At 43.7% G+C, this 57,671-nt stretch carries 52 protein-coding genes and 2 tRNA genes (2 of these 54 running past the window's edge); 28 read left to right on the top strand and 26 right to left on the bottom strand.

Going from position 1 to position 57,671, the window contains the following annotated elements:
• The 11 genes from lon to ACN0QW_RS04205 form a co-directional block, all read right to left on the bottom strand.
• Positions 1-944, bottom strand: the beginning of a protein-coding gene (gene lon, locus ACN0QW_RS04255) for an endopeptidase La (protein ID WP_299373923.1). Its footprint begins 1,456 nt before the window's first position; the window shows 944 of its 2,400 coding nt (coding positions 1-944); the start codon lies at positions 942-944; its stop codon lies off the left edge, out of view.
• A gap of 133 nt (positions 945-1,077) precedes the next feature.
• Positions 1,078-2,343 (bottom strand): ATP-dependent Clp protease ATP-binding subunit ClpX, encoded by a 1,266-nt coding sequence (clpX, locus tag ACN0QW_RS04250; protein WP_047763630.1) that lies wholly within the window; start codon positions 2,341-2,343, stop codon positions 1,078-1,080.
• 188 nt (positions 2,344-2,531) lie between these two features.
• Complete coding sequence (gene clpP, locus ACN0QW_RS04245) at positions 2,532-3,176, bottom strand: ATP-dependent Clp endopeptidase proteolytic subunit ClpP (RefSeq protein ID WP_299373927.1); 645 nt, start codon at positions 3,174-3,176, stop codon at positions 2,532-2,534.
• 145 nt (positions 3,177-3,321) lie between these two features.
• Entirely contained in the window at positions 3,322-4,749 is a 1,428-nt protein-coding gene (gene tig, locus ACN0QW_RS04240; protein ID WP_417429072.1) for a trigger factor, read from the bottom strand.
• A 105-nt stretch (positions 4,750-4,854) separates the two neighbouring features.
• A tRNA-Leu gene (locus ACN0QW_RS04235) sits at positions 4,855-4,939 on the bottom strand.
• Positions 4,940-5,088: 149 nt separating this feature from the next.
• Positions 5,089-5,832 (bottom strand): DUF4197 domain-containing protein, encoded by a 744-nt coding sequence (locus ACN0QW_RS04230; RefSeq protein WP_417429070.1) that lies wholly within the window; start codon positions 5,830-5,832, stop codon positions 5,089-5,091.
• 288 nt (positions 5,833-6,120) lie between these two features.
• On the bottom strand, positions 6,121-6,372 hold the full coding sequence (locus tag ACN0QW_RS04225; protein ID WP_417429068.1) for a hypothetical protein: 252 nt from the start codon (positions 6,370-6,372) through the stop codon (positions 6,121-6,123).
• Positions 6,373-6,514: 142 nt separating this feature from the next.
• Positions 6,515-7,984, bottom strand: coding sequence for an NAD(P)H-hydrate dehydratase (locus ACN0QW_RS04220; RefSeq protein ID WP_417429066.1), 1,470 nt, complete (start codon positions 7,982-7,984; stop codon positions 6,515-6,517).
• 156 nt (positions 7,985-8,140) lie between these two features.
• The gene (locus ACN0QW_RS04215; protein WP_417429064.1) at positions 8,141-9,100 is read right to left on the bottom strand and encodes a tetratricopeptide repeat protein; all 960 of its coding nucleotides are present in this window, start codon (positions 9,098-9,100) and stop codon (positions 8,141-8,143) included.
• A 109-nt stretch (positions 9,101-9,209) separates the two neighbouring features.
• The gene (locus ACN0QW_RS04210) at positions 9,210-9,563 is read right to left on the bottom strand and encodes a PilZ domain-containing protein (RefSeq protein ID WP_417429062.1); all 354 of its coding nucleotides are present in this window, start codon (positions 9,561-9,563) and stop codon (positions 9,210-9,212) included.
• Positions 9,564-9,743: 180 nt separating this feature from the next.
• Positions 9,744-9,820 (bottom strand) — tRNA-His (locus ACN0QW_RS04205).
• A gap of 564 nt (positions 9,821-10,384) precedes the next feature.
• On the opposite strand from ACN0QW_RS04205, the gene ACN0QW_RS04200 reads away from it, so the two are divergent.
• Together ACN0QW_RS04200 and glnA are read left to right on the top strand one after the other, a co-directional pair.
• Entirely contained in the window at positions 10,385-10,723 is a 339-nt protein-coding gene (locus ACN0QW_RS04200; protein WP_085900312.1) for a P-II family nitrogen regulator, read from the top strand.
• A gap of 59 nt (positions 10,724-10,782) precedes the next feature.
• Positions 10,783-12,192, top strand: a complete 1,410-nt coding sequence (glnA, locus tag ACN0QW_RS04195; RefSeq protein WP_417429060.1) for a type I glutamate--ammonia ligase — start codon at positions 10,783-10,785, stop codon at positions 12,190-12,192.
• A 286-nt stretch (positions 12,193-12,478) separates the two neighbouring features.
• Here glnA and ACN0QW_RS04190 read toward each other — a convergent pair whose 3' ends face one another.
• Positions 12,479-13,105, bottom strand: coding sequence for a response regulator transcription factor (locus ACN0QW_RS04190; RefSeq protein WP_417429058.1), 627 nt, complete (start codon positions 13,103-13,105; stop codon positions 12,479-12,481).
• A 220-nt stretch (positions 13,106-13,325) separates the two neighbouring features.
• On the opposite strand from ACN0QW_RS04190, the gene ACN0QW_RS04185 reads away from it, so the two are divergent.
• Positions 13,326-15,386, top strand: coding sequence for a CHASE2 domain-containing protein (locus ACN0QW_RS04185; protein WP_417429056.1), 2,061 nt, complete (start codon positions 13,326-13,328; stop codon positions 15,384-15,386).
• A gap of 17 nt (positions 15,387-15,403) precedes the next feature.
• Here the strand turns inward: ACN0QW_RS04185 and ACN0QW_RS04180 are convergent, their stop codons facing one another.
• The gene (locus ACN0QW_RS04180) at positions 15,404-16,009 is read right to left on the bottom strand and encodes an OmpA family protein (RefSeq protein ID WP_417429054.1); all 606 of its coding nucleotides are present in this window, start codon (positions 16,007-16,009) and stop codon (positions 15,404-15,406) included.
• A 26-nt stretch (positions 16,010-16,035) separates the two neighbouring features.
• A complete protein-coding gene (locus ACN0QW_RS04175) occupies positions 16,036-16,461 on the bottom strand; it encodes a FecR family protein (RefSeq protein ID WP_417429052.1) in 426 nt (141 codons plus the stop codon).
• Between the two features lie 498 nt (positions 16,462-16,959).
• On the opposite strand from ACN0QW_RS04175, the gene ACN0QW_RS04170 reads away from it, so the two are divergent.
• Positions 16,960-17,166: a hypothetical protein gene (locus tag ACN0QW_RS04170; protein ID WP_417429050.1), complete on the top strand. Its 207-nt coding sequence runs from the start codon at positions 16,960-16,962 to the stop codon at positions 17,164-17,166.
• A 743-nt stretch (positions 17,167-17,909) separates the two neighbouring features.
• Here ACN0QW_RS04170 and ACN0QW_RS04165 read toward each other — a convergent pair.
• Positions 17,910-18,293: a hypothetical protein gene (locus ACN0QW_RS04165; RefSeq protein ID WP_417429048.1), complete on the bottom strand. Its 384-nt coding sequence runs from the start codon at positions 18,291-18,293 to the stop codon at positions 17,910-17,912.
• 286 nt (positions 18,294-18,579) lie between these two features.
• On the opposite strand from ACN0QW_RS04165, the gene parE reads away from it, so the two are divergent.
• The 3 genes from parE to ACN0QW_RS04150 all read left to right on the top strand — a co-directional run bounded on the left by parE (position 18,580) and on the right by ACN0QW_RS04150 (position 23,709).
• A complete protein-coding gene (gene parE / locus ACN0QW_RS04160) occupies positions 18,580-20,571 on the top strand; it encodes a DNA topoisomerase IV subunit B (protein ID WP_417429046.1) in 1,992 nt (663 codons plus the stop codon).
• 274 nt (positions 20,572-20,845) lie between these two features.
• Complete coding sequence (locus ACN0QW_RS04155) at positions 20,846-23,050, top strand: marine proteobacterial sortase target protein (protein WP_417429044.1); 2,205 nt, start codon at positions 20,846-20,848, stop codon at positions 23,048-23,050.
• Positions 23,051-23,133: 83 nt separating this feature from the next.
• Positions 23,134-23,709: a class GN sortase gene (locus tag ACN0QW_RS04150; RefSeq protein WP_417429042.1), complete on the top strand. Its 576-nt coding sequence runs from the start codon at positions 23,134-23,136 to the stop codon at positions 23,707-23,709.
• A 42-nt stretch (positions 23,710-23,751) separates the two neighbouring features.
• On the opposite strand, the gene ACN0QW_RS04145 is transcribed toward ACN0QW_RS04150, so the two are convergent.
• Both ACN0QW_RS04145 and ACN0QW_RS04140 read right to left on the bottom strand, forming a co-directional pair.
• A complete protein-coding gene (locus tag ACN0QW_RS04145) occupies positions 23,752-24,456 on the bottom strand; it encodes an alpha/beta fold hydrolase (RefSeq protein ID WP_417429040.1) in 705 nt (234 codons plus the stop codon).
• Positions 24,457-24,460: 4 nt separating this feature from the next.
• Positions 24,461-25,006: a hydrolase gene (locus ACN0QW_RS04140; protein ID WP_417429038.1), complete on the bottom strand. Its 546-nt coding sequence runs from the start codon at positions 25,004-25,006 to the stop codon at positions 24,461-24,463.
• 245 nt (positions 25,007-25,251) lie between these two features.
• Between ACN0QW_RS04140 and ACN0QW_RS04135 the strand changes: the two genes are divergently transcribed.
• The 3 genes from ACN0QW_RS04135 (at position 25,252) to ACN0QW_RS04125 (ending at position 28,998) form a co-directional block, all read left to right on the top strand.
• Positions 25,252-26,730 (top strand): DEAD/DEAH box helicase, encoded by a 1,479-nt coding sequence (locus ACN0QW_RS04135; RefSeq protein WP_417429036.1) that lies wholly within the window; start codon positions 25,252-25,254, stop codon positions 26,728-26,730.
• Between the two features lie 192 nt (positions 26,731-26,922).
• A complete protein-coding gene (locus tag ACN0QW_RS04130; RefSeq protein ID WP_417429034.1) occupies positions 26,923-28,116 on the top strand; it encodes an MFS transporter in 1,194 nt (397 codons plus the stop codon).
• A gap of 132 nt (positions 28,117-28,248) precedes the next feature.
• Positions 28,249-28,998 carry a substrate-binding periplasmic protein gene (locus tag ACN0QW_RS04125; RefSeq protein ID WP_417429032.1) on the top strand — a complete coding sequence of 250 codons (750 nt, stop codon included), beginning with the start codon at positions 28,249-28,251 and terminating at the stop codon, positions 28,996-28,998.
• 49 nt (positions 28,999-29,047) lie between these two features.
• Here the strand turns inward: ACN0QW_RS04125 and upp are convergent, their stop codons facing one another.
• Entirely contained in the window at positions 29,048-29,686 is a 639-nt protein-coding gene (upp, locus tag ACN0QW_RS04120) for a uracil phosphoribosyltransferase (protein ID WP_299379110.1), read from the bottom strand.
• Positions 29,687-30,065: 379 nt separating this feature from the next.
• On the opposite strand from upp, the gene ACN0QW_RS04115 reads away from it, so the two are divergent.
• From ACN0QW_RS04115 to ACN0QW_RS04080, 8 genes are all read left to right on the top strand, one after another.
• Positions 30,066-30,527, top strand: a complete 462-nt coding sequence (locus ACN0QW_RS04115) for an SUF system Fe-S cluster assembly regulator (RefSeq protein ID WP_299379108.1) — start codon at positions 30,066-30,068, stop codon at positions 30,525-30,527.
• 34 nt (positions 30,528-30,561) lie between these two features.
• Positions 30,562-32,019, top strand: a complete 1,458-nt coding sequence (gene sufB / locus ACN0QW_RS04110) for a Fe-S cluster assembly protein SufB (protein ID WP_299379106.1) — start codon at positions 30,562-30,564, stop codon at positions 32,017-32,019.
• Between the two features lie 52 nt (positions 32,020-32,071).
• Positions 32,072-32,821, top strand: a complete 750-nt coding sequence (gene sufC / locus ACN0QW_RS04105) for a Fe-S cluster assembly ATPase SufC (RefSeq protein WP_417429029.1) — start codon at positions 32,072-32,074, stop codon at positions 32,819-32,821.
• On the top strand, positions 32,821-34,146 hold the full coding sequence (gene sufD, locus ACN0QW_RS04100) for a Fe-S cluster assembly protein SufD (RefSeq protein WP_417429027.1): 1,326 nt from the start codon (positions 32,821-32,823) through the stop codon (positions 34,144-34,146). The genes sufC and sufD overlap by 1 nt, the downstream gene beginning before the upstream one ends.
• A gap of 28 nt (positions 34,147-34,174) precedes the next feature.
• Positions 34,175-35,458, top strand: coding sequence for an aminotransferase class V-fold PLP-dependent enzyme (locus ACN0QW_RS04095; protein ID WP_299379101.1), 1,284 nt, complete (start codon positions 34,175-34,177; stop codon positions 35,456-35,458).
• Positions 35,458-35,859 (top strand): DUF59 domain-containing protein, encoded by a 402-nt coding sequence (locus ACN0QW_RS04090; RefSeq protein ID WP_417429024.1) that lies wholly within the window; start codon positions 35,458-35,460, stop codon positions 35,857-35,859. Before ACN0QW_RS04095 ends, ACN0QW_RS04090 begins: the two co-directional genes overlap by 1 nt.
• Before the next feature lie 90 nt (positions 35,860-35,949).
• Positions 35,950-36,321: a HesB/IscA family protein gene (locus tag ACN0QW_RS04085; protein ID WP_085900335.1), complete on the top strand. Its 372-nt coding sequence runs from the start codon at positions 35,950-35,952 to the stop codon at positions 36,319-36,321.
• 71 nt (positions 36,322-36,392) lie between these two features.
• Positions 36,393-37,082 carry a fumarylacetoacetate hydrolase family protein gene (locus tag ACN0QW_RS04080; RefSeq protein WP_417429022.1) on the top strand — a complete coding sequence of 230 codons (690 nt, stop codon included), beginning with the start codon at positions 36,393-36,395 and terminating at the stop codon, positions 37,080-37,082.
• Positions 37,083-37,119: 37 nt separating this feature from the next.
• On the opposite strand, the gene ACN0QW_RS04075 is transcribed toward ACN0QW_RS04080, so the two are convergent.
• Positions 37,120-38,613 carry a cobyric acid synthase gene (locus ACN0QW_RS04075; RefSeq protein ID WP_417429020.1) on the bottom strand — a complete coding sequence of 498 codons (1,494 nt, stop codon included), beginning with the start codon at positions 38,611-38,613 and terminating at the stop codon, positions 37,120-37,122.
• A 290-nt stretch (positions 38,614-38,903) separates the two neighbouring features.
• On the opposite strand from ACN0QW_RS04075, the gene ACN0QW_RS04070 reads away from it, so the two are divergent.
• The 8 genes from ACN0QW_RS04070 to ACN0QW_RS04035 all read left to right on the top strand — a co-directional run bounded on the left by ACN0QW_RS04070 (position 38,904) and on the right by ACN0QW_RS04035 (position 47,149).
• Positions 38,904-39,086, top strand: a complete 183-nt coding sequence (locus tag ACN0QW_RS04070; RefSeq protein ID WP_417429018.1) for a Flp family type IVb pilin — start codon at positions 38,904-38,906, stop codon at positions 39,084-39,086.
• Between the two features lie 166 nt (positions 39,087-39,252).
• On the top strand, positions 39,253-40,146 hold the full coding sequence (gene cpaB / locus ACN0QW_RS04065; protein WP_417429016.1) for a Flp pilus assembly protein CpaB: 894 nt from the start codon (positions 39,253-39,255) through the stop codon (positions 40,144-40,146).
• A 110-nt stretch (positions 40,147-40,256) separates the two neighbouring features.
• On the top strand, positions 40,257-41,537 hold the full coding sequence (locus tag ACN0QW_RS04060; RefSeq protein WP_417429014.1) for a type II and III secretion system protein family protein: 1,281 nt from the start codon (positions 40,257-40,259) through the stop codon (positions 41,535-41,537).
• 3 nt (positions 41,538-41,540) lie between these two features.
• Positions 41,541-42,269 carry a CpaD family pilus assembly lipoprotein gene (locus tag ACN0QW_RS04055; RefSeq protein ID WP_417429012.1) on the top strand — a complete coding sequence of 243 codons (729 nt, stop codon included), beginning with the start codon at positions 41,541-41,543 and terminating at the stop codon, positions 42,267-42,269.
• Positions 42,270-42,283: 14 nt separating this feature from the next.
• Entirely contained in the window at positions 42,284-43,528 is a 1,245-nt protein-coding gene (locus ACN0QW_RS04050; RefSeq protein WP_417429010.1) for an AAA family ATPase, read from the top strand.
• Positions 43,528-45,159, top strand: coding sequence for a CpaF family protein (locus ACN0QW_RS04045; protein ID WP_417429008.1), 1,632 nt, complete (start codon positions 43,528-43,530; stop codon positions 45,157-45,159). Before ACN0QW_RS04050 ends, ACN0QW_RS04045 begins: the two co-directional genes overlap by 1 nt.
• Positions 45,156-46,172, top strand: a complete 1,017-nt coding sequence (locus ACN0QW_RS04040) for a type II secretion system F family protein (RefSeq protein WP_417429006.1) — start codon at positions 45,156-45,158, stop codon at positions 46,170-46,172. Before ACN0QW_RS04045 ends, ACN0QW_RS04040 begins: the two co-directional genes overlap by 4 nt.
• The gene (locus tag ACN0QW_RS04035; protein ID WP_417429004.1) at positions 46,169-47,149 is read left to right on the top strand and encodes a type II secretion system F family protein; all 981 of its coding nucleotides are present in this window, start codon (positions 46,169-46,171) and stop codon (positions 47,147-47,149) included. The genes ACN0QW_RS04040 and ACN0QW_RS04035 overlap by 4 nt, the downstream gene beginning before the upstream one ends.
• A 42-nt stretch (positions 47,150-47,191) precedes the next feature.
• On the opposite strand, the gene ACN0QW_RS04030 is transcribed toward ACN0QW_RS04035, so the two are convergent.
• The 3 genes from ACN0QW_RS04030 to ACN0QW_RS04020 form a co-directional block, all read right to left on the bottom strand.
• Positions 47,192-48,103, bottom strand: a complete 912-nt coding sequence (locus ACN0QW_RS04030; protein WP_417429002.1) for a tetratricopeptide repeat protein — start codon at positions 48,101-48,103, stop codon at positions 47,192-47,194.
• 125 nt (positions 48,104-48,228) lie between these two features.
• Positions 48,229-49,047: a hypothetical protein gene (locus ACN0QW_RS04025; protein ID WP_417429000.1), complete on the bottom strand. Its 819-nt coding sequence runs from the start codon at positions 49,045-49,047 to the stop codon at positions 48,229-48,231.
• 25 nt (positions 49,048-49,072) lie between these two features.
• The gene (locus tag ACN0QW_RS04020) at positions 49,073-49,801 is read right to left on the bottom strand and encodes a hypothetical protein (RefSeq protein WP_417428998.1); all 729 of its coding nucleotides are present in this window, start codon (positions 49,799-49,801) and stop codon (positions 49,073-49,075) included.
• A 281-nt stretch (positions 49,802-50,082) separates the two neighbouring features.
• Between ACN0QW_RS04020 and ACN0QW_RS04015 the strand changes: the two genes are divergently transcribed.
• Both ACN0QW_RS04015 and ACN0QW_RS04010 read left to right on the top strand, forming a co-directional pair.
• On the top strand, positions 50,083-50,328 hold the full coding sequence (locus ACN0QW_RS04015; protein ID WP_417428996.1) for a hypothetical protein: 246 nt from the start codon (positions 50,083-50,085) through the stop codon (positions 50,326-50,328).
• A 139-nt stretch (positions 50,329-50,467) separates the two neighbouring features.
• Complete coding sequence (locus ACN0QW_RS04010; RefSeq protein WP_417428994.1) at positions 50,468-51,694, top strand: TIGR03862 family flavoprotein; 1,227 nt, start codon at positions 50,468-50,470, stop codon at positions 51,692-51,694.
• A gap of 101 nt (positions 51,695-51,795) precedes the next feature.
• On the opposite strand, the gene ACN0QW_RS04005 is transcribed toward ACN0QW_RS04010, so the two are convergent.
• The 4 genes from ACN0QW_RS04005 to ACN0QW_RS03990 form a co-directional block, all read right to left on the bottom strand.
• Positions 51,796-52,974, bottom strand: a complete 1,179-nt coding sequence (locus ACN0QW_RS04005; RefSeq protein WP_417428992.1) for an iron-containing alcohol dehydrogenase — start codon at positions 52,972-52,974, stop codon at positions 51,796-51,798.
• A gap of 197 nt (positions 52,975-53,171) precedes the next feature.
• Entirely contained in the window at positions 53,172-55,631 is a 2,460-nt protein-coding gene (locus tag ACN0QW_RS04000; RefSeq protein ID WP_417428990.1) for a GcvT family protein, read from the bottom strand.
• Positions 55,628-56,515 carry a phosphotransferase gene (locus tag ACN0QW_RS03995; protein WP_417428988.1) on the bottom strand — a complete coding sequence of 296 codons (888 nt, stop codon included), beginning with the start codon at positions 56,513-56,515 and terminating at the stop codon, positions 55,628-55,630. The genes ACN0QW_RS04000 and ACN0QW_RS03995 overlap by 4 nt, the downstream gene beginning before the upstream one ends.
• Positions 56,512-57,671, bottom strand: partial view of an ABC transporter permease gene (locus tag ACN0QW_RS03990; protein WP_417428986.1) — the 3' portion only. 862 nt of this gene lie beyond the right edge of the window; only the last 1,160 of its 2,022 coding nucleotides appear in the window; its start codon lies beyond the right edge, outside the window; its stop codon occupies positions 56,512-56,514. Before ACN0QW_RS03990 ends, ACN0QW_RS03995 begins: the two co-directional genes overlap by 4 nt.

The following is a 57,671-nucleotide window of genomic DNA, read 5'->3' as shown; positions in this document are numbered from 1 at the left end:
GCATTGGGAATATCTTTTTTGATTTTGCTGCGCTTTTTCCATGGAATAGAAAGCATCCAGTCAAGATAGTTACGAACTACCGTTGCTTCCGCAGACATCGGGCTCATGTTACGAAGCTTTTTCAGCTCCGCCGTAGATTTCTCTTTAGCTTCTTTAGTGAGCTTGGTTTTTTCGATCTTGTCTTCAAGTTCGGCAAGCTCATCGCGACCATCTTCGCCCTCGCCAAGTTCTTTTTGAATAGCTTTTAGTTGCTCATTCAAATAATACTCGCGTTGGGTTTTTTCCATTTGGCGCTTAACGCGATTTCTAATTCTTTTTTCGACTTGAAGAACGCCGATTTCGCCTTCCATAAAGCCGTAAATTTTTTCCAGACGTTCAGCAATTGTCTCGCATTCCAGAAGTTCCTGTTTTTCGGAAATCTTCAACGAAAGATGCGATGCAACTGTATCAGCAAGCTTACCAGATTCGTCGATTTGGTTAATTGAGACCAAAACTTCCGGTGGGATTTTTTTGTTCAGCTTAATGTATTGCTCGAACTGAGAAACCACACTTCTTGAAAGAGCATCAAGTTCTCTTTCATCACCCTCGTCATCGTCCAATGGCTCAGCTTCGGCCTGGAAGAAGTCTTCATTGTCAGAAAATTTCGTAATCTTCGCACGACGAACACCTTCAACCAGCACCTTAACGGTACCATCAGGCAACTTAAGCAATTGAAGAACCGTACCGATTGTACCTACGGTGTAGATATCAGACGGGCTTGGGTCATCCTGGGATGCGTTTTTCTGTGTCACAAGCAGTATCTGCTTGTCTTCTTTCATCACATCTTCAAGCGCACGAACAGATTTATCTCGTCCGACAAATAGTGGAACAATCATATGCGGGAAGACAACTATGTCACGTAAAGGGAGTACGGGATAAACATCACCGTGAGAAATTTCCAACATATATCCTCACAAGCTCGCTGGCTTAAAAACAGAGTCTAGGGGGTGATTTCTCACCCCCCATAAATATAAACAACTATATAGATAAGAACAGGTACATAACCTTCAAGGCATTATAAAAAATGACCCTTGAAAATTATGCGTCCGTGCCGGTCTCTTCCTTGCTATCACCATATATATAGAGAGGTTGCGCCTTACCGGTTACAACTTCGCTATTAATAACAATTTCTTCGACACCTTTAAGGCCTGGCAGCTCGTACATTGTATCAAGAAGAATACCTTCCATGATAGAACGCAGACCACGCGCACCGGTTTTCCGTTCAATTGCCTTTTCAGCAATTCCCAAAAGCGCACCCTCGGTAAAGTTCAGCGCAACATCTTCCATATCGAACAGACGTTTGTACTGCTTCACCAACGCGTTCTTTGGTTCGGACAGAATTTCAACCAATGCATCAGCATCAAGATCTTCAAGAGTTGCAACAACAGGCAGACGTCCAACAAATTCAGGGATCAAGCCGAATTTCAACAAATCTTCTGGCTCAACTTCGCGAAGGATGTCACCCATTCTTCGTTCATCTGGCCCGACGACATCTGCACCAAAACCGATGGATGATCCTTTGCCACGACCAGAGATAATTTTATCCAGTCCGGCAAAAGCTCCACCAACGATAAAGAGGATGTTTGTTGTATCAACCTGAAGGAATTCCTGTTGCGGATGCTTCCGTCCGCCCTGTGGCGGCACAGAGGCAACAGTGCCTTCCATGATCTTTAACAACGCCTGCTGAACACCTTCACCAGACACGTCACGTGTAATGGATGGGTTATCAGATTTCCGGCTGATCTTATCGACCTCGTCAATATAGACGATACCACGTTGCGCACGCTCGACGTTGTAATCAGCAGATTGTAGAAGCTTGAGAATGATATTCTCAACATCTTCACCAACATATCCTGCCTCAGTAAGCGTCGTCGCATCAGCCATGGTAAAGGGAACGTCCAGAATTCTCGCCAAGGTCTGCGCCAGAAGTGTTTTACCACAACCAGTTGGACCAACGAGCATAATGTTGGACTTGGCGAGTTCTACATCACCAGATTTATTCCCATGTGCCAGACGTTTGTAATGATTATGCACAGCCACAGAGAGCACTTTTTTAGCGTGCCCCTGTCCGATGACATAATCGTTTAACACATCACAGATATCCTGTGGCGAAGGTACCCCGTCACCAGATTTTACCAATGATGATTTATGTTCTTCACGAATGATATCCATACATAGTTCTACACACTCGTCACAAATAAAGACGGTGGGTCCCGCAATCAACTTGCGAACTTCATGCTGGCTCTTGCCGCAGAAGGAACAGTAGAGAGTATTTTTCGAGTCGTTATCGCTCGATTTTGACATTACGTATGAGCCTCGAAATCAATTCCCAATATTAGGTCATGTTGACAGACAGACCCGACCCGCACAATGGGAAAAATCCATGTTATAAGCAAAACACCTCGACAATTACCAATAAAGTACCTGTCTTTTATAATGAGGATAACAAAGCTTCGTTAATGAACTCTTCCCAGTGCCGATCAAATTATCAACTATTTAGATGCATCGCCTTTATCGCTAGCATCTGCTTCCCGGTGAGAAATAACCTCATCAATCAACCCAAATGTTTTAGCTTCATCGGGTGTCATAAAGTTATCGCGCTCCATACCCTGCTCAATTACTTCAATTGGCTGACCACAGTGGTCGGCATAAAGCTTGTTCAAGCGAGATCTGGTGTCGATGATATCTTTCGCATGAATCTCAATATCAGTTACCTGCCCCTGGAATCCACCAGAAGGTTGATGGATCATGATCTTGGAGTTTGGCAGGGCGAAGCGCTTGCCTTTAGCACCAGCCATCAACAACAAAGACCCTGCAGATGCGGCCTGACCAACACACACAGTGGAAACTTCGGGTTTAATGTATTGCATGGTGTCATACATCGCCAAACCAGACGTCACCACACCGCCAGGTGAGTTGATATAGAAAGAAATATCTTTCTTTGGATTATCTGATTCAAGGAACAGCAATTGAGCGCATATTAGGCTAGCTACCTGATCGTTTACTTGACCAGTTAGAAAGATAATTCGCTCTTTTAGAAGCCTTGAGTAGATATCATAAGAACGTTCACCACGGCTTGTTTGCTCAACAACCATAGGAACGAGTGTATTCATATATATATCGCGTGGATCACTCATAGCTTCCCCTCAACGTAATTCGCGTGTCACATATTAATTAACAAATTAAGCTCGTTAACTATATCTCACTAGAAAGTAATATGGGTTGCGCGAGAGATTCGCACAACCCATACAACACGTTTAGTTTTATTAAGGCGATCAGACCTTAAGCATCTGCCTTTTTAGCAGCAGCTTTTTTAGCGGGCTTTTTGGCCGGAGCTTTTTTTGCAGCTGCTTTTTTGGCAGGTTTCTTTTTTGTTACTGCTTCGTTTTCAGCTTCGATCTGCTTACGAAGATCATCAGGAGAAATGGATTTCTCAGTAACCTTTGCAAGATCAACGATGAAATCAACAACCTTGTCTTCGAATACTGGTGCACGAAGGTTTGCCAAAGCCTGTGGGTTCTTTTGATAGAACTCGAAAACAGCCTGTTCTTGACCAGGATAGTTACGTGCTTCCTGAAGAAGAGCAGCGTTCAGTTCTTCTTGAGTAACATCAATTTCATTCTTACTGCCAACTTCGGAAAGAAGAAGACCAAGACGAACGCGACGTACAGCAATGTCCTGATACTCAGCTTTTAGCTCGTCTTCAGACTTAGCAGCATCTTCTTCGTCAAGCTTGCCCTGCTCTTTGTCGGCTTCGATCTGTTTCCAGATACCGTCAAATTCAGATTCAACCATTGCTTCTGGAACATCGAAGTCATGGTTATCAGCAAGCTGATCAAGAACTTCACGCTTCAGATGAGAATGTGCGATGCGATCATATTCAGCTTTAACCTGCTCAGCAACACGCTCTTTAAGTTTTTCGAGGTTCTCTTCACCAAGCTTTTCAGCAAGCGCATCATCAACTTCAGCAGGAACGGTTTCTTCGATGTCTTTTACTTTAACTTCAAAGACAGCGTCTTGACCGGATAGCTTCTCGTTGCCGTAACCTTCTGGGAAAGTAACATTTACGGTTAGGTCATCGTCAACGTTCGCGCCAACAACCTGATCTTCAAAACCTGGAATGAACTGACCAGAGCCAAGCTCCAGTTTAAAATCATCGCCAGCCATGCCAGGAAGAGCTTCACCACCAACGGTGCCTTTAAAGTCGATTGTTACAACATCGCCTTCTTTAGCTTTACGCTTACGCTTAAGCGGCTGAGTAGTTTTGTGGTTTTCAGCAATACGACCAAGAGATTCGTCAACTTCCTTTGCAGGAACATCAACAGAAAGCTTTTCAAGGTTCAGTTTAGCGAAATCCATAGGCTCGATATCAGGGATGATTTCAAAAGCGATTGAATATTCGAGATCTTTACCATCATCAAAAGAGGTAACTTCGATTTTCGGTTGCATTGCAGGACGCAGGCTACGCTCGGAGATAACTTCCTGAGAGGTTTCGTTTACCAATGCTTCGAGAACTTCACCCATCACGGATTTACCGTAACGTTGCTTCATCAATTTCATTGGAACTTTGCCAGGACGGAAGCCTGGGAGCTTGACTTGAGAACTTAGCTCAACCAGACGACTATCGATTTTTGCGTCGATGTCATTGGCGGGAACGACCACCGTAAATTCGCGTTTCAGATTGTCCGCGTTTGTCTCAGTTACCTGCATTTGCCGGCGACGCCTTTCATTTTAACGTAAAAAAGACCTTGGAGGACAAAAGCAAGCTGCCCGGGCAGCGCTGGCCTTCCAGGGTCAAACAAATTAGTTTCGAGATGGTGCGGGTGAGAGGACTTGAACCTCCACGCCTCTCGGCGCCAGAACCTAAATCTGGTGCGTCTACCAATTCCGCCACACCCGCATTTCGTCTCGATTTGGAGGGGTTTAATACATCATTACGGAGGACGCAACTAAGACTTTTCAATTTTGTTATTTTTTTTTGATTTTCTTATCGCGGCTTTTACTAATTCGTCAAAAAACCCCAGAATACTGCCAATCTCTATTTTTTCATCAAGAGCCAAAAACATTTTTAAGAATCTCTGTTGTTCGTGCCACTGGATTCTGACGAATCTGTTCTTCTTCCTTTGCTAGATAATAAAACAGCCCTTCCAGCGCCTTAGAAACCGTATATTCAGTCAAATCAGCCTTCACATCAGGGACAAAAGGAATCGCTTTGTAGCTAGAAATCATTTCTTCGTAACTATTCACCGCACCAACTTCAGAAAGCGTGCGGTCAATAATCGGTTTAAATTTCGCTTTTAGCTCAGGAGTCATTTTCTCTTGAAAATATCTAGTCGCCTCATCATTGCGTCCTTCATAAATTCGGCGCGCATCTTCCAGCGTCATCTTAGAGATTGTATCAATAAAGAGTTCACGTGCCTCCACGGATGCATTTTCTGCACCGCGATTGAGCTTAAGCTCCAAATCATCTGCCATAGAAGACAAGCCAACGCTACGCAATGCCCCTTGAACTCGCTTTAGATTCTCTGGCAGAGGAATATGAATATTGCTGTCCCCATTAAAGCCGTCCTTTAAACTGACCTGATCAACCACACGGGATGACCCAACACGCAATGCTTCTTTCAAGCCAGTAGAAATCTCTCCTACACTCAAATCCCCCTGACTTTGTTCTCCTTGCTGCGCCTTCTCACCATTAAGGACTTTAAGGCCTTCGCTAAACAAGTCTGCCTGCACTGGCAAAGAAACAAGTGCAAGAGAAATAATAGCTGAAACTGTAATGGATTTTTTGAGCATCGATATATTCCGAACCTGATAAAAAATAACCTAACTGAAGTTAGGTTTTGTAGTTGTTTAGCTTAATTCTTACTCTTGATGTGAAGAGAGAAGCGTAGTGTCTCTAAACGAGAAAGAAGAACTAAGCTAAACATCTACATATATAACAGATTCGGAAAGCGCGTATATATACGTAAAACGTTAAACGCAAAGAAATCACACTCATCTAAGAAATATACAAAAGGCCCTGAACATTCAGTTCAAGGCCAAGTAATCATATTCCCGATTATTCCTTAAATGCTTAGAGCATTAAACCGCCTGGCAGTAACGCTCTGAAAAGCTAGAAAGGCCTAGTGTTCTAAAATCTTCAAATCCTGTGCTGGTATCACCATCAACAGAGATCGCAAAATGTACATGCGGAATTCCAAAGGTATCCTTCTTTACATTAATAACCTTAGCTGTTTCGACAACCCGATGAGGATTCACATAGCGATACTTGTGACCAACTTTGACTTCATCTGAATCGCGCTTGAACTTATATAGACTATCAACGAATGACATAATTAAACCCTAAATACGAACACTTTCTATACATGACAGTGCAAATAATCGCAGGTAGCTATTAAATAAAAGTAAATAAATAGATCAAAAATCACATATTTTTTTGTAACTCTAAGGGGTTACAGATTTATACTTATGACCCTCAACTCCTAAAGGGTTCAATACTCTTCCCAATACATGTAACAAGATCATCAGCAATCATAGTACTTCCGATCCTTTGCGCAGCATCACTATGCAGCCAGACACCAGCACAAGCAGCATCAAATAGAAACAACCCTTGCGCAAGTAACCCCGTAATAATACCAGCAAGCACATCTCCAGTGCCGCCCTTCGCCAACCAATAAGGCGCGTTAGTATTAATGACAGCCTGAGCATTTGGTGACGCAATAATTGTATCTACTCCCTTCAAGACAACAATACATCCAGCCGCTCTTGCAGCTTGACGCGCACGCTCTAGACGGCCCCCCTGAACCTCAGGAAAAAGCCTCTTAAACTCTCCTTCATGAGGCGTAATAATTACTTGATCATTCAACAAAGTTCGCAGTTGCTCTGGACTATCTTCGAAAACACTGATCGCGTCAGCATCAAGCACCAAAGGAACAAAAGCGTTCTCCAGCACAGAAGAAACAAGAGACTTGAAGGCATGCCCTCGCCCAGCCCCAGGCCCCAAAACAAAGGAGCTAATTTTTCTATTTTTCAAAAACGCCTTTAGCTCTTCAAGATTTTTATGCCCCTCTACCATAAGGCTTGGAGAAGTTAGCGCATAGATTAATCTGTCAGTATCAGAACTAAGAACTGTCACAAGGCCGGAACCAACCCGCACCGCCGACATCGCAGCCAATCGCCCCGCACCCGACATCTGGCCACCCCACACGAGACTATGGCCAAAATCGTATTTATGACGGCCATACTGATAGCGAGGGATCTGATCACACCATAGATCTGGATGATTTTCCTGACAGTTCAAAGACAAGCTGGCCGTAACTTCTTTTGGAATACCAATATCAGCAACGACAATTTCACCACACAAATCAGCACCAGGGTAAAGACAATGCCCGGTCTTTTTTAGAGAAAAAGTAACCGTTTTGTTCGCACGAAAAGCGACACTTCCAACAACCTCACCTGTATCACCGGATACACCACTTGGCACATCGACAGCAACAACACACTTCTCTCGCGACCACCCAACATAATTACAGCAATCACGATCAAGGGGACGTGTTAGCCCCGCCCCGAAAAGAGCGTCAATAATAACGTCTGCTTGCTCAAAGTTTTCCACACCAAGCTCACAAACAACACTTCCCTGCCACTCCAGAGCAAAATGCAGGGCATCGCCCTCAAATTCTGATATCGGCAACATTGAATAGAGTTGAACCTCATACCCCCGCTCTCTCAACACCGCGGCGGCGGCAAAACCATCCCCGCCATTATTGCCAGGACCACAGAGCACAAGCACCCGTCCCTCAGGAATGATATCACAAACAACCTGCGCAACAGCTTGCCCGGCATGTCGCATCAATGAAACTCCAGACACACCAGATTTTATCGCCAAGCTATCCGCTTGATACATATCGCGAACACTAAGAAGAGAATGATCACCCCTACACATCATCAAAAGCCATAATAGTTAGAGAAATATTTCTAACTATTATCATACCACGAGTGTCCTTTCAGGCATTGATATAGATGCGCCCAAGACCTAACAGCTGAGCAGAAAAGAAAAAACTATGCTGGCTGGCTTGCCAGCAACAAAACCCACACTAAAAAATCACCTTTTGGGATTAAATTTGGGCTTTGGCGCCAACAAACTACCAACACCAGTATAGCCTCGGGGGTTTTTCTTTGGCCTGAAGTTACGGTCATCCTTAAGCGGGCCAATCAATGCAACAACGTCCGCAGCAGCAGTCGTCTCTGCCGGAACAGGCTCTGGCCTTACCACAGGCTTTGGTTCTGGCTTAGGGACCGAAACCTCTACAACACTGGTAGACACCTCTTCAGAAGCTGCCTCTAAAGCAATAGCCAGGTCTGAATTTTCAATGGCCTGCTCCCCAATGACAGGCTGCGCGTCCGCCTCTTTCACTTCAACAGCTTTCAACTGAGCTAGTTCGGAAAGTTTATCAGATGCAGAGGCACTACCATTTCTTGCAGCTGCCTTATACCACTTTTCAGCCACTTGATTATCGACTGGAACGGACAGACCAAGGCGATAGACTTCGCCCAAGGCATATTGAGCACCAGAAACATTATTATTTGCCGATTGATGGAACCAAAAAACAGCGCGCTCAAAATTTTGCGCGACGCCTTCGCCACGGAAAAGGGCAAGTCCCAAATTATATTGCGCCATCGGATGATCCGATTCCGAAGCCATACGCCAATACCCGACGGCCTTCGCCTGATCGGACTCGACACCTTTACCCTGCGCATACAAACGGCCAAGATTGTTTTGAGCAGCAGCAACACCCTGACTCGCAGCAGCTTCGTACCACTTAATTGCTTCGAGATATTTTGGCTCGCTACCAAACTCTGGTGTTTCGTAAAGCTTCCCCAAACTGTATTGGGCTTTTCCGTGTCCATTCTCTGCTAACGGCAACCAGAATGACAAAGCAAGCGCATGATCTCCCTGTTCAAAGGCCGTTACACCGTTCAAATAATCATCTGCTTTTACGATATGTAACGGTGATAGTGTCATTACACTAACAAGAAGGACACGACTAAGGGTCTTACGCATACTATTGAAACCTACGAATCTAAATTACAGGTGTGAACCTACATATTAGATCAATATGGCTCAACAATGACCTTCACATTATGAACATTTATTTAGTTGAAAATTTATTTCAGGATCTTATTTGTTCCGGAACATCCTTATCCGGAAACAAAGCCAAACAGGTGTATTGGAGCAATTTTTCGCGATTACCTGAAGACATTATAACGCGTACACCGATCTGATTATCCCGTTGCCACATAACCTCACCTTGGAATTCGCCGGCAATGGAATGTGTCAGCGTAACTTCTTCACCGATATCAGCCCCTAGATTCCCCTTGAGACAAAATCCACCAAAAGACAAATCAGCGATGGTTGTCATAACCGCTTGACCGTCTCTATCAACAACTTTTAGGGAAATCGGTTCAGAAGTCGGAAATCTGGGAGCCTGGCGTCTATCTTCACCAGAGATCGCGTTATTTTCCATCACACATGCCTTCATCAATGAAACAATTATGTCAAATTAATGATAAATCAAAACAACCTAATCAGTCGTTAAGAAAATAATGGTCGAAAATAAAATATCTGTGATCGACCAGCCGGCTTGAGGCACAAAAAAAGCGGCAAACCAAATGGCTACCGCGCACACCTAAGACTTACATTGACATGGGGTGGCTGAGGGGACTTGAACCCCCGACCCCCGGTACCACAAACCGGTGCTCTAACCAACTGAGCTACAGCCACCACAAGGTCAACGAGGTAACGTATATTCGTTACCGATGAGCGAGCTTTTATACACATAGAGTGAAGCCGTCAAGCGCAACTGTACACACAAAGAAAATTGTTTTCACTCTCTTCTTGTTATTATGGACACCCACCAAGCCAGAATAAAAGTAAAACTCCCTTAAACCGTAATATATCGCTAATCGACAGACCCTATCAGGAATCAAGAATTTTCCCTTAGTTCTACCTTAACCTCATGAATAACGGATTCCTGACTCCGATCATATTCTCCGGCTTGGTAAGATCACCTGAACGCAAAAGCACTCACAAAGACCACAAGCCCCTTAGTATAAGCGATCACGGTCGAATCCTCACATCACTCAAATGACGTGAATATAATCAAATACCGCCCGCAAACCTAAATTTTAGGCACATAATGCACAAAAAAAAGGCACCCCAATCCAGAGCATTTTTTTATACCCCTAAAATTAGCCGTTTTAGAGTTGGCATGCATCATGCAACTAAGGGTGCATAACAATATGGACGAAAGAGCCGCCCCCTACTGATGCTGGAGCATTCGGACAAATGAAAAAGATCGAAGCGATCATTAAACCTTTCAAACTCGACGAAGTGAAAGAAGCCCTTCATGAAGTCGGCATTAATGGTATCACCGTTACTGAGGCCAAGGGTTTTGGCCGCCAAAAAGGCCATACAGAGCTTTATCGCGGTGCAGAATACGTTGTCGACTTTTTACCAAAGGTAAAAGTTGAAATTGTGCTTGAAGACGAACTGGCAGAGCGCGCTACCGAAGCAATACAACAAGCAGCCCAAACCGGCCGTATCGGTGATGGCAAAATTTTTGTTAGCCACATCGAAGAAGTAATACGCATAAGAACAGGCGAACGCGGCGGCGACGCCATCTAATCTAATCAAATAACAACACATCCCATAAAGAAAATACTTTACTACAAAGGAAAGAGCTTATGGCTGACGTAAAGAGCGTCCTTGATATGATCAAGGAAAACGAAGTTGAATTCGTTGATTACCGTTTTACAGACCCACGCGGAAAATGGCACCACATGACAATGTGTGCTTCTGCTGTTGGAGAAGACGAACTAGAAGACGGCATTTTGTTTGATGGCTCCTCCATCGAAGGCTGGAGAGCAATCAACGAATCAGACATGATCATCAAACCCGATCTTACATCCGCTGTTATGGATCCGTTTTCTGCACAGGCACAAATTATTTTAACCTGTACAGTATACGAGCCGGATTCAGGCCTACTTTACAATCGCGACCCCCGTGCAACTGCTGAACGTGCCGAAGCATATCTACAGTCCACGGGCATCGGAGACACTGTTTATTTTGGACCGGAAGCTGAATTCTTCGTATTTGATAATGTTCAGTTTGACACAAACAGCCACAGCACCTTCTTTCAGCTGGATGATGAAGAATCTCCACACATGAACCGTGCTGAAATTGATGGCGGCAACTCTGGTCATCGTCCTCGTATTAAAGGTGGCTATGTTCCTGTAGGCCCAGTTGATACTGGTATTGATCTTCGTGCTGAAATGACCACTGTGCTTAAAGCAATGGGCGTTGAAGCTGAAAAACATCACCACGAAGTCGCTCCATCACAACATGAGCTCGGCGTTAAATTCAACACACTTGTGCGCGCAGCTGACGAACTACAGATTTATAAGTATGTTGTACAAAACGTTGCACACGCTTATGGCAAGACAGCTACCTTTATGCCAAAGCCAGTTGCTGGCGATAACGGCTCAGGTATGCACTGCCACCAGTCAATATGGAAAGACGGTAAAGCAACTTTTGCAGGCGAAAGCTATGCAGGTCTTTCTGAAACTTGCCTGCACTACATTGGCGGCGTCATCAAACACGCAAAAGCACTTAACGCTTTCACAAACCCATCAACAAACAGCTACAAGCGACTTGTTCCTGGTTTTGAGGCCCCTGTACTCCTTGCTTATTCTGCACGTAACCGTTCTGCATCTTGCCGTATCCCACACGGCTCGAACCCCAAAACAAAACGTGTAGAAGTTCGTTTCCCGGATCCTGTTGCAAACCCATACCTGGCATTTTCAGCTCTTCTAATGGCTGGCCTTGACGGTATTCGTAACAAAATCCACCCTGGCGATGCGATGGACAAAGATCTCTATGATCTACCAGCAGAAGAGCTCAAAGACATCCCAACAGTTTGTGGATCTTTAAGAGAAGCTCTAGAAGCACTGGAATCAGACAACGAGTTCCTGCTTGCTGGTGACGTGTTCTCTAAAGATCAGATCGAAGCTTACATCAACCTTAAATGGGAAGAAGTACAGCGCTTTGAAATGACACCTCACCCTGTTGAGTTCGATATGTATTACAGCGCTTGATGCTGTAATATAATTGATTATCCCCAGGCTTCTTTTCTCGAAAGCCCTCATCTTCAAGGGATAATACATCAAACAAAAGCCCCCGAATGATCGGGGGCTTTTGTCATTTATAGGTAGTTCTATCTACGTAAATCACTCAATTACAACTGAACGAAATTATTCTTATCTCTTTAATCAGCTAGGTATGCCTTGGTGCACGGTCACTTCACATCCCCCGAAGTGACACCCCCCTTTGCACGGGGTGTATCTAGCACCCCCAATCAAACTGCCTGCCACGCACTAAGATTTAAGTTGCGACCAAGGCTTTATCTTTTCCTTCTGCCAAAAGACAAAGCCTCACCATTTCCGGTAAGCTTCTGACATCCAGCTTTTCCATTATTCTGGCGCGATGAACCTCAACTGTTCGAGTGCTGATACCCAACTCATAGGCAATGACCTTATTCAAAAGCCCAAGAACAAGCTTATCCAAAACTTCTTTTTCTCGAGGAGTGAGTTTTTCAATAACATCAACAGCATGAGCTCTAAGCTCTGATTCTTCTTGCTGCGCCTCGCTTTGCTGAAAAGCTGAAGTCACAATCTCGGTGATTTCCGTATCAGAGAATGGTTTTTCAACAAAACTAAAGGCCCCTGCCTTCATTGTTTCAACAGCTTTTGGAATATCGCCGTGACCAGAGATCATGACAACAACAAGATTACTATCTGATGCTTTAATTTGTTTAAGTGCCTCAACACCATCCATTCCGGGCATCCGTATATCCAAGAGGATACAACCAGAATGACCAAGCAGGTTTTCAGAAAAAAATTCTTCTGCTGATGCAAAAGTCTGAATAGAAGCCTCAAAAGAGGACGTACTTAATAGCAATTCAGTAGATTCACGTACAGCATCGTCGTCATCAATAATGTATATATACATATCGTCTCTCAGCAAAACCGTTTGAACTCTGCCTCATTCTACAACAAACTATCAAACAGGTATCTAAATATTCCAAAGCCTTCCAAGCATTATTTACAACAATAAGAAAGACAACAAGCTCTAGTTTGCTTTCCTGATCACAAGCAGAATAGATTTGATCCCGACAACCAGAAGACAGCTCGCGCTAGATTGCAAATAATATGATTATCGACCACAGTAAATGCTGACATTTGCGACCAAAGCCTTTTCGAAAACAACCACGATACTGGTGGCTGTTTTGTTTTGTGTGGTCGCCCTTAAAGTTTCAGATCCATGGGCCATAAGAATTCTGCGTCACAACACTTTTGATGTGTTTCAAAAGATAAGCCCAAATCAAGAAGAAACTCAGAATATTGTGCTGGTAGAGATTGATGAAAAGAGCCTCAAAGCAAAAGGGCAATGGCCTTGGCAAAGGAATATTCTTGCAGATCTTACTCATAAGATCCTACTGCAATCCCCACGCGCTCTGGCAATAGATATCGTTTTTCCTGAACCGGACAGAACTTCCCCCAGTCTTATCATTCAGAACAATCCGACACTCGCACAGCAATTAACGCCGCTTAAGCAGAACTTCCCCTCATATGATGACATTCTTGCCGATGCACTCAATGGCCATCCTGTTATTTTGGGCATGGCCACAGGTTATGGCACAGATCAGCGTGCCCCGATCGAAACAACAACAAGTATAAAAATGTACGGGGATGATGTCAGGTCGACCTTACCACAGTTTAACTATGTCCTCAGAAACATAGAGCAGCTCGAAAAGGCGACAACACAAGGTGTCAACAATCTGGCATCAGAACGAGACGGGATTATTCGACAGCTCCCCTTGCTATACAATGTAAACGGTACAATTATCCCGTCATTTGAGATAGAAACCCTGCGCGTCGTTAACAATGCAGACCAAATTGAATTAACGACAGAAAACAATAAGCTCAAAAGTATCAAATTAAATTCATTCGATTTGACCATGAGCAATCGAGGTAAACCCTGGATCTATTTCAGTAAAAATTCCGATTACATAAACGTATCAGCCTATGAAACACTTACAGACGCAACCGACGACACTCTTTTTAAAGATAAAATTGTCATTCTAGGGGTAACTGCCCTTGGTATAGCCGATCATACACTAACGCCAGTAGGATCAAGCTTGTCAGGCCTAGCAGTTCACGCTCAGGCTCTGGATAACATGCTGACCGACACACTCCTAACGCGTCCCTCCTCTTTCTTCTGGATAGAATTAAGTTACCTGCTTTTAATTGGTATCATTTTCCTTGTCGTTCACAAACGACACGGAGCCTTAGAAGTTACCGTTACATTTGCTGTTTTATGCTGGATAACCGTCCTTGCATCTTCTGGCCTGTTCGCTTTGAGATTAGAGCTCTTTGACCCTTCCCTGCCGATGATACTCACATTAATCATGTTTATGATTTCCGTTTCCACCGGTTTTGTAATGGAACAAACACGCAGGCGAGAAGAAGCCAGAATCGCTGCACAAATGGAACGCGAAAAAGAAGCACGGATCAGAAAACTACAAAATGAGCTACTTCACACCATCGGCAAAAGCTCAGTCCAGAAGCTTTCTTCATCTATTGCACACGAACTCAATCAGCCCCTTGCAGCCATTTATAACTTCACAAACGCAGCCAAAAAAATTCTGGATAAAGGCAATCTTGATCAAGAAACAATCAAACCTGTTTTAGAGAAAATTCTAAAGCAAGCTGACCGCGGGAATGAAATTCTACGAACAATCCGGGATGCAGCCGAAACGGGCAAGACCAGCCTGATGCCCCTTAATATAAACCAGATAATTATCGAAGAAATTGAATTACTCAATGATTCTGACTTAGGAGAGAAAGTTACCATAAACACAAACCTTGCCCCAAACATTACAAATGGCACAGCAAACGAAATTCAATTACACCAAGTCCTCCTTAACCTGATTCGTAATGCAAAACAGGCAACAGAAGAAGTCGATAGAAATAACCATGAAATACTAATTTCAACATGCGAAAACCCCAAAGGTATGATTGAGGTTGCCGTAAGCGATACAGGCCCAGGACTAACATCTGATCAGAAAAAAGATCTCTTCAAACCTTTCTTTACGACAAAAGAACAAGGCACAGGATTAGGCTTGGCAATCAGCCGCTCGATTATAGAAGCTTGGGGCGGTAATCTATGGGTAGAAGGCAACAAAAAAGGGGGAGCAACTTTCAAGTTTACTCTCCCCCTTCGTGACTAAAAGGTATTTGTAGTGTTTTAACGCAATACCATATCAACTCTACGGTTGAACGCTCGGCCACCTTGCCCTTCACCGCCACCAAGTGGATTTTCCTCGCCCAGAGATTTGATATCAATAGACCCACCATCGATCCCGTTCTCGATTAGCTTGTCCCGCAAATTACCCGCCCTGCGAAGGCCCAGCTCTTTATTGTAATCTGAAGCACCAATGGTGTCAGTATGACCAATAAGGCTGATATCCACAGTTTCTCTTGTGGCAATTTCAGCTAAAACGGATGCAAAAATCACATTTGATTCCTCTGTTAGCTCTGCGCTATCAAAGCCAAAGAAGAAGAAGAATGATAGTGGCTTTGGCGGTTGAGCTGCCTCTGTTTCAGCAACCAACTTGGCAACAATATCATTTGAAAGTTCTCTTGGTTTTTTAGGCGCTTTGTCATCTGGAATTTCTACGACGGTATTAACCGAAGAAATAGTTTGTACACCAGCATCGTTTCGAACACTGACTTCACCAACACTCCCATCTTCCTCTGGCAACAGAATAACATAGTTACCACGAGGCGCCGAACAGCCAGCCAGAACCAAGAAAAAAATAGATAATAGAAATTTGGATATAAATTTAGGCATTAAACGATCCCCCTTGTCCACTGACATTATTCTGCACGTACAAACATCTTAGTGCCCCGAACAGATATTGTTCCGGCAGGCGTTGATATTTGTAAATCCTCATCTGGGTTTTTAGTCAGCTTTGCGATAATGCCCGAAATATATAAAAGCGTTCCTTCAAAAAGCTGTACAGCAAAAGCTAGCTTTTTGTTATCAGGATCGAATTCAAAATTATTCAGTTTCAGGGAAGAATTACTCCCCAAAGAAACAAGGGTGTTATCTCGAAACGAAACCCCTAACGACGATTCATTACGCGTTTTAACAATGTCATTCTTGTACAAAGGGTCCCCGATTTGAAGAATCCGCTCGGCACCCGCACTTTCAACATAACAGGCACCATTTAGTACCTTTACATAAGCTATTGCATTTTCATCTGCCTGCACCACTGAAGTCGACGCAAACAAAAGCGACATAAAAGCCAATTTTAAAAATGACGAGCTTAATTTCCTGACAAGAAACATCGTTTCACAACCTTTTAGTTCTATAAAAAATTCAGGTACGTCTTAACGCAAATCAACCCTGTAATAACAAGTATCAATTCAACATCCTTGATATTACCATATTGTGTAATTCAACTTACATCAGTAACAAATATCAATCTAGAAGTATAAGAGAGTAGCTAAATATTTTCGAACAAAAGCCATCAAAAACATAATCTTTAAATTACGTACATATCAAAAAACCGTTGATGTAGAAATCTAAACATTATGCATAATACTGAAACAATACTTTAACCATTCCCATAAATATTACTCTGCACATTGCCTTAAAATTTGCCATCACAAGCAAAAGCTGAATTATATAAATAAAATCAACCATTAATGTAACATTATCAACTTACTTAAAGACACTTGTAAAATTACATGGTATTTTAATTAAAATTTATTCACAAATTTACATTACAGGCTTCGATGTATATTCCGCCTATCTACACACGGACGGGAACAATCATTACCCCTGAACTCCGCGCGGACCGGGGGCCAGCCTTTAAGCCTGCGACAGCCAACACAATAGAAGTACAGAAAATCAAAACCATAAATCCTGATAATTCTGGTAGTCAAAAATTACTCGCGCCGCCTACGGATGGCAGAGGAAGTCGAGTTGATATTTTGGTTTAGATAAAAAAGATCAGGATTTAAGCCTACCTAACTTAATAACGCAATCCAGAATACTTTGAAACAAGGCTTGTTAGGCACCAAACTTAGACAAAACACCGGCCCAGACATAACAAAAGCGCGGTCAAACGATCCGCGCTTTTGTTATGTGTCATTTATTGCAATAACTTATTAGGCCGCAATACCTTCCCGCCAAGCGGTAGAAGACTTGCATGTCTTGCAAATGCGTTCGCCAGGCCATTCGCTCACGAACTTTTCCCGACACTTCAGACAACTACGTTTTTTCTTTTCATACACCCGGTCAGAAACCGGCTTTGTATTGGACTGATCGCTCATTAATCCCTCCGTAGGATCCGGTAACTTAATATAACCTCAAGAACCGTAGTCCTAGGTAAATAGATAATTATTTAAGTTCTTCCGCGAAAAAAGCAGAAGAAGAAGGTCTCCAAAGCTCGTCAAGAGCCATCACTATCTGACACCCTATGGACAAATGCACAGGAAACAGAACTATTTAAAATCATAAAACAGCACTGTATCTATACATTTTGTGTAGCGTCTCAAATTGTGGCGATTCCGACAGTCGACTACATAGAGACTTATGTAGTAAGAAACGGAACGGAGACTCAAACAAAGGCACTTTGTGCATTGCACAAGTATTAAATAATGTAAGTGAGAAAAAAAATCAACTGCCGTTGTGTGAAATTTGACGATGTCAACGTATTTTTCCGTCGTTTTTTTGTAATATATTATTCCACAACGAAAGGTTTCACCTGTCCTCCGTAGCCATGTACGCTATCATGCGCCCTTATAAAAACTTTTTTTATGCTCTTTGGAATCTGAACGCCAGACAAAGATCTTGTAAAGGGTTGCTCATTCTCATGCGGATGGTGAAGAACACGTGTTGCTAAAATGGTTTCGTCTTCGGTGATGACCTCCCAACGGTTAGCGTAATGATCCCAACCTGTGTCATCATGACGCACCGTCACATCAAAGCTCCAACCACTATCGCCATCTTTGTAACCTTTAACATTAATAACATCTGCCTCGCCTGCAACCACAGGATTCAAAAAAGAAAAAAGCAATATGAGAGGCAACAGTACATAACGGATAATGGCAGGATTTTTTTGCATAACGTCCCCAAGAAGAATTCTATCTAACAATAATAGTTCGCTATCTATAACAGAGGCAATGCAGTAATGCTTTTCACAACCCGGTGAGTTTTATGAAATACAAAACCACAGATGTGAATCCAGTCACCGCCATCAAGCATCACCAAATTCAACTTTGCCCCACACCTTACCCTGTCGGAGTCTAGGCGATATACATCAGGAATAAAATGCTCTTGGGCGAAACAAAACGTGAATACACTATCATCTGGAACTTGCCTTAGCCTGATCATCAACACATAATGTTCCCATGTCAGATCTATTTCAGTCAGCCCCCACAAATGAAACCACGGTTGATTATTCAGCCAAGGATATTCAAGTTCTCGAAGGTTTAGAACCTGTTCGGCATCGCCCCGGTATGTATATCGGCGGCAATGATGAACGCGCCATGCATCATCTTGTTGCAGAGGTTCTTGATAATGCCATGGATGAAGCAGTTGCAGGGCACGCAACACGAATCGATATTGAACTTGGCTTGGATAACCACATAACAATAAAAGATAATGGACGTGGTATCCCCGTCGATTCCCACCCCAAATATACTGATAAATCTGCGTTAGAAGTTATCCTAACAACCTTACACTCTGGTGCGAAGTTTACACAGGACGCCTATGCAACGTCTGGCGGCCTTCATGGTGTTGGGGTTTCCGTCGTAAATGCTTTGTCTGATTCGATGTACGTTGAAGTAGCAAGAGATCGACAGCTTTACCGACAGGAATACAGCAAAGGTCATCCGCAAACTAAGCTGGAGTTGATTGGCAAAACCAACAATCGACGAGGAACGACAATTTCATTCCACCCGGACGCCGAAATTTTTGAGCCCGGTTGTAAATTCCAACCCGCCCGTCTCTACAAGATGACGCGATCAAAGGCCTACCTTTACAAAGGCGTTCAAATCCGTTGGACATGTGAACCTTCCCTTGTCGAGGGTAGTAATATTCCCCCAAGCGAAGTCATCCACTTCCCAAACGGCTTGAAAGACTTTATTGATTCACAGCTTGGCGAACGCCCTGCTCTAACATCTGAAGCCTTTGCAGGTGAAGCTGAGTTTTCTGATGGTCAGGGACGTGCGGAATGGGCCATTTGCTGGCCTCGAGACGAACAAGGCTTCGTCAATTCCTATTGTAATACCATTCCGACACCTGATGGCGGGAGTCATGAAAGCGGTATGCGCGCAGGCCTATTAAAAGGACTTAAAGCGTACGGCGAACTTACAGGCATAAAAAAAGCGGCCCAAATTACAGGAGATGATCTTCTAAACGGTAGCATTTCAGTTCTCTCTGTCTTTATCAGGGACCCGCAATTTCAGGGACAAACTAAAGATAGACTAGCCACCCCTCTTGCTGCGAAATTAACCGAAGCAACAATAAAAGATCATTTCGATCTTTGGTTGGCCAGTAACCCAGAAAGTTCCAGACTTTTGCTGGAACGTATTATTGAGCGCAGTGAAGATCGATTAAGAAGAAGACAAGATAAAGAAACAAGTCGGAAAACTGCGACGCGTAAAGTTCGCCTGCCCGGAAAACTTGCCGACTGTAGCAGCAACAGATCAAACGATACTGAAATCTTCTTGGTAGAGGGCGATTCAGCTGGTGGCTCTGCCAAGCAAGCACGTGACAGAAAAACACAGGCGATTCTTCCCCTTCGTGGAAAAATTCTGAACGTAGCCTCTGCAACAGCGGATAAAATCAAAGCAAACCAAGAGATCGCAGATATTAGCTTGGCACTAGGCTGTGGCACCAAAGGCCAGTTCGATAAAGACAAGCTTCGTTATGAACGCGTCATAATCATGACTGATGCCGACGTTGATGGTGCTCATATTGCTTCGTTGCTAATGACTTTCTTCTATCAGGAAATGCCTGGTCTGATCGAAAGCGGTCATCTCTTTCTGGCAATGCCACCGCTTTATCGTCTTACGCAAGGCAGTAAAACGGTCTATGCCATGGATGACGAGCATCGAGTTGAACTGGAAAAAACTGAACTGACTGGACGCGCGAAAATCGAAGTCAGTCGCTTTAAAGGTCTTGGTGAAATGCCACCTCGACAACTTAAAGAAACAACAATGGACCCATCCAAAAGAGTCCTCTTGCGCGTTACCGTTCATCACAATGATGATTTTGATCCTGCCGAAAGCCAAAGAGCCGCAGCGGACAGAGTAAATTGCCTAATGGGTAAGAAACCGGAACTGCGGTTTAACTTTATCCAGGACAACGCAAAGTTCGTTTCAGATATCGATATCTAATATAAACCAAGCCATTCTTTAATAAAAAAAGCACTGCCATTCATCTCGATGGCAGTGCTTTTTTTATTTGAATTATGGTTGGCTCAATATGCGATAACCCCGACTTTGCCCCTTTTTTGTCACAAAGCCCCACCCTTTGGGCATAAAGCCGCGAGATAAGAATACAAAGAAACAAAACAACTTTATTCTTAGATGACAGGGCAGCGGCATGCTGAAAACAATCACACAAAAACAATTAAACTTTTCGATTAAACAACAATTTATCAGGAGTCTATTGGCTGCCTCTATAATTGTTATGGGCATAGGTCCCTCGGTTGCAAATGGACTGGTGTCCCCAAATGACATGAAAAGAGGTTCGTTGTTATTGAAAACAACGGAAGCCGGTAAAATGGTCGAAGCCATTCAGCTTGCAACCAATGTAGAGATTGACATCAACGGCCCAATTGCCCGCACAAAAGTGACCCAACGCTTTAGAAACCCTTCTGATGGCTGGGTTGAAGGAACCTATGTTTTTCCCCTTCCCGAAACATCAGCTGTAGATGCACTCAAAATGCAAATCGGTGATCGTTTCATCGAAGGCATTATCAAGCCCAAAGAAGAGGCTCGCAAAATTTATGATGACGCTAAAAGAGAAGGCAAAAAAGCCAGTTTGGTTGAACAGTTACGCCCCAATCTCTTTACCAACTCAGTTGCAAATATAGGGCCGCAAGAAATCATCGTTGTACAGATTGAATATCAAGAAACGGTCAGGCAATCGAATGGTCTTTTCTCGCTCCGTTTCCCAATGGTTGCAGCCCCCCGTTACACCCCAAAGCCACGCATCGTCGAAAGTGTAAACTTTGAGAATAATGAACAGTGGGGATCAGTAAAAGATTCCCTTCCTGATCGTGAAGAGATAGCGTCTCCAGTTATAAATCCGGCAAGACAAGCACAAAGCAATCCGGTGTCCCTGAATGTCAGCCTAGCTTCCGGCTTCCCCATTGCTGAAATCAAAAGCCCGTTCCACGACATTATCACAGACTATAAATCCAAAGATCAGGTTGAAGTCTCTCTCAGTGATCAAGTTATCCCTGCAGATCGTGATTTTGAACTAAACTGGAAGGCTGAACCAAAGAAATCTCCAAGGGTTGCCCTATTTAAAGAAACAATTGGTCAAGATGACTATTTCCTTGCCTTTGTTACCCCTCCAAAATTGGCGCAACTTGCTCAGGATGAAATAACAACACCAGACAGGGAAGTTATCTTTGTAATTGATAACTCAGGCTCTATGGCTGGCCCTTCTATGAGACAGGCAAAGGAAAGCTTGCTTTTAGCTCTTGCAAAGTTGAGCGATCAGGATCGCTTTAACGTCATAAGATTTGATGACACCTACGAAGTCCTTTTCCCTTCAGCTCTTGAAGCCAATACTGGCAATCTTGATATCGCAAAAAAATTTGTCTCATCCCTCGAAGCTGATGGCGGGACAGAAATGTTACCTGCGCTGGAAGCCGCCTTAGAAGATCAAACCCCGCACGAAAAATCGGCTTTACGCCAGATTGTATTCTTGACGGATGGTGCCATTGGCAATGAAAAACAAATGTTTGATACCATTGTTAAAAAACGTGGTCGTTCCAGAATCTTTACCGTCGGTATCGGTTCTGCCCCCAACAGTCACTTTATGAACCGCGCATCCAGCTACGGCAAAGGAACCTTTACCCATATCGGATCAGAACAACAAGTCAGATCCCATATGAATGAACTATTTACAAAGCTTGAAACCCCAGTGTTAACCGATCTTCAGGCAAACTGGCCAGAAAGTAATCAACCCGAGAAAAACAATGTAGAAATGAGCCCACGTCAGCTCCCCGATCTCTACAGTGGTGAGCCCGTCGTTATCTTGGCTAAAGCCAATAATACGGTTCGATCAGTCAAAGACACACTGGATGTTTCTGGCCAGTTCTCAAACCAGCCTTGGACAATTAAATTACCGCTCTACAAAGCACAACAAGGCAATGGTATTGGCAAACTATGGGGCAGAAGAAAAATTTCAGAAATAGAAGGTCAGTACTTTCAGGCCAATAATTGGAATGTACTTGATCAGGACATACTCAAAACGGCTATGAAATATGGCCTAATCAGTAAAATGACGAGCCTTGTCGCTGTTGATATCACCCCGACGCGGCCAACTGGTACAGATTACAATAGTCAGAAAATAGCGTTAAACCTTCCTGCTGGGTGGGATTTTGAGAAAGTCTTTGGGCCTGATTACACTTCGGCTCCAGAACAACTCGAAGATGCCAGCATTTCATTCCTGCATGCCTTGGCTGCAAGTGATACACCCTTGGAAAACCCAGCCTCTGCAAAAGCCAAATCCATTCCCTTACCAGCAACAGCAACAACAGCGGAATTAAAAATCATTCTTGGTATTCTTCTGTTACTTGCAACGGTATTCTTTATGCTGGCCTCCCGTAAAATACTTCTAAATGGACAGCGTCCATAGCCATGAAAACCTCTAGTACTATAAAGCCTACCTTACAAATACGAAGCCCTGTTCAAAGGCCCCCCCAATATTTGGTAAGAGGAGTGAGAAAGCTCCTCTTACTCGCATTATTCATGGTTGGTTTTGCATTGCTCGGGGATGGTCTCTACATCAAATTAAAAGCCGTTCTAGCGCAACACTTGTTACAACAGGCATGGCAGGAAACCTTAACCACAAAGACACCACAAAAAGCATGGTCATGGGCCGATACCTACCCTGTCGCAGAAATCAGTCTCCCCAATCTAGCTATAGATCCCGTTATCGCCTTACGCGGCAGTAGTGGTGAAGCTTTGGCATTTGCCCCTGGACATCTAGAAAACACCGCCCGCCCCGGACAGCAAGGAACAGCTGTCTATGCAGCACACAGGGATACTCATTTTGCTTTTCTCGAAAACATAAAAGCGACTGACATCATCCTAGTGAAAGATCCTCAAGGACAAGATCATCTATATGAAGTGGACAATATCCGAATTACCAAATGGAACCAGTCAGGCATTAACAACCAAAACGCTTCGAAAAGAATAGCCTTGGTAACTTGTTGGCCCTTCAATGCACAGACACCCGGACCGCTACGATATATTGTCGAAGGCCATTTGATCAAAAGCCTTACATCCAGCTAACCGAACAATAGCTTTGCAAGAGAGTAAAAAACCTTGAGAGACTTAGTTTCGTTCCAGCCACGCCTGTAGAGTTTCATTCACCTTTTCAGGGAATTCGAAATTTGAAAGATGCCCACAGTCTTCCAACGTCAACAGTTCAGCATTGGGCGTCAGAGAGGTAATTTCTTCAGAACAATCCAAGGGGGTAATCAGGTCATCCCGGCCACAAATAACCTGCACCGGACATTTTATCTTTGGTAAAAGATCCAAATGGCTTTCACGATCCAGAATAGCGGTTTGCTGACGTACGAAAGCTTCTTGCCCAACCTCTTCGGCCATTTTGTATATTTCAGACGTCAAAGACACATCATCCATACGATTTGGATGAATAAGAAGTGGCATCAAGTGTGGCGTTACGCCTTTAAACTTTCCTCGCCCAGCTAATGAAAGTAAGCCACGCCTACGTCGTTTTTGCTCAGGACTATCCGCACGCGCTTTTGTATCAATCAACGCCAAGCGCTTCACCCGTTCTGGCGCAATTCGCATAATTTCGAGCGCAACATACCCCCCCATAGATAACCCGACGAGATTGAATTTACCACGCACCTGCTTCAAAGCATGTAGCGCCAGTTCGTTTATGGAACTTGCCTGAGTTAGATCAGATACTTCGCAAGGATACTTGTCTTTAAAAAAGTCCAACTGCGGCGCCCACAGTCGTTCGTTACACAACAAACCTGGTAGAAAAACCAGACGTTCTTTTTCTGTCATAAAATTAATCGTTTTCTTTGATTAGGCTGGATAATTTTTTAAATTCAGGCGTACCTGCTTTTTTCAGCATTTCAAACATTACCATCTCGCTCGAAACAACTTCAGCACCTGATCTGATCATACGATCCAACGCCAATTGTCGGTTCTCATTAGTACGCGAGCCAATAGCATCAGCCACAACAAAAACATCAAATCTGTCTGCCAGCAATTCTAAAACAGTCTGCTGCACACAGACATGTGCTTCAACACCCGTTACGATAACTTGACGTCGTCCCGTTTCTTTTAAGGCGGACATAAAAGGTGCACAGCCGGCAGAGCTGAAAGAAATCTTTTCAAACACATTTTTTTCTGTGTAAAAATCACGTAGCTGTTCAACTGTATGACCAAGCCCTCTTGGATATTGCTCGGTCACGAGAACGGGAACAGATAGCTCGGATGCCGTTTTCAAGACAAGCTCATTAGCTTTCAAGATAGCTTGGAGTTCAGGGATTGCCGGTGCCAATCTTTCTTGCACATCTATAACAACGACAACCGAATCTTCTGCAGACATCAACATCTTTAAAGTGCCTCTAGCAAGTTAAGTACCCCCTATTGACTTAAACATCACAGGGTAAAAATTAAACAATAATATCACTTTATACAGTTATTTGGTGATTTTCAGTATCTAAAACATAGTACAAATTGACTTTTTCAAAGCTTTCCGTATTATGCGCACGTCGCTTCTGGAAAGCATGCGTAAGTTTTTTACGTATTTCTGCTTTTTTTGACTAACGCTCAACCGTAACTAAGGAATACATGAGCTTTTCTGATCTTGGATTAAATCCAAAGCTCCTGCAGGCTGTCGAGGATGTTGGCTATACAACACCTACGCCCATTCAGGAACAAGCAATCCCCTACGTGTTAATGGGTCGTGATGTAATGGGCTGTGCTCAAACCGGGACAGGTAAAACTGCCTCGTTTACACTGCCTATGATCGAAATGCTGTCCAGTGGTCGGGCCCGCGCAAGAATGCCGCGTTCTTTGATCCTGACACCAACACGTGAACTTGCCCATCAGATTTCGGAAAATTTCGAAAGCTATGGAAAATACAGCAAGCTTAGCAAAGCTCTCCTTATCGGAGGCTCTTCCTTTGCGGAGCAAACAAAGCTCCTCGAACGCGGCGTTGACGTTCTGATTGCAACACCTGGCCGCCTTCTAGATCTTTTCGAGAGAGGCAAGATCATGCTTGTTGATACCAAACTGTTGGTTATCGACGAAGCAGACCGGATGTTGGATATGGGCTTCATTCCCGATGTGGAAAAAATTGTCTCTTTGCTTCCACCGCTAAGACAAACACTCTTTTTCTCTGCAACGATGGCCCCGGAAATCAGAAAGCTTTCTGATAAATTCCTCAGCAATCCTAAAGAAATCTCTGTGACGAAACAGGCATCAACTGCCGAAACTGTCGAGCAGACGATTATCAAGATTGATGGTGGTCCGAAAGAAAAACGAGAAGCTCTGCGTCAAATCATGGCTAGCGAAGGTGAAATTCAGTCTGCGATTTTATTCTGCAACAGAAAAAAAGACGTGGATATCCTGAATAAATCTTTGAATGTACACGGTTTTTCTGCTGCAGCTCTCCACGGTGACATGGTTCAATCATCCCGCATGGAGACATTGAGCGACTTTAAAGAAGGCAAAGTTAAGCTTTTGGTCTGTTCCGATGTTGCTGCACGTGGCTTAGATATTCCAGCTGTATCACACGTATTTAATTTTGATGTTCCCGTTAATCCTGAAGATTATGTTCACAGAATTGGTAGAACCGGACGCGCAGGACGTGAAGGTAAAGCATTCACAATTGCTACAATTGAAGATTACAAAGGGTTACGTAACGTGTTGACGACTATCAATAGCGGTATCCCCGTCGTTTCTCTTGAAGGCTTTGATAGTTGGACCGACGAAGAAGCTGCTTCTTTGAAGGGTCGTAGACGTCGTCGCCCAACAAAAGTAACCGCAAAAAGTAGTGATGCTAAAGAAACAAAGCCAAGCCGTCGTCGCAAGAAATTCGATGATGTTGCTGAGGATGTTTCAGCTGAAGCTACGGCAACAACAGCTGTAGACAGCGGTGCAGACGAAAAACGTAGTGCGAAAAAACCAGTACGAGCTACCCGCCGCAAAGCCAGACCTACCGCAGTTATTGGTGAGCGAGAACCTTCATCAGAGCCAAGTAATCCTACTAGCTCTTTTGGAGATCACACACCTGCTTTTATTCTTCGGGAAGCAAAGGTGGCGTAGAACGCTCACTCAAGTAAATTAAAAAAGGCGTTCATTTTGAACGCCTTTTTTAATTCCTGGGTCAGATCAAATGTTCCAAACTTTTAAACAATAAATATTGATGCCCAACAATAAAGTGGTATTCATTAAAAATAGCCCCTTCCTGCGTCGCTTCTACTCTTAGATCCGGTGCCCCAAGTTTAGAGCATCCGTATGAACAAAGATTCCGCCCTTCCTTTTGGCGTTCCCTACTCACTTTTTTATATCTTTGTTTTCATGACCATGAGCATTATCTTGGTGTTCTGGCCACTTTGGTTATCAGAAAGAGGCCTTAGTAAGTCAGAAATTGGAAATATACTTTCCATACCCCCATTCCTCATGGTGCTGGTTTCACCGGCCATCGCCTTTGTTTCAGAAAAAAGTGGCTATAGCAGAGCCGTACTCTTTGCAACGGCATTAATATCTTGCGGGTTCTTCTTTGCTTTTTATTTTGCTGAAGACTTTCATCTTTACCTCTTACTTCAAGCTGGTGCATCCTGTTGTTTTCTTTCGCTTATTCCTTTAGGGGACAGCCAAACACTTAAGGCAGTTCGACTTTATGATTTAAATTATGGACGGATAAGACTTTGGGGATCTCTTTCATTCATTGTCACAAGCTTTGGCGTTGGCTACCTTTTAGATACCATCGATATTAATTGGACGCTTTGGCTCATTTTATGCGCCCTTATTACTGTCGCATTCTTCAGTTTAATCCTGCCTCAGCTCCCTAAAGAGCAAGAAAAATCACAAGGAAACCCACGAATATTCCTCAGAAAACCAAGCTTCCTTTTCTTCATCCTAGGAGCAGGTATGATTATCGGCAGCCACGCTGCTTACTACGCTTTTGGCTCTCTCTACTTAACATCACTGGGGTACAGCAAAAGCCTAATTGGATTTATCTGGGCATTTGGGGTTATGGCCGAAGTCATCCTATTTGCATTCAGTAACAAGCTGTTTAAAAGTGCACGCTCTTTACATCTAATCATTATCGGAAGTATTGCCGGTATGATCAGATGGGGGACACTCGGTTTTAGTGACAGCATGATTTTAATCATAGGCATCCAAGTTTTACACGCCCTTACATTCGGCCTAACCCATCTGGGGTCCATGTCATTTATAACAAAGCATGCCCCCAAAGATGTCTCGGCTTCTGCGCAAAGTCTTTATTCTAGTATTGCTAATGGCTTGATGATGGGCCTATCAATTTTCGTCTCAGGCTTGCTGTTTGACATTGATCCCTCATATGCCTTTCTTGCTATGGTCGGCATGGCAGCAACTGGCGGAACAATTATATGGATAGTTACGAAGATTGTACCACCGAGCAGCGCCCTGCCGGCAAAAGAATATACGCATCAAGAACTATCTTGAACGGTAAAGAATTATTAGTATTTCTATAGTTACAATAAAGATGTTCTAATGGATTCTCTTAACGACAAGAGAGAGCCGCGTTTTGATGGAAACTAAATCCGTATCTGCTGTTAATTTTATGGATCATGATTATTGAAATTATCTCCGAAACATGTCTTTTCTATCGCGTCTCTTTTATTTATTTTTCCAGTAGTGAAAAATAGTACTGCAGCTGAGAATCAACCAGTCACGATGGCTTGCAGCTCTTTTCCTCCCTATAAAATAGAAAACCCAGGCACAGGCCCCAAAGGCATAGATGTCGATATAATGCTGGAAATTTTCTCTCTTGCAGGACGGAATGTTGAGTACACGTTTTACCCTTGGCAAAGAGCTTTAAAACTTGTGCAACAAGGGAAAGTTGATGGTCTCTGCGGCTGTTCTTATCACCCGGGCAGAGATAAAGATTTCCTTTTCTCAGATATTCTTGGTTACCACAGCCAAGGAGTGTTCTTGTCGGAAGATGTGACTTTACAAAAATTTGATTCAGTCCTCGACCTTAAAGGTCTCTCTGTTGCCAGTGTAAGAGGTTACACTGTGCACAAAGAACTTATAGACAATGATATCAATGCCTACGAAGCATCAGATGACAACGAACTATTAACTTTGCTAGAAAACAAGCGCGTTGACGCCGTTTATTCCTATAGGGATTCAGTATTATTTGCTTTAGCCAGTCGTGAGAAAAAAGGGCCTGTAACTTACAAAGAGTTCGTCAGTCATCCTTATTATTTTTGTTTTTCTAAGAAGTCAGAAAAGGTTCAAGGCATCATTAATGATGTAAACCGTGGCCTTCGTACGATTAGACATAACGGCACCTACGAAAAGATCAGAAAAAAATATCAATAAAAAAGGCCCCAATAACGGAGCCTTTATTCATTCCCACAAAAATTAGAGCTTACTTCGTGCCGTAAATACGATCTCCAGCATCTCCCAAACCTGGAACAATGTAGCCGTGCTCATTTAATTTTTGATCAACAGATGCTGTATAGACCGGCACGTCAGGGTGGCCTTTTTGGAACTCTGCAATTCCTTCTGGCGCCGCCAGCAAACATAGGAACTTGATATTCTTAGCACCATCTTTTTTAAGACGATCAATTGCAGCAACAGCCGTGTGCCCCGTTGCCAACATTGGATCGACAACAATAACTTCACGATCGGCCATATCCGTTGGCACTTTGTAGTAATACTCAATTGCCTCTAGCGTTTCGTGATCACGATATAGACCAACATGACCAACACGAGCAGAGGGCAAGAGATCCATCATGCCATCCAGAATACCGTTTCCTGCACGCAAGATTGAAATAAAACAAGGCTCCAAGTCGCGAAGAACTGGGCACATTGCACGCTCAACCGGTGTTTCCACTTCACGTTCGGTAAGCACGAGATCCCGTGTGACTTCATAAGCAAGCAAGTGAGAGATTTCTTTCAACAACCGACGAAAATCAGGGGTCGCAGTTTCTTTCGAACGCATTTGAGTAAGTTTTACCTGAACCAAAGGATGCTCAACAACGATTACATTTGCGCTCATATTCATAGCCTTTACGTCTGACTGTTTCATTCTCAACAAATTATTCTTGTTACTTACCCTTTTAAGCCCTTTATGTCGAGCCCTCTCTATCCGCCGAGCCCATTAGGAAATTAGGGGTATTATTGGATACCAAAAATGTGAGACTGAGAACTCGCCCCACTAAAGATGCATTTTAAATACGACAATTTGTCGCGATAAAACCAATCTCTTTTTTCTAACAGTCTGGCTTTGTTATATTTTCCAAGGATATAGCAGTAAGTTGATTAATTACTGAGCGTTACAAGATATATTGGAACTAAAAAAAACTGTTAAAAAGAGGTTGCAATTTCGTTTTTTTGAGCTATTTAAAAAATCGGACCTTTTTAGTCCGGTATGGAGAAAAGCTATGTTCCGCCTTACGAGGTTAACAGATTATGCAGTTGTCGTTCTTGGGCAGATGTCTTCGCAAAAAGAGCAGGTTGTAACAGCCCCTCAGATTGCTGAAGAAACAGGATTGCCCCTACCAACTGTTGCCAAAATTCTTGGTCTGCTTTCCCGGCAAGGCTTAATCACATCCCTTCGCGGTGCGGGCGGTGGCTACATCAACCATCAGGATGCGTCCTCTATTACTGTTGCAGATATCATTCAATCCATCGAAGGGCCTATTGCTTTAACGGCCTGTGTCGAAGGAGCCGTTGATAACTGTTCTGTAGAGACCATGTGCCCCATGCGCGGGAATTGGAACAAAGTAAATCAAGTTGTCGCAAACGCCCTTAAAACGGTGACACTCGCCGACATGATAGATTTTCAAGACAGTTTCATAATAGATAAACAAAAATCGGACGCGAGCTCAGCAGAGCTTACCTGATCAATTCAATAAAGTCCGATAGGAGAGTAAGAAAATGGCTGCCACACAAGAAACAGTCGAACAAGTCCAATCCCTTGAGATGGACAAATATAAATATGGTTTTGTAACAGATATTGAATCTGAAAAGGCCCCAAAGGGTTTAAGTGAAGATACTGTCCGTTTCATCTCTGCCAAGAAAAATGAGCCCGAATGGCTTTTGGAATGGCGCTTGAAAGCTTATCGCCTTTGGCTGACGATGCCTGAACCCAAATGGGGAAAGTTGGAAATACCTGAAATTGATTATCAGGATTCATATTACTATTCTTCCCCAAAAAGTATGGAAGACCGTCCGCAGAGTTTGGACGAAGTCGATCCAGAGCTTCTTCGCACATATGAAAAGCTTGGCATTCCGATTAAAGAGCAAGAAGTATTGGCGGGTGTGGCCGTTGATTACGTATTTGATTCTGTATCTGTTGCCACCACTTTCCGTGAACAGTTGAAAGAAGTTGGCGTTATCTTCTGTCCGATTTCCGAAGCAATTCAGGATTATCCGGAACTCGTCAAAAAATACCTTGGCTCTGTAGTTCCCGCTGGTGACAACAAGCATGCCTGCCTGAATTCTGCTGTCTTTACCGATGGTTCTTTTGTTTACATTCCCAAGGGCGTTCGTTGCCCGATGGAACTATCCACCTATTTCAGAATTAATGAACTGAACACAGGACAGTTTGAACGCACATTGATCGTTGCCGACGAAGGTTCTTACGTAAGTTATCTGGAAGGTTGTACAGCACCTCAACGTGACGAAAACCAACTTCATGCAGCTGTTGTTGAGCTGGTAACAATGGATGATGCTGAAATTAAATACTCCACTGTTCAAAACTGGTATCCCGGTGATGAAGACGGTAAAGGCGGTATTTACAACTTCGTGACCAAGCGCGGTATCTGTAAGGGTAAAAATTCTAAAATCAGCTGGACCCAAGTTGAAACAGGTTCAGCGATCACCTGGAAATATCCAAGCTGTATCCTGCAAGGAGACAATTCCGTCGGTGAATTTTATTCCGTTGCCATTACCAATGGACGTCAACAGGCTGATACCGGCACCAAAATGATCCACTTGGGTAAGAATACGACTTCACGGATTATCTCTAAGGGTATCTCAGCAGGTAAATCTCAAAATACCTATCGTGGCCTAGTACGTGTCGCAGCCAAAGCCGAAGGCGCACGTAACTTTACACAGTGTGATTCCCTTCTGGTCGGCGAGACCTGTGGGGCACATACCGTTCCCTATATCGAGAGTAAAAACCGATCGGCAAGACTGGAACACGAGGCAACAACCTCTAAAATCAGTGAAGACCAACTCTTTTACTGTCGTCAGCGCGGTATATCCGAAGAAGATGCCGTCGGTCTTGTTGTAAACGGTTTCTGCCGCGAAGTGCTTCAGGAATTGCCAATGGAGTTTGCTGTTGAAGCGCAACAGCTTGTCAAAATCAGTCTGGAAGGCAGCGTCGGATAACGAAGCGCCCTATTCCAATTAGACACATAGATAAAGAGAACAGAGTAAAAAGATGTTAGAAATTAAAAACCTTCACGCAGAAGTCGATGGAAAAGCCATTCTTAAGGGCATAGACCTGAATATCAATAAGGGCGAAGTACACGCAATCATGGGCCCGAACGGCTCAGGGAAATCAACGCTTGCGAACGTCCTTGCCGGTCGTGATGACTATGAAGTAACTGAGGGCGGCATTCTTTTTGACGGGAAAGATATCTCTGAACTGGAGCCTGAAGAGCGTGCTGGTGAAGGCATCTTTTTGGCGTTTCAGTATCCAGTCGAAATTCCCGGTGTCACCAACACAACATTCCTGAAAGAAGCGCTGAACGCCCAACGTCGTTATCGCGGCGAAGAAGAACTGGACGGTATGGAATTCGTTAAAATGATCCGTAGCAAGACCAAAGAACTTGGCATTAAGGATGACATGTTGAAACGTGCCGTTAATGTTGGCTTCTCTGGTGGTGAGAAAAAACGTAACGATATTCTGCAAATGGCCGTTCTGAACCCTAAGCTTGCCGTCTTAGATGAAACGGACTCCGGCCTCGATATCGATGCGCTTAAAGTCGTTGCTGAAGGTGTGAACAAACTACGTGCAGAAAACAATGCTATTTTGGTTATTACGCACTATCAGCGTCTTCTTAACTACATTGTGCCTGATCAGGTTCATGTGCTCTCTAATGGTAAAATTCGTCGTTCCGGCGGTAAAGAACTGGCACTTGAGCTGGAAGAAAAGGGTTATGCTGATTATTCTGGTGAGGCAGCCTAATGGTAACACTTCCATCCGATAAAGAGGCATTCATCGCCCACTACGACCAAAGTAAAGAACGTTTACCCGGTAGCAGTCTCGCATGGCTAAATGAAACGCGGGCGAAAAATATCGCGCTGTTCAGTGACATCGGATTACCGTCAGCAAAAACGGAGCTTTGGAAGTTCACCAGCCTTAATCCCCTAAAGAAACAGGCTTTCTCTGCGCCAGAAGCATCTGAATTGGCAGCCAACGACGAGTTACCAAGACTTATCGACAGTACATCGTCTGTTCGCCTTGTCTTTATCGACGGTAACTATTCCGAAGCTTTATCCGATAGTTCGCTGCCAACTGGTCTAACGATGGAAAGTCTGGCAACAGTACTAGAAAATGGGAACCGAGATCTCGATCAAGCACGCCTGACGCGTCCCCGTGCCGAAGAGCAACCTTTTGTTGCTTTGAACACTGCGCTTATGGCTGATGGGTATATCCTGTCCATTGCAAAGGATATTTCTTTAGAGAAGACAATCGAGATTCTTCATCTCGGCAGTAGCAAAGCTGAAAGCACGCATCACACCAGAAACATCATTTCTGTTGGGTCGGGTAGTAAGGCGACAATTATCGAACACAATGCGGACCACGGAGAAAACGTCTATTTCTCTAACGCTGCCACAGATATCAATGTTGATGAAAATGCGACGCTGCACCATTATCGTGTTCAGGAAAGTAACAAGTCTGCCTTTTTGATCTCTTCAACAGAAGTAGAAGTTGGCAAAGGCGCTACATACGATAGCTTCTTGCTGAACACAGGGGCACGGCTAGCTCGTTCAGAAATTAATGTTAGCCTGGCAGCAGAGAATTCCGCCTGTCATTTGAATGGCACCTATATGGGCACTGACGATCAGCATTGCGACATCACAACTCGTGTAGATCACAAGACGCCGCATACAACCTGTGACGAAGTTATCAAAGGTGTTTTGGCAGGAAATGCACGAGGCGTTTTTCAGGGCAAAATCATTGTTCATGAGCAAGCTCAAAAAACAGTGGGCAATCAATCTCACCGTGCCATGCTGCTTTCTGACCGTGCTGAAGTGGATGTTAAACCTGAATTAGAAATCTTTGCTGACGATGTGATCTGTAGCCACGGTTGCACATCCGGTCAGATCGATGAAGACGCATTGTTCTACCTGCGCTCACGCGGCCTTTCTCAGGAACAAGCACAATCTCTTCTCGTGAACGCTTTTCTGGCTGATGCCGTTGAAGCCGTTCAAAACGAAGATTTAAAGGACTTATTTTTAGTTAGAATAACTGATTGGCTAGAGAGAAATCCAAACAAACCAGCCTGATTAAAAGCAAGGGCATAAGGACATCACAATGAGCATAGGTACAGCACAAAACGTTGATCTGGAAACCATCAAAGCTGGCGACAATTCGTTGCAGGCATTTGATGTTCATCGCGTACGCGAAGATTTCCCTATCCTACAACGTGAAATCTATGGCCGCCCCCTCGTCTATCTGGACAGTGCTGCATCCGCACAAAAACCCCGTCAGGTTTTGGATCGAATGCAAGAGGCCTATGAAACTTACTATTCCAATGTTCATCGTGGTGTCCACAGCCTGAGCCAAGCCTGTACTGAAGCTTTTGAATCCGGACGTAATGCTGCCGCACGCTTTATTAATGCAGAAAGCCCTGACCAGTGTATCTTGACCAAAGGCGCTACAGAGGCAATTAACCTAGTCGCACAAAGCTATGGTAGGAATTTTCTGAAAGCCGGTGATGAGATCATCATTTCCCATATGGAGCATCATTCCAATATTGTTCCCTGGCAAATTCTCAGAGATCAAATTGGTATTGAAATCAAAGTTGTGCCAATTGACGGGGATGCAAATTTCCTGTTTGAGGAATATGAAAGCCTTTTCAGTTCAAAAACCAAACTTGTCGCCATTACCCATATCTCTAATGCTGTTGGTACCATCACCCCGATAAAAGACATCATCCGTGTTGCCCATGCTCATGGCGCAAAGGTTCTAGTTGATGGCTGTCAAGCTGCTCCGCATGCTCATATTGACGTGCAGGATCTCAATCCAGATTTTTACTGTTTCTCTGGACACAAGGTTTATGGCCCCAGTGGTGTTGGTATCCTTTACGGCAAAGCAGATCTTTTGAATTCAATGCCTCCCTATCAAGGTGGCGGCGAAATGATTGATCTCGTTACTTTTGAGAAAACAACTTACAAAGAAATTCCGCACCGCTTTGAAGCTGGCACCCCGGCGATTGTCGAAGCCATCGGCTTGGGTGCAGCGATTGAATATATAGAAGCCTTGGGCAAAGATAATATTGCGGCCCACGAAAACGGCATTCTAGCCTATGCAACAGAACGCCTCAGCAGAATACCCGGATTGAATATTATTGGCAGAGCGAAGGAAAAGGCCAGCATCCTGTCCTTTACCATGGAAGAAGCACATGCCCATGACATCGGTACAATCCTTGATCGCAGAGGTGTTGCCGTCAGGGCTGGTCATCACTGCGCCCAACCTCTGATGCAACGTTTTGATCTACCAGCAACGGCACGCGCTTCCTTTGGTATTTACAACACCCGCGAAGAAGTTGATGCGCTCGCTGATGCACTAGAAAAAGTACGGGAACTCTTTAGTTAATGTTTGATGATGGAAAAAACTTAAGCGATTTTCTTCCCAAAGCAGAAGAAGGCTTTAAGGCTACAGCAGGTCAGCCATTGGCAGACGGAACATCCTTTGCAGGCAAAGATGACATTATTGATGCCTTCCAAAGCGTTCACGACCCAGAGATCCCAGTGAACATCTATGACCTAGGCCTCATCTATGGGCATGAGATAGATGGAAAAGGTAATGTCAATGTCAGCATGACGTTAACGGCCCCAAACTGCCCGGTCGCAGGAGAACTTCCCATGCAGGTGGCCGAAGCTGTTGCCGCTGTGGAAGGTGTTGGGGAAGTAACTGTTATTCTGACTTGGTCGCCGCCTTGGAATCAAAATATGATGAGTGACGATGCCCAACTGGCGCTTGGCCTGTTTATGTAAGCTTTTCTCATATAACCTTTTTATCTGGGGCATTACCCCCATATAGTGATATAGTACGATCAGAAACTGGAAATTAAGAGACATAATTCGATGATGCCAAAACTCATCACCCTTACAGATGCTGCCGCAAATCGCGTCAAAACGCTTATGGACCAAAGCCAGGACGAAGCTGTTCTTGGCCTGCGCGTTGGTATCAGTACCAAGGGCTGTTCCGGTCTCAGTTATGTCGTGGAATACGCCAAAGAACAAAAGAAATTTGAAGATATTGTCGAAGACAAAGGCGTTAAAATCTTTATCGAACCAACTGCCGTCATGTATTTGATCGGTAGCGAGATGGACTTTGTTCAGGATAAATTCCAAAGCTCTTTTGTCTTTAACAATCCAAATGAAGAAGGACGTTGTGGTTGCGGTGAAAGTTTTCATGTTGCACCCGAAAGCAACAAAGCTGAATTAATCACCTGATTAGTCCCTCCTACCTGCACTCGGCACCTCAACCACCGTCGGACCTTTAACAAGAAACCCCAACTCAAACAATGCCTTATACATTTGACCCTGCCCCTGTTGTCACAGTCCCCGTTGTTGGGTCAGATCAATTATTTCCTGTCCGGCGTATTTTCTGTGTCGGCCGGAACTATGCCGAACATACAAAAGAAATGGGCGGAGATCCCGAAGTTGAAACCCCAATGTTCTTTATGAAACCGGGAGAGGCTCTCGTCGCAGAAGGCGGTTCATTTCCATATCCAAACGCAACAACAGATCTTCACCATGAAGTCGAACTTGTCGTCGCCCTAAAAAGTGGGGGCAGTAATATTTCACCAGAACAGGCCAAAGCACATATTTTTGGATATGCAACTGGCGTTGATTTGACCAGAAGAGATTTACAAAAAATTTGTAAAGACAAACGTCATCCATGGGACGTGGCAAAGGGCTTCGAAAATTCCGCCCCTTGTAGTGCAATTACACCTCTCACAGAAAATCTCGCACTCTCTGGATCCTCTTCAATTTCTCTATGTGTTAATAAAGAGGTACGGCAACACGCAACACTTGGGGATATGATCTGGTCAGTTGAAAACATTATCTATCACCTCAGCCGCCTGTTTGATCTACGTGCTGGTGATATTATCATGACGGGAACACCAGCTGGTGTTGGTGCAATCAAATCCGGTGATGAAATCACTTGCTCTATCGATGGCCTCTCGGACCTCTCCTTCAAGCTCACCTAAGACCTGTTGGCTAAACCTAAACCGCACCTCAAAAAAACTATTGATACCCTGCTATAGACAACAGCTTATCAATATCAACATTTTCTTCCATATGCTGCGCCAAGGCATCAAGAGTCATGTCGATCTCTTTTTCAAAGGATAAAGTGCTGGCTTCTCGTTTTTTAATGCGATTTAAAAAGGCGGCCCTATAGCTATCAGAAACAAAAAGACCGTGCAGATAACAACCCGATACCTGCCCCGTACTAAGCTGAACGCCCTCTTCCCTTTGATCGATAGAGAGCATCGGTAAAATGTTATCAGTTTGAGCTCCATCAACTTCGGTTACACCGACATGCATCTCATAACCCGTTATCATCTCTCCGCTAGAGATATCGCATCCTTTAACTTCCGTAAGTTTCTTGTCTCCGGTTAAAATAGTTGTCACAGGTAACAGCCCCAAACCCGGAACGGACGCAGCTTCCCCTTCGATACCTTCAGGGTCAGTAATCAAGGATCCCAACATCTGATAACCACCACAAATGCCGAGAACCTGGCCACCTCTTCGAACATGAGCCTGCAAATCAATATCCCAACCTTGCGCTCTGAAGAATTCCAGATCACCGATTGTTGCTTTTGATCCAGGTAAAATAACCAAATCTGTCTCAACAGGAATAACATCGCCGGGATGAATAAACGTCAGCTCGACACCCTCTTCCGCAATCAGAGGATCAAAATCATCAAAATTGGAAATACGTGAAATCAAGGGAACAGTAATGCGAATAGTATCTTTATCGCCAGAGCCATTGCCCATAGCGGAAGCACCAGATTGTACAGACACCGCATCTTCATCGGGTAATTTACGCGCGTCTTTAAAGTAAGGCACCACACCGAGCGAAGAAAAACCACTTTTTTCTTCGATAATACTTACACCGGTTTTGAAAAGACTGAGGTCGCCACGGAATTTATTTATAATAACCCCCTTAACCAGATCTTTTTCTTCTTTTTGTATAAGCGCACTGGTTCCAACAATGGATGCAATCACCCCACCACGATCAATATCACCAATAAGAATTACGGGCACTTGCGCAGCAATCGCAAAGCCCATATTGGCGATGTCACCAGATCTCAAGTTTACTTCCGCAGGACTGCCCGCGCCCTCAACTAGTATTATGTCTGCCTCAGCAGCAAGCCGTTGAAAGCTCTCTAGAACCGTTGGCATCAATTCATGACGACGCCCCCAATAGTTACCTGTATTGGTATTACCCCATATTTTCCCCTTTACAATAACCTGAGACCCCATATCTGTTTGAGGCTTGAGTAAAACAGGATTCATATCCGTCGTCGGCTCAACACGACAGGCCTTGGCCTGAAGCGCTTGTGCACGACCAATCTCCCCACCACAAAGTGTAACAGCAGCATTATTAGACATATTCTGGGGCTTAAAGGGACGTACCTTCAGACCACGATTGGATAAAGCTCGGGCAATCCCAGCAACCAAAAGGGACTTACCCACATCAGATCCCGTACCCTGAAACATGATTGCAACCGTCATAAAGCTTCCTGTTATTAAAATTGTCTGGAAGGGTTTACTTTTTTACAGAGATACACATGAAAAACTCCCCTTGAAACAAGAAAAACTTAACAAAGTAAAGATTACATAAAATTTTAATCTTATTAGGCACTAATAACTAAAAAATATACGTTTACTTTACAATTAATAAGTACAAATAAAATAGAAAGCATCTATTCTTTAGAATATAACAACTAATATTTTTCTTTACTATTTATTAATAGATGAATGACATTATGATTTCCAGTTTACGAGGAATAGGAGCCCTGAACATGCTTAACTTTACAAAAACTTTTCTTACTGACGAATCTGGTGCAACTGCTATTGAATACGGCTTGATTGCTGCGCTTGTTTCCGTTGCCGCAATTGCAACACTGGAAGCTTTGGGTACATCACTGAATACGATCTTTGGTGAAGCAAAATCTGCTTTGGACGATGCTGCTGGCAAGGTCTAATAATACCAACCTATTCATTCCCCCTTCCAATGAACAAAGGCTCCTTCTTAGGAGCCTTTGTTCATTTCGCTGCCAATAATCCAATTATGCCTTGGCATAATCTTCAATTTACGTTTGAAAACACTTCTTTTACAAAGCGTTTACCATATCCGCATAGAATGCACATATGATGGCACGCAAATTTATCCTGATACTCATAGCGTTAATGCTAAGTGGTGGTACCGCATTTTTAGCCAAATCCTGGCTAGATGCGAACAAACGACCTATTCAATCGGCGCAAACAGTCGCAGTCGCACCTCAAGAATCTGTTCAAATTTTAACCGCAAAAATAGACATCCCCCTTGGTAAGTTCATCAGTGAGGAAGATTTTATATGGCAGGACTGGCCCGAAGACTATGCGTCAGACTACCATTTGCTTAAAGATAACTTTAAAACAGAAGATCTCATTGGGCGCGTTGCGCGAAAAGAAATTTCCGCCGGAGAACCGATAAATATCAAAAAATTTGTTCGCCCCGGTGAGCGAGGTTTTCTTGCCGCCGTTTTAAAACCAGGACACAGAGCTTTATCAATTCCGATTTCTGATGCCACCGGAGTTAGTGGTTTGGTTTTTCCTGGAGATCGAGTTGATCTCATCGTCTCACTATCCATAAAAGACGACGAAGATAATTCCGGGACAACACGAAAAGCCAGTGAAACTGTTATGACCAATGTACGTGTTTTAGCACTTGGTGCAGCAATAAATACACCAGAAGGAAAGAACAGTATCAGTGCAAAAACCGTTACGGTAGAATTGAAACCCGACCAAGTAGAAATCGTAACCGTCGCAAAAATCCTCGGCACAATTTCATTGGCCTTACGTCCCCTCGCAAAAGATGAAGAAGAGTTGCAAGAAATGATTGAAACAGGAAACATTGCCGCGGATGAAAGCCCCGAAAAAGGCGATAGCTATACATGGGATTACGAAGCAACACAGGTATTAACAGGTAACACGGGGGGATCGACAGAAAGTTCACTTGTTATTTCCAGGGGTAATTCATCTGTTAAAGCTGGGGGTAACTAATGAATCTATATAAGGTTATCCTCTTATATATTGCTCAAGCTCTACTTATCGCTAGCTTGAGCACAGCACAAGCGCAGTCTTTTCAAACCGTTGAGACCAATTCCGACCTCATGGAAATAGAGATTGGAAAAGGAAAGCTTCTAAAACTCCCACGTTCTGCATCTAATATCTTTATTGCAAACCCTGAAATTGCAGATCTGAATGTTAAGTCAGCAAAGCTTGTTTACGTCTTTGGGAAAAAATCAGGCGAAACAAGCGTCTTTGCCATTGATACCAATGATCAAGTAATCGCCAGCATTCCGATTAAAATAACTCATAACTTAGAGCTCCTTAGGGAAACCTTAGATACCGCAATACCCGATCACAAGATACAAGCAAGCTCAATCAACAATGGTATTCTTCTAACAGGACAAGTAAATAATGCTGTTGATTCCGATAGCGCAAAAAGAATTGCTGAACGCTTTATTGTGCCAGAAACAGAACAAGTCATATCACAGATGTCTGTTCTTGCCTCAGACCAGATACATCTGAGAGTAAGAATTGCAGAGGTACGAAATGATGTACTCGAACAGTTTGGATTTAATTGGACAGGATCAAGCTTCAATGACGGCTTGACGAATGCTGCTTTTAGCACAACGACATCATCGATATTAGCAACGAGTCCTCCCAATTTATTGGGGATCACATCAACAGTCGGTAAGTATTTCAATTTAAACGTCCTGATAGATGCTTTAGCTCAAGATGAACTCGTTACAATTCTTGCGGAACCAAATCTTACAGCTGTTTCTGGGGAAACAGCCACATTTTTGGCTGGAGGAGAGTTTCCAGTTCCTGTCGGGTCTAATGTGCAAGATGGCGTAAGGACAATATCAATTGCCTTTAAATCATTTGGCGTCAGCTTGGCCTTTACTCCGACGATAATATCCGAGAACAGAATATCCCTGCGCGTACGACCAGAAGTGAGTCAGTTATCTTCTGATGGGGCAGTCGTTTTATCTGACCTCGAAATCCCTGCCCTATCAACAAGAAGAGCAGAAACAACAGTAGACCTAGGATCCGGACAAAGCTTTGCTATTGCCGGGTTAATTCTAAATAACCAAACACAAGTTGCGAATAAAGTCCCCGGTTTAGGCGATATTCCCATTCTTGGTCGATTATTTAAAAGTGAACGTTTTCAAAACAGCGAAAGTGAACTTGTTATTGTGGTCACGCCTTATCTAGTTAAGCCGTCCAATAACCCTATTGCCCTTCCTACGGATCCTTACGTTGAGCAAATAAACGTGTCAACAACACCGCAAAAACTTGAGACAGTAGAAACAACTACTTCGATTCAAAATAATGATACAACGACATCCTATCCCAGCACTGAGCCAACTTTTATTTTGGAATAGATAATGCAAATAACAATACCCAGAACGGCCAGCCTTTGGATAGCTCTTTCACTTTCAGCATTCACATTGGGGTGTGCTCCGGAAGAAGGATTTAAAACAATCCCTGCTGAACAACAAATATCTAAGGCTGCGGTTGATTTCATGGATTTGGGACGATGGCGCCCAATTACCACCAGTAAGAGAGCCAGCACACATAGCTATATCGCAACAGAAGGTTTTTATATCCCCGATGGATCTACCGATACTTTAGCCTTGGAAACAGAGTTACAGAGCTTTCTTCAAAGCTATAAAGTGAATACACGGGATGAAATTATTCTGGACGGTCTTCGCGATGGTACTGGCAAAAAAACGCCTAATGCCGAAAGTGCCGTTAATCGCCTGAAATTCACGCTTACAGAACTGGGATACAAAAGCAGCGTCGCCAAGAAACCCATCGCAATCTTTATTCAGGGCACCCACAATGCTGCAATACTAATCCATAGAAAGATCATTGTTCCCCCAGAATGTACCATAAAACGTCACCCGAAAGGGACAAGACCTGCCATAAGAACATTCGGTTGTGCGCAAGAAGTCAATTTGGCCAACATGGTAGTATCCCCTGAAGCTCTGGATGGAAGCAAACCGATTACGTCTGCAGACTCGACAGCTGTTTCTCTTGGGATTGAAAGGTATAGAAAAGGCGAAATCACACCTCTGTTAGGTGGTTTAAGTACAAGCGGCGTTTCGGAATAGGGCACTAATGTAAAATGGCTTCGAATGAAATTGATGATATTTTTGGGGACTTGAACGAGGATCTCGACACAGCCGCCGAACTTGTTGCGTTTGTAAGTGATGGACAAACCCACGATGTAACTCTGGCTGTATCCAGACAACTTGGTCTTGCGGCTGAAGTGAGAGATGGGCAATGTCAGGATGCCATGTCTTACCTTGGTGACAACCCAGCCCCCAAATATCTGTTAGTCGATATAGGTAACGACGAATTATCTGCTGCTACGTCTCTATTCTCACTGATTACTGCTCTGCCTGAAAACACCAAGTTAATTTCAGTCGGGTCGATAAATGATATCGGCTTTTATCGAGAAATGATCGAAATCGGTGTGTCAGAGTATGTACTCAAGCCATTAACAGAGAAAGCATTACTAACTGCGGTCAACAATGCTGACAAATCAAATGTTGTGTACATTTCGCAAGAAGATGACGTCATTCCATCAGAGAACAATAAGACAATTATCTTAGGCGTTCGTGGCGGGGTCGGAGCAAGTACTGTCGCAGTTAATTTAGCTTGGTTACTTGCCGAAGAATTAAAAATAAAGACTGCCCTTTTGGATATGGATATCGAGTTTGGCACAATCGCACTCACCCTGGACATTGAGCCAACCCAAGGACTAAGAGAAGCACTAGAGAACCCGGAACGACTAGATAGTCTTTTTATATCCAGTACCACAGCGAAGCTGTCTGAAAACCTTGCCATTATGGCAACTGAAGAAAATTTGACAGAAGATCTGTCATTTACCCAAGACGGGATAGCTATTTTGATGGAAGCCCTTTCTCGGGAGCATCAGCAACTTATTGTCGACACGCCCAAATCGGCAGTTAAGCTTAGAAAAGACATTCTATCCGAGGCGGGTACGGTTATTCTTGTGACAGAATACAATCTACCCTGCCTAAGAGATACCATCAGAGCCCAAAGCTTAATAAAAACAATAAATCATGAATGTCGGGTCCTTGTCGTAGCGAACAAAACAGGCAGCACTCAATCAGCAATTCCTTCGTCAGAGTTTGCAAAAGCTCTTGGCGTCAGCGTTGATATTGAAATTCCAGAAGACATCAAGCTGTCAATAAAAGCGGCCAACAACGGTAAGCCCTCTGTGGCACTTGACCCAAAAGCTAAACTGTCAAAAGCCTTTATCAAACTCGCAAAGCTTGTCGCTCCTGCAGATAGTACACAATCGAAAAAAGCGACTTGGCGTAAACTAATTGGTCTCTCGTAATGCAACACGAACAGAATACTGAGCAAGCTGACGGCAATCAACAAGACGAACAGCTTAAAGCATTACTAAAGTCTAAGCTGACCGATAAACCTGCCTCTGTAATGTCACGTCCAGAATTAAGCTTGAAAATAGGGCAAATAGTCACTGAAGAATTAGAGAATCAAAGCAGTGAATTTAACCTATTGCAAAGACGGGCATTGATTACGAATCTCATAGATTGGTATGTAACTCACGTTCGAAAAGAAGAAGAAAATCAGACCGAAGCAGAGGTTGTCCCTGTCCCATCCCTTTCCAAATTTGAAAGCAGGCCCTACCCCATAAACAAACCTAAGCAACCAAATACAAACACCGAACAGCAGGCCAGTTCAGCATCTGGTAATATTGAAGAAGCAAAATCTATCATACAGCCCAAAGTAATGGACCGATTGGACATTTCTGCGGCTTCAAAGCTTCCAAAAGAAGAGCTTTCCAGCCAATTAGGTGAAATTGTTGGTGAAATTCTTTTTGAAGATAAATTACGCCTGAACGCGCCAGAGAAATCAGCAGTCATTGAGCTTATTCTTGCAGATATGCTCGGCTTAGGACCGCTTGAGCCTTTGCTCGCTGACGAAGGTATAACTGACATCATGGTGAATGGGCCGAACCAAGTCTATATTGAAAAGGGCGGTAAACTTCAACTTACTGACGTGGTGTTTAGAGATAACGACCATGTAATGAACGTAGCTAGACGAATAGTGGCTCATGTTGGGCGGCGTGTCGATGAAACCACCCCGCTGTGTGATGCCCGACTTGCTGATGGTAGCCGTGTAAACATCATTATTCCTCCACTTGCTATTGATGGTTCGTCTATCTCTATAAGAAAGTTCGCCAAGCAAAACATCACGCTCGATATAATGAAAAAGCAAAAAAATATATCACCTGAGATGGCTACAGTGATGAAAATTGCTTCGAGAAGCAGATTGAACATATTGATTTCCGGCGGGACAGGTTCAGGAAAAACAACACTATTAAATGCTTTATCTCAAATGATTGATCACGGTGAACGCATCGTTACAATTGAAGATGCTGCCGAGCTTCAATTGCAACAGCCCCACGTTGTACGCTTGGAAACACGACCACCCAACCTTGAAGGTGAAGGCGCGATTACCATGCGAGACCTGGTTAAAAACTCGCTTCGTATGCGACCAGATCGGATCATATTGGGTGAGATACGTGGGTCAGAAGCTGTTGACATGCTTCAGGCGATGAACACAGGACATGATGGATCACTGGGTACTGTTCACGCCAACAGACCAAGAGAAGCTCTTACCCGTCTTGAGAACATGGTTGGAATGGCCGGAATTAACCTTCCTGCCAAAGCTGTGCGTACCCAAATTGCTGATGCCCTTGATATGATTATTCAAGTCTCTCGAATGCGTGATGGTATGCGAAGAATTACCCATGTAACGGAAGTCATCGGTATGGAAGGCGATATTGTCACTACGCAAGATCTATTTACCTTTAACTTCTTAGGGGAAGATAAAGATGGGAACCTTACTGGTGAGTTTAAATCTACAGGCCTGAGGCCCTTCTTCTTCCCGAAAGCAGAATACTTTAGCTTGGGTAAACACTTAATGGATGCGATGGGATGATCGGATTATTTCAGGATATAGCGGCGGGCCGCGCAACTGATTTACAGGTAATGTCAGTAATTACTGTCATTTTACTCATGCTGATGATCTTGCTTTATTTAATTTTAAAGCCAGACAATAAACATACAAAAACAAGAATAAAGAACATTGTTAATAGTGCAAAAAATCAATCACCATTACCCACAGCACATCTAAGTATTCGGCGGCAAACCGAAGGTAGCGGGAATGTTAAGCTTGACGAGATTATCAGGCACTTAACACCCAAGCCTGATTTGTTAAGAGAAAACATGCAAAAAGCCGGTTTACACCCCAATCTCGGTCGCTTGTTAATTATCTCGATTATTGTGGGTATCCTCTTTTTTGGTGTCTTTCATATTACAACAGACAAACCGGTAATATTAAAAGCGCTATTGGCAATTATCTTCGGCCTCTGCGCCCCCCATTTTGGACTTTATGTACTAAAAAAAAGGCGTCAGAAAAAATTTCTAGCCCTTTTTCCTGACGCTATAGATCTCATGGTAAGAGCTTTAAAGGCTGGTTTACCAATTACAGAAGCAATTAAAAATGCGGGTGAAGAAATTGGCGATCCAGTTGGAATAGAACTGATAAAAGTCACAAATGGGGTCAAAATTGGTGGTAAGCTCCCAGATGAACTCGCTAAGGCACAAAATCGTCTAGGTCTTCAAGAGTTTCAATTTTTTACCGTTGCCCTGTCTATACAAATGGAAACTGGTGGTAACCTATCTGAAACACTCGCGAACCTGTCCGATATATTGCGAAAAAGAAAACAAATGCACTTGAAGATTAAAGCAATGTCTTCAGAGGCAAAAGCATCAGCCTATATCATTGGCTCTTTGCCTTTTGTCATGTTTGCACTTATTCATACAATGAACCCTGGCTATACATCCCAGCTCTTGACCGACCCGAGGGGGCATTTTGCTTTGGGTGTAGGGTTGTTTATGATCGCTCTTGGTTGTGGGGTTATGTACAAAATGGTGAAATTTGAAATATGAATTTATCAGACATAATCCCAGCCAGTTTCACAGAAGAGCAATTTTTAATCTTAAGCGCCAGCTTGACCGTTTTAGCGATATTTATTGCCATCTGGTACTCATTACTCGAAAGAGACCCTAGCACTAAAAAGACTGCAGAACTCGCGAAGTTACGAGATGGTTTACGCACAAGTTATCTAACCCCGAAGCAGCACAGAAGTATCACTCCTAAATCAGAAAATCTAATGAGGCAGGTTGTTGATTTCTTTAAACTGATGAAAAACGATCAAGCCGAAAAGTATGCCTTTATGCTTTCCAGAGCGGGGAAACGGACCCCAGACGCACTATACCGCTATCTATTTTTCAAGCTTATTTCTCCGATATGCGGAGCGTCCTTTGCCTATTTATATATCTATGTTCTCAAAGCAATAAACCTTGCCCCAATGGGTCAAGCATTCGCGACTATCGGGGCAACTTTACTTTGTGCAAAGCTTCCCGATATCCTTTTAAAAAATTCAATCATTAAACGCCAAGAAATCATCCGAAAATCACTACCTGATGGTTTGGATTTAATGGTTATTTGCACCGAAGCCGGACTTAGTCTAGATGCAGCGTTTGCAAGGGTATCAAAGGAAATGGCAGACGCAGCCCCAGAACTGGCGGACGAACTATCCCTAACGTCTCTGGAATTGGGATTTTTACCAGATCGCAAAAAAGCCCTTAACAACCTCGCCAGTCGTGTCGATATATCCATGATGAGAAGTTTGGTAAATGCTCTGATACAATCCGAAAAATTCGGAACGCCTTTATCTCAATCTCTCAGGGTAATGAGTAATGAACTAAGGCATGAACGATTGATGAAAGCAGAAGAAAAAGCCGCCAAGCTCCCAGCGATTATGACGGTACCAATGGTGATCTTTATTTTGCCACCACTTTTTATCGTTCTACTTGGTCCTGCTGTGATGCGAACATTGGACAGCTTTGTTAATCGTTACTAATCAACAAACACTCTCTGAGAATGATTAATAACATAGCTTCTATTAATTAATTACTTCGCTCTCTATAGGCTCTACAGGACTTTTAGCTTTCGTACTGATAGCACTATCATTTACAGCCAAAGATGACGGCTTAGTTGTTTCTGGTGTCAAAGAATTAAAGTACCGCATTCTTTTCGCCACATCTGCATCATCCATATCAATCCGCGATGTCTGCTCGGCGGCATCCAGATCGCCAGAGAGAGTATAAGCCATGGCCAGTATCTGTCGATGCTGTACGGTAGCCTTTGGGTTTTTAGACAGAGGATACAAGATAGCCAGTGCCTCGTCATGGCGGCCTTCATATGACATTGAAAGCCCGTAATTACTTTGAAGGGTAAGGTTTTCCTTATCCATTTCTAATCCTGCTTTATAATACTCTTGGGCGGTTTGACGCTCACCTTTCTTATCATAGGCGACCCCCATAGCATTCAATAGTTTGGTATTTTTTTCTATCGCGAGACCTTCAGAAAATTGCTCTATCGCAAGATCCAGCTGTCCCCTAGCCATAAAAGCAAGCCCAAGACCTCGTTTCGCTTCAACATTCTGTGGATCGACAACTAAAACCTGTCGATATGCCTGCCCTGCAGCTAGAGGTTCTCCTCTTTTATTGAGAATTGCTCCGATCCTAAGCATAGGCTTGGGGTTATCGGGGTTCAGTTCAAACACACGCTGATAAAGTCCAATTGCTGTGCGGTAATCACCTCTATTATAAGTCGCCTCGGCAATATCGAAAACCTGTTGGCTCTGTTCGTCCATCCCATTATCTTCAACGGGGTCAACACTTCCCTGCGCAACCTCACTTTTGGGGAGCTTAATGCCAACAGCGGATGAAATATTATGCATCACTGAACAGCTAGACAATACGAAGGATACCCCCCCAAGGATAACTATCCTTTTGGCAAGTATTAAGGACATATCTTTTCTCCGTTCAGACGCACAAAACAAAACTCATGCTAAAGTAACGGAAATGTACTTAAACTTTCGTTAAGTAATACAGATCTAAACAGGCGTGCCGTTTGTTAAGTTACGAAAATAGCCCATCAGGAAATATCAAAAAAATCATCATGCTTTAGATACACAGACCCAACGAGGTGCTTTAAATGATATGCCGTGTCAACTTCCGGGCTTGGGGCGATATCCCAAATCCAGTTTGCCGCAAGCTTATTGAATTTCAGACCATAGAGCGCGTTATCCCTTATCTCGCCCTCTTCCATTACTTTAACAGGTTCAACCCGGCGCTCTAAATCTGTTATTAACAAGATAGAAGAATCAGCGTTTTCCACCCACTTAAGATGATCTGTTATGATTTTTAGGCAACATTTTTGCAAATCACCATCATCCTCATCTACACCCGACTTTATTAGCCAGTTCTGAATACAGATCGGTAGTTGAGATAAAATATTACAAGAGATAACAAGGTCAGCGCCATCTAACAGATCGACTGGTGGCTTGCTTTGAATTTCTTTAACATCAAAATCTGAACTCAAATCTTCAAGGGAATCAACAAGTCCCGTAAGATCTGCTTCGACTAATGTGATCTTCGAACTTTTCTGGGCAATTTTTCGTATGGATCTTAAAAAAACAACATCGACCAGAACCACACGATCAAATCGACGTTCCAGTTCATCCAACGGTATATCGTATCCTGCCCCAGCCCCTAAAACGACGACCTTCGCGTGTTTAGACGTTTTATCAATTGCCGATACAATTTCGGACTTGGTATTTTCAAGATGGGACTTCCAGGCTGATTTACACCTTCGAAAGCGAGCGTCAATGGCAATCGCTTCGTGTAAATAGCCAAAGCGTTTGAATTTACCTTCGCACCTGGCAGAAAGAAAATTCAACGCTTCGATTAACATCCATTCGCCTTAAGAGCAGAATAAATCAGGGGTAATCACAACGATCACCGATAACCTGGACAAAACCTTTAGCACCTGTTTTCAGAGTAAACCTATACTCAGATCCATTTACAACAATAGATTTGTGTAATGGTAATTTGCCCGATAACTTCACAGACTTGCCGCCCAGAGTTGTGAAAACAAAGTCCAGTGGCTTAGCAGGATCATACCATGCTTCGATTTTATCTTCGGCATTGTATGCTGACTCACCCTTCGCCGTAATGGTAACTCCACCACGCGCAAAACTGACGCTATCGTTTACCCCAGTATAAATCGGCGTGTTAACATAAAAGCGTTTTTCTTCAGGATTATTGTCACACACACGTTTATTTTCAGCGCTCGCAATCAAAAATTTAAGTCGTTCAAGGGAAACCCCGTTCTCAATTTTTTCCTGTAAATCGGTCACGATAACCTTCAACTCGCCAGTTGGCACATCTTTTTGATATCTGTTCTCCCAACCAGCAGCAGTCTCTTTGGTCGCTTCCAAGTTACTATTAAGCTCGTCTCTTAATTCCATAAGTTCCTGAACGGTTTGTTCCAGCTCACTATTCTTATCGTTCAGGGTGATAACCTTACGATTTGCAAGCTCAAGCCCAGCCCGGTACGAGTACCAACCTGCGGCGCCGACAAGGATTAAAGCTATTGTCCATTTGAAAACCGCCCAACGGAAATTGTTTGAACGACGGCGACGGGTTTCACGAAGACCGAGAGACATCTATATTTTTATCCATACTCTAATTGTGTTAAAATCAAGCTGCGCCTCTATTACGCGCCTAACCGTTGATATACAACAAACTTACTGAATGGCAACTCTAAATTACAGCTTTTACCTCGTTCGATAAAGTAAAAGGCTACAATAGTGCTCTCCATCAGAAAAGATCGTGTTTTACCTAACATAATAGTTATTTCGAAAAATATACTCAAGTTGTGTCCATTCCATGGCAAAATGGTGTAGTATGACGATATACCTAGAACCGCTGTTTAAGGGAACTGCCAATGGCTGAAGAAGATATCAAGGAAAAAGTCCTCAATGATTTGAGATCTCTCCGTGGCAAACTTGATCCAAAAATTTTAAAGGAAGTTGAACTTCGAATGAATGGTCAAGTTCCCTATGACAAAGAATCAGCTCGAAAAACAGTCGAGCTTTTCCTTCACGCGCGCCACGATCAAGGCGCCTTTGCTGAAAAAGTGCTTAAAGCATTAAAAGATAAAGATCTAGAGAAAGAAAAAGATCAAGAATAGTCATCGCCTCACACTTCCTGAAATTAACCGCGAACAAGGTTTTATAATTAAACATTCTATACCTACCGATGATTTTTTGGGGAAACGGATGACACAGCTTAACCGATTGCCTATATAACTCTTTCCTCAGGAGAGTTATGTGAACAAAACATCAGAATTCATTGCTATTATAGGGGGCGGCCCCACAGGACTTATGGCTGCACACAAACTGCTAGAAATGGGCCACAGTGTTCATCTCTACGATGCCAAGCCCTCAGTAGCCAGAAAGTTCCAACTTGCTGGCCGTGGCGGTCTTAATCTTACACATGGCGAGCCACTCGATAAATTTGCCACCCGCTATTATGAAAATGCTCACCTCTTCGCCCCTCTTTTACAACAGTTCACGCCAAATGATTTAAGAGATTTCTGTCAGACCCTCGGACAGGAAACATTTATCGGTTCTAGTGGACGCGTATTTCCAACTAAATTTAAAGCAACAGAGCTTTTGCGCGCTTGGTTGTCCGACCTATCTGGCAAAGGATTAAAGCTCTTTACCCGCCATAAGTGGGTCGGTTTTGATGAGCAAAAAAATTTACTTATCAAAGACAGCGAGAACCAAGTCATTAACTTATCCCCAAAGGCAACTATTCTGGCTCTTGGTGGCGCAAGTTGGGGTAAATTGGGTTCGGATGCAGCCTGGGTTCCGATATTGACCAAAGAAAATATAGAAATAGAACCTTTGGAAGCGACGAATTGTGGATACGAAACACATTGGCCGCAATCATTGCCAGAAAGCTGTTTTGGCCATCCCCTTAAAAATATCTCGCTCACCCATGCTGATATGACAGTAAAGGGAGAAATCATGCTTTCTTCATATGGTCTAGAGGGAGGCGCAGTCTATGCCCTCAGCAAATCAATAAGAGAAGCAATAAAAAGTCATCAATCAACAACAGTCTTCATTGACCTAAAGCCTAAACATAGTAAAGAACGACTGGCAAAAGCCCTCTCCGAGAGGGCAAAACATCTGTCACTTGGAAAGTTCCTTAGGCAAGAGATCAGATTATCATCTGTTAGCCTTAACTTGCTCAAATCCCTTACAAGCAAAGAAGAGTTTAACAGCCCTCAGATCCTTGCAGAAAAAATAAAGGCCCTACCTGTTACTCTTAACAAAGCAAGACCAATAGACAGGGCGATCTCTACAGCTGGTGGTATCACCTTTGATTCGTGCACCGACAACTTAATGCTAAAGCACCTGACGGGCGTTTTTGTTGCTGGGGAAATGCTGGATTGGGAAGCCCCAACCGGTGGTTATTTGCTCCAAGGATGTTTCTCCATGGCTGTACATGTCGCAAAAGGCGTTGATCGTTACCTCGGAAAACGGCCTTAAAAAATCAAATATCAATAGATATTCAGAAACAAAAAACCGGGAATGCTTAACATTCCCGGTTTCCTATAACACAAAATCTCTAAAGATTTTCTCTATTAACCTTATCCAAGGTCACCTCGGATCGCCTTTAGAAGGATCGTAGAATACTCTTCCGGTGTGAACTTGATTGGGTTCCCGCCAGCAGATGGATCCTGTGTCGCAAGAACGCCGATTTCATCAACCTTGTCTTCGTCAATACCAATCGCAGACAAAGCATTAGGAATATCCAGGGTTGTGCGAAGGTCCATCACCCACTTCAACAACCCATCAAAGGAAGCGTCTTTCAAATCAAGGCAACGGGCAAGATAAGCAGCACGATCTTCAATCACAGAGCGGTTCGCAATCAACACATATGGCATCAGGATAGCGTTCAACATACCGTGGTGCGCGTCATAAATTCCCCCAAGAGGGTGAGCCAGCGCATGCATACCACCAAGACCTTTTTGGAAGGCAGTTGCCCCCATGCTTGATGCAATCATCATGTCAGAACGAGCAACCAGATCCGTACCGTCTTCAACAGTTTTCACCAAAGACTTCTGAATAAGACGAATACCTTCAACAGCAATACCATCAGCCATTGGGTGGTATCCAGGTGCACAGAACGCTTCTAGGTTATGTGAAAGGGCATCCATGCCAGTTGCAGCCGTCAGCTTTGCCGGAAGACCAACAGTCAATTCAGGGTCATCAATAACAACAGATGGCATCATCTTCGCATGGAAAATGATTTTTTTAACGTGTGTTTCTTCGTGCGTAATAACGGAAGCACGGCCAACTTCTGAACCTGTGCCAGATGTTGTTGGCACAGCGACGATTGGTGCAATCTTGTCTGCATTGGCACGTGTCCAATTGTCACCAACATCTTCAAAATCCCAAAGCGGACGATCCTGCCCAACCATCAACGCAACAGCTTTTGCAGCGTCCAGCCCAGAACCACCGCCAAAAGCAATAACACCATCGTGTTTGCCTGCGTGATAGTAAGTAACACCATCCATGATGTTTTGACCGATAGGATTCGGTTTGATGTCACTGAATACATCACAACCAAGACCAGCTGCTTTACATGTTGCAACAACATCCGCAACCATTGGCAAGGCGGCAAGGCCTGCATCTGTAATAAGAAGCGGGTTGCTCATTCCAAGACCACTGCAGACTTCAGCAATTTCTTTGATGCGACCAACACCAAAACGAACAGTAGTCGGGTAATTCCAATTACCCTGCATATTTTCAATTTTATCGTTCACGGTTTTTCTCCGTATGAGGTGGAAGGCGTTACGTTTTTCACGTATTTGCTTATTTACCGAACCTTATGGCTCGAACGAAGATATCTAAGACAAAAATTGAACAATTACCAACAAATAAATCTTCAAGCATTTTCTTTCGTATGACTGGCTGTATCAAAGAAAAAGAAAACACTTGAAGATAACAGATTAAGACACAGTTATTGCTTCACTTTTTCCATTTTAGGATCGAACAACGCGTTAAAATGTATTGCGCATTTATGGCGTACTGTTCCGACTTCCAATTCATATTCTCCAGATTCTAAATAAGCGCGGTTGACGCCCTCATCATTACGCACATATCCGTAACCGATATTTTTGTTAACGGTATACCCAAAACCTGCTGAGGTTAACCAACCAACGCGTTTGCCATTGCGATAGATCGTCTCTCGTCCCAAAAGAATGACATCGGTGTCATCAATTGTGAAACAACATAGACTCTTTTTAACACCTTCTTCCTTTTGAGATTCCAAGGCTTTTCGACCTTTAAAATCTATATCTTTTTTAAGCTTGCAAGCCCATCCCATGCCCGCCTCTAACGGTGTATGATCTGGGCCGATATCTGAAGCCCACGCGCGATAACCTTTTTCCAGACGGAGGCTTTCAATCGCCCGATATCCAGCATTGCCAATATCGTATTCTTCCCCTGCCGTCATCAAAGCTTGATAAACATTAATGGCAAATTCAGTTGGGATGTGGAGTTCCCAGCCGAGTTCCCCAACGTAGGTAACTCTGAGCGCCATAACCGGAGCCCCAGCAACACCAATGGTTTGCATTGTACCAAAGGCAAAATTTTCATTGGAAAGATCATCAGAGGAAATTTTCTGCAGTACTTTTCTTGCATCGGGCCCCATGACAGAAAGAACGGAATAACCGGACGTTACATCAACAAGTTGAGCGTTTAATCCCTCTGGTATATTTTTTCTGATCCAGTCAAAATCATGTGTGGCGTAACCTGTGCCTGTAACAATATAAAATTCGTTTTCGGCAACACGTACCACAGTCAAATCACACTCAATACCACCGCGATCATTCAGCATTTGCGTATAGATCAACGCACCTGTTTTTTTAGAAACATCATTTGCACATATCCAGCTCAATGCTTTTTCAGCATCCGGCCCCACCAGCTTAAATTTAGCAAACGATGATTGATCAAATACAGTTACATTAGAGCGAGTTAAGAGGTGTTCTTTACCAACATTCTCAAACCAATTTTGGCGTTCGAAAGAATAGATATCTTTGGCCTCTTGTCCCTTATTGGCAAACCAATTTGGTCTTTCCCACCCCAATTTCTCCCCAAAACAGGCTCCTTGCTTTTCCAAGACATCATAAAGCGGGGATCTACGATTAGGACGTCCGGATGAATGCTCTTCAAAAGGCCAAGCCATTGTATAGTGTTTACCATAGGCTTCCAGCGTGCGTTTGCGGACCCAATCTGTATCAAAATGGGCTCGGCCAAATCTTCTGATATCCACAGGCCATAGATCGTACGGCGGTTCGCCATTAACAACCCACTCCGCCAAAGCCATACCAGCCCCGCCACCAGCAGCAATACCGAAGGCGTTAAAACCAGCGCCAACAAAGTAATTTTTCAACTCTGGGGCCTCACCAAGAATAAAGTTACCATCCGGTGTGAAGCTTTCAGGGCCATTGATAAGCTCGCGAACACCCGCGGTTTCCAGTGCTGGCACACGCCCCAAGGCAAGCTCAATAAGCTGTTCGAAATGATCCCAATTTGAATCCAGCAAGGAGAAATGGAATTTTTCCGGAAATCCCTTTGTTGCCCAAGGAATACCGTTAGGCTCATAACCTCCCATAACCAAACCACCAACATCTTCTTTGTAGTAAGTTAAGCGATCCGGATCACGCAGTGTCGGGAGATCTGAGGTAATTCCCTCAATTTTCTCAGTAATCATAAACTGGTGCTCAACCGACACCAATGGAACGTTTACACCTACTTTTTTTGCTTCCTGACGTGCCCATTGACCACAGCAGTTTACAACCTTGTCACAGACAATACGTCCCTTTGAAGTAACAACGGCCACAACCTTGCCATCTTCCACTTCAACATCAAGAACTTCAGTATCTTCAAAAATTGAAACGCCGTTCATTCGCGCCCCTTTTGCAAGGGAAAGTGTAATGTCCGATGGGTTTGCCTGACCATCTGTTGGTAAGAAAGCAGCACCTACCACATCATCGATTGTCATCATCGGCCACAGCTCTTGCGCTTCCTTAGGTGTAAGCAATTGCATGTCTAAACCAAAGGAATGGGCTGTTGTTGCTTGACGCTTTACCTCTGTCCAACGTTCTTCATTACACGCCAGACGCAAACCACCGTTCATCTTCCATCCAGTGGCCTGCTCTGTTTCTTTTTCCAAATTTTTATAAAGATCAACAGAATAACCTAGTAATTGGGTAATGTTGGCATTGGAACGCAGCTGTCCCACCAAACCTGCAGCGTGAAATGTTGTGCCAGATGTGAGCTTGCCGCGTTCTATTAGTATTGTGTCACTATAGCCCATCTTGCCAAGATGATAGGCTGTTGATGTCCCGACAATACCACCGCCAATAACGACTATCCGAGCATCTTTAGGCAGGGTATCAGATTTTGAATCGGTCATTTTTGTATCTCACTTTTTTGGAAGGCTTGAAGCTGTGCTTTGAATTTATCGAGGTTTTCCTCGGTATATTTTTGATAATCAAAATCGATATCAGAATGAATTTCCGACACCATACTCCACATGGTCTCTCGCAAGAGAGAGGCGCATTTCATCGCCTCGTATCTATGCAGAAGTTCATCCGTCACAGGACTATCGAAATAACTTTCGAGTACCCACTGTTCTGCAGATTTATCCAGTGCTGAATTGGAAACCAGCCCCCCAAGGTCAAAAAGAGGGGAATTAAACCCGGCATAATCCCAATCAAATAGCCAAACCCGATTGCCATCATCAATGAAGTTTGCCGCCAACAAATCATTGTGCCCAAACACCAGATCCACCTTACCGACGGCTGCTTCCAACTCGGTCGCGCTATTCAAAAGCCAAGGCAGTTCATTGACCATTCGGCTCCGCCCTACTTTCAAGGTAGCCGCATAATCCCGAATGACATGAAATACCCAGAACACAAGCGATGGTCCGCGTAAAAATTTTGGTATTTCAGTATGTGCTCGCCGTATCAGAGGAATAATTTTTTCCAAGTTATTCCGATCACGGACCATACTCTCATCAAAACAGGTTCCTTCGATGAAGCGCAAAACCATGATGCCGTTTTCAGCAAAAATCACCTCGGGTGAAATTCCAGCCTGAAAGGCTGCTTGGCTCGCCGCCAGCTCATTAAAGCGCATCACATGATGCACCGGGATGTCTTCCCCGAAACGAACGACGTATTTTCCCTTATTATCCTGAACTGTATAGTTGTGATTGGTAATCCCTCCCCCAAGAGGTTCAGGATCAACCGCACCATCCCAACAGGGAAGCTGCGTTATGATATCTTCTTTGTTTGTCATCGGGTTTCCTGTCCCAATTCCCCGCCCAATCCAAGGCGTTGTTTAGCTTTACGAGAACCTGCGGCAATCATGCGATCCGCAATAATTGCGATAAAGGCAATGGAAAGTCCGGCCACCAGCCCACGTCCGGTATCTGCTTTGGTCAAGGCAATATAAACTTCCTGTCCAAGATCACGAGTTCCAACCAAAGCGGTGATAACTAACATGGACAACGCAAGCATAATCGTTTGATTTAGGCCGAGAAGGATTTCAGGCAGCGCAAGTGGCAGCTTAACTTTCCAGAGCAATTGGCGTCGTGTGCACCCAGAAGTTATGCCAGCCTCTACCAAGGACGATGGAATTTGCTGTATCCCGTGTGTCGTATACCGAATGGCTGGTGCAATTGCATAGAGAACAACAGCCACCATTGCTGAGAAATCGCCAACGCGGAACAGCATCACAACAGGAATCAAATACACGAAGCTTGGTAATGTTTGAAGTGTATCAATCACCACTTGTACAACACGACCGAGACGATCGTTTTCTGCTGCAAGAATACCAACAGGAATACCGATAAGGCAGGCAATCACAACCGATACGCCGCAAAGGTATACGGTAATCATTGCTTTTTCCCACATTCCAGTCGCAACAATAAACAGACTTAGAAGAAGCGTTAAAAGAAAGAGTTTTCTGCCTCCTAACTGCCACGCACCGACACAGAGCAACAGGATTGTCCAAGCCCACGGCATCTTAAGCAAAACAAGCTTCACGGGTACCATGAAGTAAACCAGAACAATGGTTTTATAGGCTTCAAGTGCATCAAAGAAGTTGACATTAATCCACGCAACTAATTCAGCTAATGAGGACCCTACGCCCAATTCCCAAGTATCGGGATAATTCTGAATAGCCGGAACGATAAAGCCGGATACAAGAGTAAAGAGAACAATAACTGTGACTGACAAAGACCAAGGGTGCCGTCGAATAATATTTGCCTGCCCGTCAAGATGTATGGGTTCAGACCGTGCGGCAAATGCTTGGCTCAACCGGTCAAGAGCAATAGCAAGGACAACGATACCAACACCTGCTTCAAGCCCGCCACCGATATCTAATCGTCGCAAGGATGACAAAACATCATATCCAAGTCCACCTGCCCCAATCATCGATGCGATAATGACCA

It is taken from the genome of Kiloniella sp. (genome assembly GCF_048259265.1).
GTDB lineage: Bacteria > Pseudomonadota > Alphaproteobacteria > Kiloniellales > Kiloniellaceae > Kiloniella.
The sequence above is the reverse complement of the archived record's forward strand: the minus strand, read 5'-3'. Positions and strand labels throughout refer to the sequence as shown.

Coding starts and splice junctions, on each gene's coding strand:
- clpX (WP_047763630.1), bottom strand. CDS start 2,343: ATGTCAAAATCGAGCGATAACGACTCGAAAAATACTCTCTACTGTTCC.
- clpP (WP_299373927.1), bottom strand. CDS start 3,176: ATGAGTGATCCACGCGATATATATATGAATACACTCGTTCCTATGGTT.
- tig (WP_417429072.1), bottom strand. CDS start 4,749: ATGCAGGTAACTGAGACAAACGCGGACAATCTGAAACGCGAATTTACG.
- ACN0QW_RS04230 (WP_417429070.1), bottom strand. CDS start 5,832: ATGCTCAAAAAATCCATTACAGTTTCAGCTATTATTTCTCTTGCACTT.
- ACN0QW_RS04225 (WP_417429068.1), bottom strand. CDS start 6,372: ATGTCATTCGTTGATAGTCTATATAAGTTCAAGCGCGATTCAGATGAA.
- ACN0QW_RS04220 (WP_417429066.1), bottom strand. CDS start 7,984: ATGATGTGTAGGGGTGATCATTCTCTTCTTAGTGTTCGCGATATGTAT.
- ACN0QW_RS04215 (WP_417429064.1), bottom strand. CDS start 9,100: ATGCGTAAGACCCTTAGTCGTGTCCTTCTTGTTAGTGTAATGACACTA.
- ACN0QW_RS04210 (WP_417429062.1), bottom strand. CDS start 9,563: ATGGAAAATAACGCGATCTCTGGTGAAGATAGACGCCAGGCTCCCAGA.
- ACN0QW_RS04200 (WP_085900312.1), top strand. CDS start 10,385: ATGAAAAAGATCGAAGCGATCATTAAACCTTTCAAACTCGACGAAGTG.
- glnA (WP_417429060.1), top strand. CDS start 10,783: ATGGCTGACGTAAAGAGCGTCCTTGATATGATCAAGGAAAACGAAGTT.
- ACN0QW_RS04190 (WP_417429058.1), bottom strand. CDS start 13,105: ATGTATATATACATTATTGATGACGACGATGCTGTACGTGAATCTACT.
- ACN0QW_RS04185 (WP_417429056.1), top strand. CDS start 13,326: ATGCTGACATTTGCGACCAAAGCCTTTTCGAAAACAACCACGATACTG.
- ACN0QW_RS04180 (WP_417429054.1), bottom strand. CDS start 16,009: ATGCCTAAATTTATATCCAAATTTCTATTATCTATTTTTTTCTTGGTT.
- ACN0QW_RS04175 (WP_417429052.1), bottom strand. CDS start 16,461: ATGTCGCTTTTGTTTGCGTCGACTTCAGTGGTGCAGGCAGATGAAAAT.
- ACN0QW_RS04170 (WP_417429050.1), top strand. CDS start 16,960: ATGTATATTCCGCCTATCTACACACGGACGGGAACAATCATTACCCCT.
- ACN0QW_RS04165 (WP_417429048.1), bottom strand. CDS start 18,293: ATGCAAAAAAATCCTGCCATTATCCGTTATGTACTGTTGCCTCTCATA.
- parE (WP_417429046.1), top strand. CDS start 18,580: ATGTCAGATCTATTTCAGTCAGCCCCCACAAATGAAACCACGGTTGAT.
- ACN0QW_RS04145 (WP_417429040.1), bottom strand. CDS start 24,456: ATGACAGAAAAAGAACGTCTGGTTTTTCTACCAGGTTTGTTGTGTAAC.
- ACN0QW_RS04140 (WP_417429038.1), bottom strand. CDS start 25,006: ATGTCTGCAGAAGATTCGGTTGTCGTTGTTATAGATGTGCAAGAAAGA.
- ACN0QW_RS04135 (WP_417429036.1), top strand. CDS start 25,252: ATGAGCTTTTCTGATCTTGGATTAAATCCAAAGCTCCTGCAGGCTGTC.
- ACN0QW_RS04130 (WP_417429034.1), top strand. CDS start 26,923: ATGAACAAAGATTCCGCCCTTCCTTTTGGCGTTCCCTACTCACTTTTT.
- upp (WP_299379110.1), bottom strand. CDS start 29,686: ATGAATATGAGCGCAAATGTAATCGTTGTTGAGCATCCTTTGGTTCAG.
- ACN0QW_RS04115 (WP_299379108.1), top strand. CDS start 30,066: ATGTTCCGCCTTACGAGGTTAACAGATTATGCAGTTGTCGTTCTTGGG.
- sufB (WP_299379106.1), top strand. CDS start 30,562: ATGGCTGCCACACAAGAAACAGTCGAACAAGTCCAATCCCTTGAGATG.
- sufC (WP_417429029.1), top strand. CDS start 32,072: ATGTTAGAAATTAAAAACCTTCACGCAGAAGTCGATGGAAAAGCCATT.
- sufD (WP_417429027.1), top strand. CDS start 32,821: ATGGTAACACTTCCATCCGATAAAGAGGCATTCATCGCCCACTACGAC.
- ACN0QW_RS04095 (WP_299379101.1), top strand. CDS start 34,175: ATGAGCATAGGTACAGCACAAAACGTTGATCTGGAAACCATCAAAGCT.
- ACN0QW_RS04090 (WP_417429024.1), top strand. CDS start 35,458: ATGTTTGATGATGGAAAAAACTTAAGCGATTTTCTTCCCAAAGCAGAA.
- ACN0QW_RS04085 (WP_085900335.1), top strand. CDS start 35,950: ATGATGCCAAAACTCATCACCCTTACAGATGCTGCCGCAAATCGCGTC.
- ACN0QW_RS04080 (WP_417429022.1), top strand. CDS start 36,393: ATGCCTTATACATTTGACCCTGCCCCTGTTGTCACAGTCCCCGTTGTT.
- ACN0QW_RS04075 (WP_417429020.1), bottom strand. CDS start 38,613: ATGACGGTTGCAATCATGTTTCAGGGTACGGGATCTGATGTGGGTAAG.
- ACN0QW_RS04070 (WP_417429018.1), top strand. CDS start 38,904: ATGCTTAACTTTACAAAAACTTTTCTTACTGACGAATCTGGTGCAACT.
- cpaB (WP_417429016.1), top strand. CDS start 39,253: ATGATGGCACGCAAATTTATCCTGATACTCATAGCGTTAATGCTAAGT.
- ACN0QW_RS04060 (WP_417429014.1), top strand. CDS start 40,257: ATGGAAATAGAGATTGGAAAAGGAAAGCTTCTAAAACTCCCACGTTCT.
- ACN0QW_RS04055 (WP_417429012.1), top strand. CDS start 41,541: ATGCAAATAACAATACCCAGAACGGCCAGCCTTTGGATAGCTCTTTCA.
- ACN0QW_RS04050 (WP_417429010.1), top strand. CDS start 42,284: ATGGCTTCGAATGAAATTGATGATATTTTTGGGGACTTGAACGAGGAT.
- ACN0QW_RS04045 (WP_417429008.1), top strand. CDS start 43,528: ATGCAACACGAACAGAATACTGAGCAAGCTGACGGCAATCAACAAGAC.
- ACN0QW_RS04040 (WP_417429006.1), top strand. CDS start 45,156: ATGATCGGATTATTTCAGGATATAGCGGCGGGCCGCGCAACTGATTTA.
- ACN0QW_RS04035 (WP_417429004.1), top strand. CDS start 46,169: ATGAATTTATCAGACATAATCCCAGCCAGTTTCACAGAAGAGCAATTT.
- ACN0QW_RS04030 (WP_417429002.1), bottom strand. CDS start 48,103: ATGTCCTTAATACTTGCCAAAAGGATAGTTATCCTTGGGGGGGTATCC.
- ACN0QW_RS04025 (WP_417429000.1), bottom strand. CDS start 49,047: ATGTTAATCGAAGCGTTGAATTTTCTTTCTGCCAGGTGCGAAGGTAAA.
- ACN0QW_RS04020 (WP_417428998.1), bottom strand. CDS start 49,801: ATGTCTCTCGGTCTTCGTGAAACCCGTCGCCGTCGTTCAAACAATTTC.
- ACN0QW_RS04015 (WP_417428996.1), top strand. CDS start 50,083: ATGGCTGAAGAAGATATCAAGGAAAAAGTCCTCAATGATTTGAGATCT.
- ACN0QW_RS04000 (WP_417428990.1), bottom strand. CDS start 55,631: ATGACCGATTCAAAATCTGATACCCTGCCTAAAGATGCTCGGATAGTC.
- ACN0QW_RS03995 (WP_417428988.1), bottom strand. CDS start 56,515: ATGACAAACAAAGAAGATATCATAACGCAGCTTCCCTGTTGGGATGGT.